This window comes from Ruegeria sp. SAZD011 (assembly GCF_059612545.1).
Map to the genome: position 1 here is coordinate 110,230 of NZ_JBXWQU010000038.1, position 52,287 is coordinate 162,516.

Genomic DNA, 52,287 nt, shown 5'->3' on the forward strand with positions numbered 1-52,287 from the left:
AGATGGACGGCACCGTTGCATTGACCGCTGCCGATCTCGGCCGCTTCTCGGAACTGGCGGGACGCGATCTGGGCGGCGAGGCCGAGGCGCGGCTGACCGGAAACGGCGCACCTCTGTCGGGTAGCTTCGACTTCGTGCTGGACGTCGAGGGGCGCGACCTGAAGACCGGCATGGCCGAGGCCGATCCCTTGCTGGTGGGCGCCAGTCGCCTGCATCTGGACGCGCTGCGCGACGACACCGGTATGACGGTGCGCGCGCTGACCCTCGATTCTGCAGCGGGACAAATCGAGGCCGAGGCAAAGGTGACCCAACCCGATGGCATTCTGGCGCTGGATGGCAACCTGCGGATCGACACGCCCGACCTTGCCCCCTTCTCGGGACTGGCCGGGCGCCCGCTGAGCGGCGCCGTGGTGGCCGAGATCACCGGCAGCGCCACCCGGCTGGGCGAGGAGTTCGACCTGACCGTTGATCTGAGTGGCCGGGGCCTCTCCAGTGGCATGGCTGATATCGACCCACTGCTGACTGGCGCGATCCGGATGAACCTCGACGCGCGCCGCGCCGGCGACGACCTGAGCCTGCGCCGCTTCACGCTTGACGCGCCGGTGCTCAGCACCGAGGTGCAGGGCGAGGTGACCGGGTTGACCGGCGCCCTGGCCTTTGACGGCACCGCACGCATCACGGCCCCCGATCTCGCGCCCTTCTCGGGGCTTGCCGGTCTGGAGCTTGGCGGGCAGATCCGCGCCGGGCTGGAGGGGCGCACCGCACTGAACGGCGAGAACTTTGATCTGAGCCTCGCGCTCGATGGTGTCGACCTGCGCACCGGCATTGCCCAGGTCGACGCGCTGATCGCCGGACAGACCCGGCTGGAATTCGACGGCAGCCGCGATGCGGGCGGGATGGATATCCGCCATTTCGACCTGGACGGCAGCGCGCTCAGCGCCGAGGCCTCGGGCGCTTTTCGCGGCACCGGCAGCAACCTGCGCTTCGCTGCCCGTCTGGATGATCTCTCGCGCGTGACCCCTTCTGTCACGGGGCCGCTGAAGCTCAGCGGCACCCTTTCACCCACCGAAACCGGCCTGCGCAGCGATATCGAGTTGCTGGGCCCCGACAGTTCCTTTGCCCGGCTGAACGGTACGGTCGATACGAATGGCGCCGCCGATCTGGAATTTGACGCCGAACTGGCGCGGCTGGAGCGCTTTGTCCCAGATCTGGCCGGGGCGTTGAAAGCGGCCGGAACCGCCACCCGCACGGGCGGCATCTGGACGGTCAGCGGCAACGCGCGTGGCCCCGCCGGGATCACGGCGGATGTGGCCGGCACATTCGACGAGGGGCAAGGTACGGCAGACATGACCGCGCAAGGCCAGCTCAGCCTGGGCGCCGCCAACAGGGCGCTGGCCCCCAACAAGATCGACGGCACCGCGCGGTTCGATCTGGCGCTGCGCGGTAAGCCGGGACTGGGGGCGCTGAGCGGCACCATAACCACTGCCGACTCGGCGCTTGCAATCCCCGGCCTGGGCCAGACCATCACCGGCATCGGCGGGACTGTCACCCTTGCCAACAGTGCCGCCCGGATCGACATCCGTGGCGGCGTCCGCGCCGGGGGCGGTTTTACCGTCACCGGTCCTGTCTCGCTGCTGCCGCCCTTTGACGGGCAGATCGCGGTACGGCTGAACGATCTGGTGATGACCGACAACCTCTCCTTTGAGAGCGTGTTGGGCGGGCAGATCACCCTGTCCGGGCCGCTCACCGGCAACAGCCGGCTGGCCGGGCAGATCGAGGTGGGCGAAACCAATATCAATCTCAACACCGCCTCGGGCGCAGTCGGTGCCGCTCCTATCCCGGAAGGCATGGCACATCTCGGCGAACCGGCCGCGGTATACGCCACGCGCCAGCGGGCAAAGCTGGTCGATACCGGCAATGGCGGCGGCGGCAGTTCGACCATGGCGCTGGACATCGCTATCAACGCGCCCGGCAAGGTCTATGCCCGTGGCCGGGGTCTGAATGCCGAGATGGGCGGGCGCATCCATATTGGCGGCACCAGCGCGGCGGTGGTTCCCTCGGGCCAGATCGCGCTGATCCGGGGTGATTTCAACATTCTTGGTCGTCGTCTGAAACTGACCAAGGGCGTTGTCACCCTGCAAGGCGATCTGACACCGTTTGTCGAGTTCGCCTCGACCGCCACCACCTCCGAAGGTCAGGCCACGCTCAGGATCATCGGGCCGCTGGACCAACCCGAAGTCCGGGTGACAGCCGATCCCGACCGCCCCTCGGAAGAGGCGCTGGCGATGCTGCTCTTTGGCAACCAGTTCTCGCAGCTCTCACCCTTTGTCATCGCGCAGATGGCCGCCTCGCTGGCGACATTGTCCGGCCATGGAGGCGACGTCGCCAAAGGCGCAAGGGAAAAGACAGGTACAGACACGATCGAAATCGGCACGGACGCGGGCGGGGTTGGACGTCTGGGCGCCGGGGCCTATCTGAGTGACAACCTCTACACCGATTTCACCGTCAATATCGAAGGCGACACCGAGGTGAACCTGAACCTGGACGTGACCGACAACCTGACGCTCAAGGGCATGGTCGACAATTCCGGCGACACCTCGCTGGGCATCTTCTTCGAACGCGATTACTGAGCGATGCGGTTTACCACCCGGCCCGAGATCGCGGGCACCTTTGCGGTTGCCACCTCGACCCACTGGATCGCCTCGGCGGTCGGTATGGGGGTGCTGGAGCGTGGCGGCAATGCCTTTGATGCGGCGGCGGCGATGGGATTTGTGCTGCATGTGGTCGAACCGCATCTGAACGGCCCGCTGGGTGACATGCCGATGCTGATCAAGCCGGCAGGCGATGTGGTGCCCACCATGGTCTGCGGCCAGGGCACCGCACCTGCCGGGGCCACCATCGCGCATTACCGGTCCGAAGGGCTGACGCGCATTCCGGGATCAGGCCTGCTCGCCACCGTCATCCCCGGTGCCTTCGACGCCTGGATGCTGATGCTGCGCGACTATGGGACGCTGCCGCTGCGCGACATTCTGGAACCGGCCATCCACTATGCCCGGGCCGGGCATCCCGCCCTGCCCCGGGTCGCGGCCACTATCGCCGGTCTGGCGGAGTTCTTTCGCGAAGAATGGCCCAGCTCTTACGAGACCTGGTTGCCGGGCGGCAATGCCCCGCGCGCCGGGGCGCTGATGAAGAACCCGGCCCTGGCCGACACCTGGACCCGCCTTTTGACCGAGGCCGAAACGGCGCGCGGTCGCGAAGCGCAGATCGAGGCGGCGCGGGCGGCCTTCTATCGCGGTTTCGTGGCCGAGAGCATCGACCGCTATCTGCGCCATGCCTGCGTGATGGATGCCGCAGGCGGGCGCCGCAAGGGGGTGCTGACCGGCGAGGACATGGCCAACTGGCAGGCCAGCTACGAGGCGCCGATCTCGACCCGCTACAAGGACTGGACCGTGTGGAAGGGTGGCCCCTGGACGCAAGGCCCGGCGCTGCTGCAATCGCTGCATCTGCTCGACGGGTTCGACCTGGGCTCGCTCGACCTCAATGGCGCCGAGTTCGTGCATCTGGTCACCGAAGCGATGAAGCTCTCATTCGCCGATCGCGAGGCCTATTACGGCGACCCCGAACACAGTGACATTCCCATGTGCACCCTGCTGTCCGCCCGCTATGCCGACGCGCGGCGCGCCTTGATCGGCACGCAGGCCTCGACGGAACAGCGCCCGGGGCTGGTGGAGGGATATGAGGGCTGGGTGGCGGCCGCGCTGCGCCATGCGCAGGAAATCTATACCTCGGCCGGGGGAACCGGCGCAGGAGAACCCACCATGGCGCATCTGAGCCAGCGTAAGGGCGATACCGTGCATCTTGACGTGATCGACCGCTGGGGCAACATGGTCTCGGCCACGCCCTCGGGCGGCTGGTTGCAAAGCGCGCCGGTGGTTCCGGGGCTCGGGATGCCGCTGAACAGCCGGGCACAGATGTTCTGGCTGGACGAGGGCTTGCCGACCTCGCTGGCGCCGGGACGCCGCCCGCGCACAACGCTGTCGCCTTCGATGGCACGCGGGCCGGACGGGACCGAGTTGGCCTTTGGCACGCCGGGCGGCGACCAGCAGGACCAGTGGCAACTGATCTATTTCCTGCGGTTGGTGTATGGCGGGCTGAACCTGCAAGAGGCAATTGACGCACCCTTGTTCCATACCAACCATTTCCAAAGCTCGTTCTACCCGCGCGAGGTTCAACCCGGGCATCTGATGGTGGAACCGGCCCTTGGCGAGGCGGCAATTGCCGACCTGCGCGCACGCGGCCACCGGGTCGAAGTGGCCGAACCCTGGAGCGTCGGCCGCCTCACCGCCGCCAGCCGCCTGTCAGACGGCACACTGCGCGCGGCGGCAACGCCCCGCTTGATGCAGGCCTATGCGATCGGACGCTGAGCGCCGGAATTCTGCAAGAATTCCGGGCCGTTTTCCGGGCCGGAAAACGGTGCCGCGCTAGGCGCGGCGGGGCGTGCCCGCAGCATAGATCGCGTCGATCACCTCCTGCACCCTGCGCGACATCTCCAGCGGAAAGACCTCTCCCGCGCCCCGAGTGGCATGCACGAAAGCATCCACCTGCGCCTCGTACTGGTTGATACCCGGAAAGCGAAACACCTGCCGCGACCCTGCTTTCTGATCGTGCAGCACCACCTCGTCAAACCCGTAGAGACCAGCGTTGAACGGGGTCGGCACGTCGATCCAGCCGATCTCGCCAAAGAAGCGCATCGACTGATAGGCGGCCATCTGGGTCGCCACATGGAAATCCAGATCGAACCCGTCAAAGCCAACCGTGGCGCGGGCAAGGATATCGGTGCCGAACTCGGGCGAATACGCGACCCGCGCCGCGGCCCGGCGCATCTCTGCCCCGGTTGCCAGAAGCGTCGTCACCACCGGATAGACGCCGATGTCGGGAAGCGCACCACCTCCCAATTCGGGCCGGTTGCGCATGTTGTCCGGGTCCGTGTTGTGATAAGAAAAGCCGCCGGTGACCTGCCGCAGCGGGCCAATGGCGCCGCTGGTGATCAGGTCGCGCACCTTGTGCCATTGCGGGTGATACCAGACCATGAAGGCCTCGGACACGACCCGGCCCGTGGCATCGCGCGCCGCGATGACGCGGTCGATCTCGTCAGCCTTCAGCGCAATGGGCTTCTCGCACAACACGTGTTTGCCCGCCTCGGCCGCGCGGATGGCCCATTCGGCATGCTGGGCCGTGGGCAGCGGGATATAGACTCCGTCCACATCCGGATCGGACAGCAGCGCGTCGTAGCCGTCATACCAGCGCGCGGCCGAGAACCGCGCCGCCTGTGCCTGTGCCCGGCCCGCGTCGCGGCTGGCGATGGCGTGGATCACGCCGGTTTCTGATCGGGCTATGGCGGGCATCACCTGTTCGCGCGCGATCTTGGCCGTCGACAGGATGCCCCAGCGGAACAAGGGGGCGGTCATGCGCTTTCCTCCATCAGCCGGGCCGCGCCGCTAAGCGCCGCGGCGTCGTCAGCGATCAGACGCACCGGCACCCGGTCAAGGTGGTCGGCAAAACGCCCATCCGCCTCGAAGGCCGACAGGAATTCCGTCCGGGCCGCCGAGCCCAGGATACCGCGCGCAGCACCACCTGCGAAGTGGATGCCCCGGAACGGCAGATACTGGAACACCAGCTCTCGTGCGAAAAGTCCCAGCAACCGCGCGGTCAGCGTCACCGTGGCCGCCGCCTGCGGGTCGCCGCCGGTGGCATAGTCCGCCAGGATGTCCTGTCCGCGCCGCTCCTGTCCTGACAGGATCTGGTGCAACCGCGACAGGCCCCGACCCGAGAACAGGCATTCGTTGGTGCGAAACCCGCCCGCCGCATCGCCGATCTGCGCGCGCAGTTCCTCGGCGATGGCCAGCGGCAGGCTGGCATGGCCCAGTTCGGCCTCGACCACCGCGCCGCCCTTGAGCAGGCAGGTGTTGAAACCGGTGCCAAGCCCCGCCACCAGCGCCTGATCGTTCGAGGGCTGCGCCGCACCGGCGCGGATCACGTCAAGCTGCGCCGCCGTCAACCCCGGCAGCGCATGGCCCAGCGCGACCAGATCGTTGATCAGCCGCGCCGGAATACCCCCCTGCCCCGGCAATGGCGCGGCCAGCTCTGCCGCGTCGAAATGCCAGTTCCGGTTGGTCAGCTCGGCCCGTCCACCCGCCACGGGTCCGGCCACCGCAACACAGACACCGCGCAGGCCCGGCAAGGTGCGGCCCCGCGCATAGGCGTCCAGAACCTCGGCGAAAGAGCCATAGGCATCATTGGCGAACCGGGTCAGATGCACCAACTGCCCGGCGCTGGCCAGCGCGACGCGGGTATTGGTGCCCCCCACATCTGCCACCAGAACCGTCATGGTCACGCCTCGGCCTGCTCGCCCGGGTGCTTGCCCAGGATGATCATGCCCAGCAGGTCGTCATCGGTGACCTTGTCCACGTCCACCGTGCCCACCAGTTGGCCGTTCTTCATGACGCTGGCCCGGTCACAGAGTTTCATGACGTCGTGGATGTCGTGACTGATCAGGAAGATGCCGATGCCCTGCGCCTTGAGCTGCTCGATCAGCTCGGCAACCATTTGCGTTTCATGCGGGCCAAGCGCTGCGGTCGGCTCGTCCATGATCAGGATGCGGGCATCGAAATAGACCGCGCGGGCGATGGCGACCGACTGGCGCTGACCGCCAGACAGGGCCGAGACCGGCTCGTTGAACTTCTTGAAGTTGGGGTTGAGCCGCGCCATGATCTTGCGCGTCTCGGCCTCCATCGCGTCGTCATCGACCAGCCCGAAGGGCGTCACCAACTCGCGCCCCAGAAACAGGTTCGAGGCCGCATCGAGGTTATCCGCCAGCGCCAGTGTCTGATATATCGTCTCGATATTGTAACGCCTTGCGTCGCGGGGATTGTGGATCTCGGCGCGCTCTCCGTTGATGCGGATCTCGCCCGAGTCCATGCGATAGGCGCCCGAGAGGATCTTGATCAGCGTCGATTTGCCGGCGCCGTTATGACCCAAGAGGCCCACGACCTCGCCCGGATAGAGATTGACGCTGACATGGTCGACCGCGTGTACGCCGCCGAACGAGATGCAGATGTCGCGCATCTCGACCAAGGGTGTTCCCGTTCTGTCAATCATCACCGTGCCCCCGTCTTTCTGCGATAGAGAATGTCGATCAGAACCGCCAGTACCAGAACCGCGCCCACGACGATGTTCTGCAAGGGCGCGTCGACCCCGACCATGGCCATGCCCGATTGCAGCGACTGCATGATCAGCGCGCCCAGGATGGCCCCGTGGATGGTGCCGAACCCGCCCGCCAGCGCGGTGCCGCCAATCACGGCCGCCGCGATCACACGCAGTTCGTCCAGCGTACCGATGTCGTTGGAATGGTTGGTCAGGCGGGCCGAGGCCACCACCGCCGAGATGGCACAGAGCGCACCCATCAGGGCGAAAATCTTGACCGTCAGCAACCGGGTGTTGATGCCGCTCAATTCCGCCGCATCCGGGTTGCCGCCCGTGGCAAAGATATAGCGGCCAAGCCGGGTGCGCCGCGCAAGCATGGTCATGCCGACCGCGATAAAGATCAGCAGCAGCACCGAGATCGGGATGCCATAGGCCTCGGTATAGCCTTCGGGCAGGGTCAGGCCCTGTGCCTCGAAATCGCGCTTGAGCCGGGCCAGCGGCACCTCATAGGCGTTCAGGATGGCGACAAAGCCAAGGATCGCGCCCGAGATCAGTGCCGCCAGAACCCCCTCGGCCCAGAGCGGCTTGACCGGGAAGCCATGACGGAGCTTGTTCTTGCGGCTGGCCCACAGCCCGTAGAGCGCGGCGGCCAGCGCCAGCAGACCGGCAACCCAGGACCAGGTGGCACCCAGCGTGCCATTGATGCCGCCGAACTTCATGAAGGTCGGGTCCAGCGGGCCGATGGTCTTGCCGCTGGTCATGTACCAGCCGACATTGCGCCAGATCAGCAGGCCGCCCAGCGTCACGATAAAGGCGGGGATGGTCAGATAACCCACCAGCCAGCCGTGAAAGGCGCCGATCAGCGTACCGACGAGGATGCCAAAGACAATCGTCACCCAGGGGATCAGCGGATGGCCCAGCCCCAGGCCCAGCATGTTGGGCAGGATCTCGGTCTGGGTCATCGCCATGACCGCCGAGCAGGTCGCCAGCAGGGCGCCGACGCTCAGGTCGATATGACGGGTGACGATGACGAACACCATGCCGGTGGCCATGATCGCGACCGAAACGGTCTGGATGGTCAAGTTGAAGATGTTGCGCGGTGTCAGGAAACGGCCGCCGGTCACAAGGTCGAAGCCGATGCACAGGATCGCGAAGGCACCGATCATGCCGAGAAGGCGCAGATCAAGTTCCAGCGTCTGAACAAAGGATTTCTTGGGATGTGCCGGGGACAGCTCCGCCTCGGAATGAGTCATGGGATGTCCTGCGATTTTGGGGGTCTCACCCCAAAGCAGGGTGAGACCGGTCGTGTTGGGAAAGGATCAGTTGCAGGGTGCGGGACCGTTGGTCACGCCCTGGCACAGGGTTTCCTGGGTGATCCAGCCAGCGTCGACAACAACCGACAGGTTGTCCTTGGTGATCGGCAGCGGTTCGAGGAACATGGCGTTCATCTTGGTGCCACCCGGCGAGGTCCAGTCGTCGGCGCCACCGATGGCGTTCATCTTGGTGCCTTCGGCCAGCGACACGGCGATGCGCGCAGCGGCGCGGCCCAGATCGCGGGCATCCTTCCAGACCGAAACGGTCTGGGTGCCCTTGGCCACCCGGTTCAGTGCGGCATGATCGCCGTCCTGACCCGAGACCGGCAGCCCTTCCATGCCTTGCGCGGTCAGCGCGGCCACAACGCCGCCGGCGGTGCCGTCGTTCGAGGCGACAACCGCGTCGACACCGTTGTCGGTGGCGGTCAGGATCTGTTCCATGTTGCGCTGTGCGTTGGCGGGAAGCCAGCCGTCGGTATAGGCCTCGCCCACGATGGTGATGTCACCCTTGTCGATGGCGGCTTGCAGCACTTCCTGCTGGCCACCACGCAGGAAATCCGCGTTCGGGTCGGTGGGTGAGCCCTTGATCATGACATAGCGTCCGGTGGGGGCGGCTTCGAGAACGGCGCGGGCCTGCATCCGGCCCACCTCGACGTTGTCGAAGGTCAGGTAGAAGGCGCGGCTGTCCTCGATCAGGCGGTCATAGCCCACGACCGGGATGCCCTCGTCTGCCGCCGCCTGCACCGCAGGGCCGATGGCCTGCGCGTCCTGCGCCAGGATGATCAGCGCGGTGGCGCCCTGCGCGATCAGGCTTTCCACGTCCGACAACTGCTTGGCCGACGAGCTTTGCGCGTCCGCAGAGATGTATTTCGCGCCCTTGGATTCCAGCTCGGCCTTGATCGCGGCCTCGTCGGTTTTCCAGCGCTCCTCCTGGAAGTTCGACCAACTGACGCCCACGACGACATCGGCCGCCATGGCCACGGTTCCCAGCATGGCGCTGACGATCACCGCGGATGCGGTTGCATAGAGTTTCATTCTGTCCTCCCAAATCGGTTGCAGCCGCACGCCATTCCTTGCCTCGGGCGGGGCCGGTGCAAGGATCGTGTGTCATTTTAATTTGAATGTCAAATTAAATAAGTTAGGCTTGAGGCTCAGGACTTGTCGCAAAGGGCTTGGCCCGGCATCGTCCGCTGGCTAGGATCCCGAAACCGGTGACGGGAAAAGGCAGGAAGGACACGTATAAATGGCTGTGATGCAAAGGGAATATGGTCGCCGCACCCTGCTGCGCCAGATCCGGCACGCGGGTCGTATCCCCCGGATCGAACTGTCCGACCTGACCGGCATCAGCCGCGCGACGGTCACCACCATCACCGCCGAATTGCTGTCGCATGGCCTGATCGAAGAGGTTCAGCGCGACGAGGCCGGACCGGATTCCCGCCGGGGTCGCCCGCGCGTCGATCTCAAGATTCGCGGCGCCGCGCATCTGGTGGCGGGGGTCAAGGTCTCGCATCATAAACTGTCGCTGGTGCTTCTGGATTTCGAAGGCGAACAGCTTGCTGCCGAAGAATGTGACCTGCCCGCCCCCGTCAACGCCCCCGAGGTGTTGGCCGAGGCAATCCGGGATGCGGTCAGCCATCTGGCAACCGTCGCCGGACGCCGCGCGGACGAGGTTTCAGGCGTCGGCATCGGCATCGCCGGCATCGTCGAGGCGACCGACGGGTTTGTGCACTGGTCACCGTCTCTCTCGACCCGCAATGTCGATTTCGGCGCGCTGCTGACACGGACACTCGGCACCCCATGTTTCATCGACAACGACGCCAATCTGGTGGCGGTGGCCGAACAGACCTTTGGCCTGGGGCGCGAGCACAAGGATTTTCTGGTCGTCACCATCGAAAGCGGCGTCGGCCTGGGCATGGTGATCGGCGGCGCGCTCTATCGCGGCACGCGCGGCTGTGGCGCCGAATTCGGTCATACCAAGGTGCAATTGAACGGCGCGCTCTGCCGTTGTGGCCAGCGCGGCTGTCTCGAGGCCTATGTCGCCGATTACGCGCTGTTGCGCGAGGCGACGCTGGTCAGCGGTCTCTCGGCTGAGGGTGACGCCGGAACACGGGTCGAAACCCTGTTGAATGCCGCCCGAACGGGTGACGCCACCGCGCGCAGCATTCTGGACCGGGCGGGCCAGATCTTTGCCATGGGGCTGGCCAATCTGGTCAACATCTTCGACCCCGAACTGATCATCCTTGCCGGTGAACAGATGCAGCTCGACCATCTCTATGCCGATGCGGTGATCGATGCCATGCGCAAATCCATCGTGCAGGTGGACAAGGCCCCGCCCGAGGTGGTGGTGCATAAATGGGGCGATCTGATGTGGGCGCGCGGGGCGGCGGCCTATGCGCTGGATCAGGTGTCGGAACTGGCCTTGGATAGGCTGGACAAAGATGCGGCCTGAACTCCTCGCGCTGTTTCTCGCTGCCGCCCCCGCGCTGGCCGACCCGGTGTTCCGCCCTGTGCCAGTACCCGAGCATATCTATGCGGGCGGATGGGAGCATTTCGTCGGCGGTGGGCTGGCGGTGTTCGACTGCGACGGCGATGGACTGCCCGAACTGCTGGCCGCGGGCGGCGAGAATCCTGCCACCTTGTTGCGCAACCGCTCGGACGCCCGGACCTTGCGGTTCGAGGCGGACACGCCCGAAACCCTCACCCAACCGGGCATGACCGGCGCCTACCCGCTGGATATCGACGGCGACGGGACCATGGATCTGGCGGTGCTGCGGGTCGGGCCGAACCGGCTGTTGCGAGGGGGCGCAGATTGCAGCTTTGCCCCATTCGAGGGGCTCGATTTCACCAGCGGTGACCGCTGGAGCACTGCCTTTTCCGCCACATGGGAGGCGGGGCAGAGCCTGCCGACGCTGGCCTTTGGCAATTATGTCGACCGCAGCAACCCAAACGGACCGTTCGGCACCTGCGACGTAAACCTCCTCTACCGGCCCGAGGGCGACCGGTACGGCCCGCCCATCGAACTCACGCCAGGGTACTGCCCGCTCTCGATGCTGTTCAGCGACTGGGCGCGGCAGGGCCGCGCCGACCTGCGGATCAGCAACGACCGGCATTATTATGTCTCGGAGGGCGAGGAACAGATGTGGGCGATGGGGTCCACGCCCCGCCTTCTCGGCCCCGCCGACGGCTGGATCAGCCACAAGCTCTGGGGCATGGGCATCGCCCAGCGCGATCTGGACCGCGATGGGAACCAAGAGGTGTTCCTGTCCTCGATGGGCGATCAGCGGTTGCAGCGGATGACCGGGAACGGCGCGGAGTTCACGGATGTGCCCTATGCCACGGGCACCACCGCCCACCGCCCCTATACCGGCGGCGACGGGCGGCCCTCGACCGGCTGGCATATCGGTTTCGGCGATGTGCAGAATGACGGGCTGGACGATGTCTTCATCATCAAGGGCAATGTCGAACAGATGCCCGATGCGGCGATGGAGGATCCCAACAACCTGCTGATCCAGCAACCCGACGGCACCTTTGCCGAAGCCGGAGAGCGCGCCGGTATCGCCAGCCTGCATCGCGGGCGCGGCGGCGCACTGGTCGATCTGAACGGCGACGGGCGGCTCGACATCGCGGTGGTCAACCGCCGCGCACCGCTGGAGGTCTGGCAGAATGTCACCGCTGACACCGGCCACTGGCTGGCGCTGGCGCTGGAACAACCCGGCCCCAACCGCGACGCCATCGGCGCCTGGATCGAGGTCACGGCCGGTTCGGCCCCGCCACAGCTGCGCGAGATCACAGTGGGCGGCGGTCATGCAGGTGGTGCGGCGGGGTTCCAACATTTCGGGTTGGGCGATGCGCAAGACATCTCAATTCGGGTTATCTGGCCCGATGGCACCCAATCCGCCCCGCTTGAACTCACGCCTGACCAGTCCCTGACCCTGGTCCGCGACGGCACATCCCTGCAAGCAAGGCGCTAGCCCCTTCATTTCGCCAAAAATACTCCCGCCGGAGGCATAGATTTTTCGTCGAAAAATCTATTGCGGCACCTTGAGACCGCTGGGGACAGTGTCCGGTATGCCAAGACGTCCGGTCAACGCCACCGGATCTGTCAGCGCATCGAGAAAGGCCAGCAGCGCATCGACCTCCGCTTCGGTCAGCCGGATCGGCTCCAACCGGTTCGCGTCGGCAATCGCCGCCATCTCGACCGGATCGTCCAGAACCGCCCGGTCGCTGGCAAAACCACCCCCCGGCAAGAGCGCCGATGCAAATTCATAGACCTCGAGACTGGCCACCGGATCCAGATGGTGTTCGACCACCGCACGCAGGTCGGCATAGGCGCCGCTATGCCCATAAGGCGCGGTTGCGGTCACGTTGCGCAGCGAGGGCGTGCGGAAGGCATAAGCGTCGGCCGGATCGCCCGTTACCCGCATCCGCCCGATATCGCGATTGTGGCGCTCGAACCGGGCCGCCTTGCCCGGCCCGATCTGCGGCATGGCGATGGCGTGAAACCCGTGATCGGTCTGGAACTGGCCCGCGTGGCAGGTCGCGCACCGCGCCTTGCCATAGAAGAGGTCCATGCCCATCCTCTCCGCCTCGGGCAGGTCGCCCTGCCCGCGCAGATAGCGGTCGAACGGGCTGTCATCGGCGCGCCATTCGAACACCATGAAATCAGCGATCACATTGGCGATATCGGCAAATGTCACCGGTCGCGGCCCGATCACCATGTCAAAGGCACTCCGATACTCCGGGATCGCCTCGATGCGCGCCGCCAGGATCGCCCAAGCCCCGCCGGGACCGGTCAGCATCCCTCGCCGTACCGCCTGGGCCACGTCGTTTTCCGAGTAATGCCCAGCCATCTCGTCCCCCGAGAGCACCGGGAACATCGCCTGCGCGGCCAGCGCCGAGACAAAGCCCTGTTCCATATCCGCGCCCAGCGGCGTGCGGATACCCGAGGGACGGGTGGGGTCGCTTTCCAGGCGTCCGTCGTGAAAGAAATGCGTGAACTCTTCGGCGCCAAGGTTGAAGAGCGCCGGCGCGTTGCGCGGGATGCGCTGTTCCGGCGGGTTTTCCGGGTCGAGGCGCATCTCCGGCCCGATCCCCAGCGCGCCGTCGCCGAGGCCCAGCGACACCCCGTCAGAAGTGCCGAAGTGCGGATGGTGGCAACTGGCGCAGGCGACAGACCGGTTGCCGCTGAGGATAGGGTCATAGAACAGAAGCTGGCCCAGCCGTACCGCCTCCATATCGGGTTCGGCAAAGACCGCATCTGCGCGCGGCAGCGGCTCGGCCAGCAGCGGGCTGGCCGTGATGGTCAGCAGCGCGATCAGCCGTCTCATGCCGCGTCCTCTTCGTAAATGCGTACTGTCGTGCGCTGGCAATAGGGTTGCTCGGGCGTCACCAGAGGACAGGGAAAGCCCGGCATGTTCACCGCGTTGGGATAGCCCTGCGGCTCCAGGCAGAGGCCCGCAAAGGGCGCATGGCTCTGGCCAGGCAGGGGGCTGTGTTCAGCGCTCAGGTACTGGCCGGTATAGAGTTGCAGGCAAGGCTGGTCGGTCTCGATCTCCAGCACCAGCCCGTTGCCGGTTACCCGTACCTGCCCCCGGTCGAGCAAGAAATTCATGTCCAGCCCCTGCCCTGCGGGATCGGCCTCAGCGATGCTGCGCCCGGCGCGGAAGTCGAAGGGGCGCCCAGTGACCGGGGCGATCTCTCCGGTCGGGATCTTGGCCGCATCGTTGACGGTATGGCGGCTGGCAGGCAGGGTCACGCGGAAATCGCGGCAGGTCTTGGCCCCCAGCGAATAATAGGAATGCTGCGCAAGGTTCAGCAGGGTCGGCCGGTCGCTGGTCGCCGCCACGTCATAGGTGAGCGCGTCACCCTCCAGCCGGATCGTCACCGTCAGGTCGAGCCGCCCGGGGTATCCGCCCTCGCCATGTGGGGATAACAGCGTCAGCCGTACCGCGCGGGGACCGTCCGCCTCCATGTCCCACAGGCGCGCATGCAGCCCCTGAAGCCCGCCGTGGAGATGGTTCGGCGCCTCGTTGGCGGGCAGGTCGTACCGCACCCCGTCCAGCATGAACCCCGCGCCCGAGATGCGGTTGGCCACCCGGCCCGCAATCACCCCGAGATAGGCAGGGTTATGGGCGTAATCGGCGGGGTCGGCATAGCCCAGCACCACCGGCACCCGGGCGCCACGCAGCGGCACCTGCCAGTCCTGGGTGATACAGCCCCGGTTCAGGATCGCGACCGAAACATCGCCCTCCTCCAGCACGTGCCGACGGATGCCGCCCCTGTCAGACAAAGCGGTTCACGTGGTTTTCCAGCATCTCCTGCCGGCCCGAACGCGGTTGCGGGGCGATCTCGCCCGCCAGCACGCGGGCAAAGAGGCTGTCCAGATCGCTCTCCAAAATGCCCTGCCCATGGTCGCTGTCCCACCTGGCATAGCGGTCGCGCAGCGCGGCCTCCAGCCCCCCGTCCTCGATCATCGCGGCGGCAGCTTTCAGCCCGCGGGCGCAGATATCCATGCCGCCCACATGGGCGGCGATCAGGTCGGTTGCATCGAGCGACTGGCGCCGCAGCTTGGCGTCGAAATTGGTGCCGCCGGTGGTGAACCCGCCCGCCCGCAGGATGTGGTAATAGCACAGCGCCACCTCGGGCACGTTGTTGGGGAACTGATCGGTGTCCCAGCCCGACTGGTAATCGTTGCGGTTCATGTCGATGGAGCCCAGCATGCCCTCGGCCGCAGCCACCGCAATCTCGTGTTCGAACGAATGCCCGGCCAGGATCGCATGACCCTGCTCCAGGTTCAGCTTCACCTCGCCCTCCAGCCCGTATTTGCGCAGGAAGCCGATGCAGGTGGCAGCGTCGAAATCATATTGATGTTTCGAGGGTTCCTGCGGTTTCGGCTCGACCAGGATCGCGCCGTTGAAGCCGATCTTGTGCTTGTAATCCACGACCATGTTCAGGAACCGGCCCATATGGTCCAGCTCGCGCCCCATATCGGTGTTGAGCAGCGTCTCATACCCCTCGCGCCCGCCCCAGAGCACATAGTTCTGTCCGCCCATCCGGTGGGTGGCGTCCATGCAGGTTTTGACGGTCGCCGCGGCATAGGCGAACACGTCCGGGTCGGGGTTGGTCGAAGCACCCGCCATCCAGCGGCGGTGGCTGAACATGTTTGCGGTACCCCATAGCAGCCGGGTCTTGCGGCTTTCCATTTTCGCAAGGAAATAGTCGATGATTTCCTCGAAATTCCTCAAGCTTTCGGCAAATGTCGCTGCTTCGGGACGGATATCGGCATCGTGCCAGCAGAAATAGGGCACACCCAGGATATCGAACATCTCGAACGCCGCATCGGCCTTGACCTTGGCGCGCGCCATGTCGTCTTGCGGCTGCCAGGGGCGGATCAGGGTCTGACCCCCGAACGGGTCGTTCCCCTCCCACGCGAAGGAATGCCAATAGGCCACGGCAAAGCGCAGGTGATCCTCCATCCGCTTGCCCATGACGATTTCGTCGGGGTCATAGTGGCGAAAGGCCAGCGGGTTGGCGCTGTCCGGTCCTTCGAAACGGACGGGGGCGATATCGGCGAAGAACTCGGTCATGGCATGGCTTTCAACTTGGGGTAGGTGGCGGCGAAATCGGCATGGGCCTGAGCATAGGCCTCCAGCAGGTCGGCGCGCGGGTCGATGGTTTCGGCAATAGGTGGGCGGGTCATCACCTGATCTGGCGTGGCCCCGGTGACGCCGCAAATGGCGAGGCGCGCGGCGCCAAGGGCGGCGCCGTTCTCGCCCGCCTGCGGCAAGTCGATCGGAAGGCCCAGCACGGTGGCGAGCAGTTCCACCCAGAAGCGGGAGCGGGTGCCACCGCCGATGGCCAGAAGGCGCGGCAAGTCTGCCCCTGTGGCGCGCAGCGCGTCGAGACTGTCGCGCAGGGCAAAACTCACGCCTTCGACAACCGCGCGGGTCAGGTCGGTGCGGGTTTGGGCGATGTCGAGGCCCAGGAAGGCGCCGCGTATGGCAGCGTCGTTGTGCGGCGTCCGCTCGCCGGAGAGATAGGGCAGGAACCGCACAGGACCGGGCGCGCCCAGCGCGCCCAGCTCGCCCGTCAGGGTTGCGGCCTCGGCGCCGGTGATCCGCGCCAGCCAGTTCAGGCTGTCGGTCGCGGCCAGGATCACGCCCATCTGGTACCAACGCCCCGGCACCGCGTGGCAAAACGTGTGCACCGCGCTGGCCGGGTCCGGGTAAAACCCGTTTCGTGCCGCCAGGAGCACGCCCGAAGTGCCCAGCGAGACAAAGCCGTCACCTTCGGCCAATGCGCCCACGCCGCAGGCGGCGGCGGCATTGTCGGCGCCCCCTGCCACCACCTGTACCCCATCGGGCAGACCCAGATTTGCGGCGAGGTCGCGGCGCACAGGTCCGACAATCCCAGTCCCCTCGCGCAGGTCCGGCATCTGGTCGCGACGCATGCCGCCCGCCTCGAGCAACCGGTCGGACCAGGCGCGCGCACCCACATCCAACCAGGCGGTTCCGGCGGCATCGGACATCTCGGTGCCGATCTTGCCTGTCAGCCACCAGGCCAGGTAATCCTTGGGCAGCAGCACCTTGGCCACGCGGGCAAAGATCTGCGGCTCGTGCCGGGCGAGCCAGACCAGTTTCGGCGCGGTGAAACCCGGGAACACGATATTGCCGGACAGGTCGCGGACCGCCTCGGTCCCGTCCAGCGCGGCCGCCTCGACAAAGCTGCGGCTGTCATTCCACAGGATCGCGGGCCGGATCACCGCGCCCGTCTCATCCAGCAGCACCGCGCCATGCATCTGCCCCGACAGGCCCACCCCTTCGACCCGCTCCATCGCAAGCGGATGGCGCTGCGCCAGCGAGACCAGCGCCGAGCGCGCCGCCGCGACCCAGTCGGCGGGCGCCTGCTCGCTATAACCCGGATACGGGTGACTGGCCTGCAATCCGGCCTCGGCACTCTCCAGCACGCTGCCATCCGGTCGCACCAGTACCGCGCGCACCCCCGATGTGCCCAGATCGAGCCCTATGAACATGTTGCCTCCCCAGCTGTTGCCAGAGCTTTGCGCGAATTAATTTTGGTGTCAAATTAAAAAGAATGCCGCCTTGCCCCGGATTGGTCACAGTCGCGTCGCAAAACCGTACCCCGGCAACGATATCGAAGCGCAAAGAGAGATTTTGCCATACCCGTGCCCGCACCCATGCTAGGACAGGGCAATCCGCGCGGATCAGACCAAGGAGAGCAGACCCGGTGCGCATCACGTTTCTCAGCCCACGCTCGAATCTTTCGGGCGGCCTGCGCGTGATCGCGATCTATGCCCGCATGCTGCAAGCGCGCGGACATGAGGTGACCATCGTCACTCCGGCCCGGGCACAGCCCAGCCGCCGCCAGAAACTGCGCGCGCTGTTGCGCGGACAGACCCCCAACCCGCCAGAGCCACCCGGCCATCTCGACACGCTGGACCTGCCGGTGATCGAAACCGCGCGGGCCGATTTCCAAATCGACCCGGATGAGATCCCCGATGCGGACGCGATCGTGGCGACCTGGTGGGAGACCGCCTTTGCCGCCGCCGCGATGCCGCCCGAAAAGGGGCGCAAGTTCTATCTGATCCAGCATCACGAGGTGCATGATTTCCTGCCCTGGCAGATCTCGCGCGCCACCTATTACCTGCCGCTGACCCCCATCGTGATCTCGAACTGGCTGGACGGGATTCTGCGCCAAACTTATGGCCGCAGCGACGCGCGGCTGGTGCCCAATGGCATCGACCTGACCCAGTTCCACGCACCTGAACGGGGCAAGGCGACCCGTCCCACGGTCGGGTTTCTCTACAGCCCACATCCGATAAAGGGGTCGGAAACCGCGCTGGCCGCGATTGCCCTGCTGCGGCAACGCTTCCCCGACCTGCATGTGGTGGCCTTTGGCGCCGAACCGGTGGCGCCGGATATGCCGCTCCCCCCTGGTGCTGACTGTCACTTGCGCCCCGCGCAGGACCGGATCCGCGACATCTATGCCGCCTGCGACGTGTTTCTCTGTGCCAGCACCGCCGAAGGGTTCTTTCTGCCGCTGCTCGAGGCGATGGCCTGCCGCACGCCGCTGGTTTCAACCCGCGTGGGCGCCGCCGAGGACCTGATCGAGCCGGGGGTGACCGGCTATCTGGCCGATGTTGGGGATGCCGCTGCCCTGGCCGAGGGGGCCGCACGTATCCTGTCGCTGTCCGATGTCGAATGGCGCGCAATGTCCGCGCGCAATCACCAGATTGCCCAGGGGCAAAGCTGGGACCATGCCTGCGACCTGCTGGAAGCGGTGCTGAGCGACGAGGGCCTCTCATGAGTGTCGATCTGGTTCTCATCGGCCGCAACGAGGGCGACCGGCTGCTCCGTGCCCTGCGCGCTGCACGCGGTCAGGCACGCCGCCTGATCTATGTGGACTCGGGCTCGACCGATGGCAGCGTCGCCGCCGCCCGCGCCGCGGGCGCGTTGGTGGTGGAACTGGACATGTCCATCCCCTTCAGCGCCGCCCGCGCCCGCAATGCGGGGTTCGAGGCCGCACAGGCAACGGACCCGGCCCCCTTTGTACAGTTCATCGACGGCGATTGCGCGCTGGTTCCGGGCTGGCTGGCCGCCGCCGAAGCACGGCTGAGCCAGGACGACACGCTGGGCCTTGTCACCGGCTGGCGCTCGGAAATCGCGCCCGAGGCGAGCCTTTACAACCGCATCTGCGACCATGAATGGCGCCGTCCAGCCGGGCCGATCGTGGCCTGCGGCGGCGACATGATGGTCCGGGCCGAGGCCTTTGCACAGGCGGGTGGCTTCGACCCCACGGTGATCGCCGCCGAGGATGACGATTTCTGCCTCAGGTTGGCGCGCGCCGGCTGGCAGCTGGAACGCCTGCCGCTGGAGATGACGCGGCATGACGCCGCCATGACCCGCTTTGCACAATGGTGGCGACGTGCCGTTCGTGCAGGCCATGGCTTTGCACAAGTTGGCCTACGTCACCCCGGACATTTTCGTACCGAACAACGTCGGGTGCTGGCCTGGGGCCTTGTCCTGCCGGTGATTGCGCTGGTTGGCGCCGCCAAGGGCCCGGCGGTGCCGGTGCTGGTGGCGCTGCTCTATGCGCTGTCGTGGCTGCGCAGCACCAAGGGCTTGCGCGCCGAGGGGATGCCCGCCGCCGAGGCCCGCAAACAGGCGCTGCTGCTGACCCTGTCGAAATTCCCCAACCTGATCGGCATGGGCAAATACTGGCTGACGCACCTTGCGCGCCGCCGCCCCCGGATCATCGAGTATCAGTGAGAGTGTCATGACCACGTCCCCCCTCCGCATCGGACTGATCGGCGCCGGTTATATCGCCGCCTGGCACGCGGATGCCTTGCGCGCGGTGCCGGGTGTCGAACTGACTGCCGTCTGCGACCCCAATCTGGACCTGGCCGAGGGGTTGGCCGCCGCCCATGGCGCGCGTGCCTTTGGCGATCTGGAGGACCTGATCGGCGCTGGTCTGTGCGACGGGGTGCATATCCTGACGCCGCCCGACCTGCATCATCCGCTGGCGCTGCAATGCCTGCGCGCGGGCCTGCATGTTCTGGTCGAGAAACCGGTGGCGCTGAACGCCGCTCAGACGCAAGAGATCGAGGATGCCGCGCGCGCCGCGAACCGCCGCTTTCACGCGGGCCACAACTTCCTTGGCCTGCCGTCGTACACACGGCTGAAACGCGAGATTCGGCGCGGCGCGCTGGGCCGCGTCTCGGGCGCCGAGATCCGCTGGTGCTATCCGTTGGGACCGCTCAGGGCGGGGCCGTTCGGCATCTGGCCGCTGCGCGACACTCGCAACCTGATGCTGGAATTCGGACCGCATCTGATGAGCCTGGTAATCGACCTGTTCGGCCTGCCCGAGATCGAACATGTGGCGCTGTCCAAACCGGTGGCGCTGCCCGGCGCGGGCACCCGGCCGCAGGGCTGGCGTATCCTGGCACGGGCGGGCGAGGTCGAGCTGGTGCTGATCCTGTCACTGGTCGAGACCGCCGATGACCGCTCGGTGACGATCCGCGGGTCCTCGGCGCGGGCGCGGCTGGACCTGGCCGCCGACACGCTGATCATCGACGCCGAGAACACCGCCGATCTGGTGGCGAACCCGCTGCTGCGCCAGCTGTCGCTGGCCGGTCAGCACCTGACCCAGGGCAGCACAAACGCGGCCCGACAACTGACCTCGTTCAATCGCAAATCGCCTTACGCGCTCAGCTTTCGCGGCCTCGCCCAGGGCATCTGGGAGCCGGTAGCGCGAAATGCCCCCGCCGATCCGCGCTGGTCGGGCAGTTCCGCCGTGGCGGTGATGACAGCACTTGATGCGGTGCTGGCAAAGGTGGACTGGCCCACGCCGGTGCCCGCCAAACCCAGCCGCAAACCGGCGCCCAGCGCGATGGTGATCGGTGGCACCGGCTTCATCGGCCGGGCGCTGACCCGCGAACTGGTGGCGCGCGGCAACGATGTGCGGGTGATCTCGCGCGGGCGGCAGGGACCGTTTGCCGATCTGCCCGATCAGATCGAGACGGTCTCGCTATCGCTCCGCGACACAGACGGGCTGGCCCAAGCGATGGCGGGGATCGACACGGTCTACAACCTTGCCCGATCCACCGACAGCAATTGGGAGGATTGCCTGCAAAACGACGTCGCCGTGGCCGAGGGTATCGGCAAGGCGGCGCTGTCGGCAGGGGTGCGGCGGCTGGTCTATACCGGCACCATCGCCAGTTTCGACATGTCCGATCCGGCGCTGACGATCACCGATGCCACGCCGCTGCCGGGCGAGATGGAAGACCGCAACCTCTACGCCCGTTCCAAGGCCGAATGCGAAAGCCGCCTGATGGCACTGCACCGCAAGAGCGGCCTGCCGCTGGTGATCGCGCGGCCCGGCATCGTGCTGGGTGCGGGCGGGCCGCTGCAACATTGGGGTATCGGGCGCTGGCACGGCGCCGGGGCGGTGCGGCTGTGGGGCAACGGGCGCAACCCGCTACCCTTTGTGCTGATCGGCGATTGCGTCGATGGGCTGATCCGCTGCGCCGAGGCAGAGGGGATCGAAGGCCGCGCCTTCAACCTGGTCGGCCCGCCGATCCTGAGCGCGCGCGACTATTTCGACGCCATCCATGACCGGCTGGGCGCCCGTATCCGGGTGAGCGGCGGCAACCTGTCGCTGATGTATGCCGCCGACTGGGTCAAGTTCCAGCTCAAGACCCGGGTTCTGGGGCGCGGCGGGCTGACCCGCCCCTCGCGCGCCGACTGGCTGTCGCGCGCGCATCAAAGCCGGTTCGACATCTCGGGCGCACAAGCCGCGCTGGGCTGGCAACCGGTCAGCGACGCCGACACATTCCTGACAGGTGCTGTGGACCAGGCCGGGCTGCTGGGGTTCTGAGCCTAGCGCCCGCGCAGCCGCAGCGCCCGCACCATATGGCCGGGCAGGATCGCCGCGCAACGCGCGTAGCGCGGCGCAAGGCGCAGCGGATCGGTCAGCATCCGCCACAGCCATTCCAGCGCCAGCTTCCGCATCCACAGCGGCGCGCGGCGCTGGTGACCGCCCAGGAAATCAAGCCCCGCCCCCACCGAGGCAAAGCCAACGCCCGGCGCCAGGGCCCGCCCGCGCAGCGCCAGCCGTTCCTGTCGGGGGGCGCCCAGTGCCAGGAAACATAGGCCGATACGTCGCGTGGCCAGTTCCTTCAGGATCGCCTCTGCCGCCGCGCCCTCGGGGTCGAACCCGTATTCGGGGGCATGGGTCCAGGTGATTTCCAGCCCCGGCGTCTCGGCCTCGAGCACGCGCTTGGCATCCCCCAGTGCCACCTCAGAACTGCCCACAAGCGCCACCGGCACCCGCTCGGCCGCGGCCAGCGCGCAAAGCGGGCGCACCAGGTCCGAGCCCGGCATCAGCTCGACCGGGCGCTGCGCCAACCGCGCCAGCGCCACGATGGGCCGGCCATCGGCCACCACCAGATCCTGCCCGGCATAGGCGCGGGCAAAGACAGGGTCGCTGCCAAGCTTGACCAGATGATCGAGGTTGATCGTCGCCAGCGCAAACCCCTCGCCCGCGCGAAACCGGCGCCCCACCTCGCCCATCAGGGCGTCGCGGGTCGGCATGTTGACCGTCACCTTGTCCTCGCCAAAACTGAATTCCATCGACCCGCCTCCGACTGCCCCCGCCTTGATTAGCCGCCGACGCGTCCTCAGGCCAGCCCCTGCTGCGAAAGCGAACCGATCCTGCCACCGGATCGCCGCATTCGCGCGCTACCCCCGGGACAAGCGGGCCGAGCCCTGATAGGCTTGCCCATCCACATGCGACCCACAAGGCAGGAGCAGATGCCCAATCCCGTCGCCTATCTGATGCTGATGCTGTGGCCGATTGCCTGCGCGTTCCTGTTCACGCGCCTGCCGCTGCAACGCGCCATCATATGGGGTATTCTGGGTGCCTACCTGATCCTGCCGCCGGTGGCAGAGTTCGACCTGCCGCTGGTGCCGTCGATGAACAAGGATTCCATCGCCGCTGTCGGTACCTTTCTCGCCTGCCTCTTTGTGGCGCGCAAACGGGTGCCGCTGATCCCCGACAGCTGGCCGGTGCGGGTGCTGTTGTTCAGCTTTGTCCTGTGCGCGGTGCCCACCGTGCTGACCAACCGCGAGCCGCTGATCTTCGAAATGGCGATGCAGGCCGAACCGATCCGCTTCTTTACCAATTACGTGCCCGGAATGGGCCTGCGCGATCTGTTGTCGATCATCCTGAGCCAGCTGATCATCCTGCTGCCCTTCTTTCTGGGGCGGGCGCATCTGGCGGACGAGGCGGGGCTGCGCAATCTGGTACTGGCCATGGCGGTGGCGGGCCTGGCCTATTCACTGCCCTCGATCTTTGAAATCCTGTTCGCCCCGGTGCTGAACATCTACATCTACGGCTTCTTCCAGCATGATTTCAACCAGATGATCCGCGAGGGCGGCTTTCGCCCGATCGTGTTCATGCCGCACGGGTTGTGGCTGGCCTTCTTCATGACCACAGCGGTGCTGTCGGTGGCCGCCCTGACCCGGCACAGCCGCACCAAGATGCGCGAGCGCTGGGCCGGGGCGCTGGTCTATATGCTGCTCGTGCTCAACGCCTGCAAGAGCCTGGCCGCGCTTGGCTATGGCATCGCGCTGACGCCGGTGGTGCTGTTTCTGCGGCGCAAGGCCGTGCTGCGCATCGCGCTGGGTATCGCGGCGCTGGCCATCGCCTATCCGGCATTGCGCAATATCGGGGTCATCCCGCTGGATGCCATCCTGGAACGCGCCGCCGCGATCAGCTCTGATCGCGCGCAATCGCTGGAATTCCGCTTCACCAACGAGGAGCAATTGCTGGACCGGGCCCATCTGAAACCCTGGTTCGGCTGGGGGGGCTGGAACCGCAACCTGGTTCTGGATGACGAGACCGGGCTGATCATCACCATCCCGGACGGCGCGTGGATCATCGCCTTCGGTACCTTTGGCTGGCTTGGCTACATTGCAAAAATGGGCCTTCTGGCAGCACCAATTGCCATGATGACATGGCAATCTCGCAAAATGAAATCGGCCGAGATCTCGGATTTCGCCGCCCCGCTGGCCCTGATCCTGGCCGCCACGATGACCGACATGCTGCTGAACGACACGCTGACGCCCTTTACCTGGCTTTGCGCCGGGGCGGTCCTAGGCTATGTTGAACGTCTGCGGCGCCCGGTGACCGAACCCAAACGAGACAAGCAGGCCCGCGCGCCCGTCCTTGGCCGACATGTTCCAAGCGACGAAACCCGTCCCGTTCTGTGAGACCCGCCCCAGAGCCGCCTGAAATAACCACCAATTGTCCCCATTCAGGCCACAAAATTCAGAAAGAACTGGGTTTGTTCCAAAACTTGGAGCGAACATATTCCAAACCCGTTAAACTTTGTGTCACGAATACAGGTGGTTATGCGCGGTACGGATAAGATTGATAAAATTCGAGACTTTCCGCCCCCTGCGGCGCTCTCTAGATTGGGCGTGGGTAGGCGGGCTGATGTGAACGAACGGGATCGTTTGGTCTGGCCATGGCAACGAGTGAAACACAGTTCGAACAGGAAGACATCGCCATCGTCGGCATGTCCGTCCATGTTCCCGGCGCCCAATCGGCGGCGGAATTCTGGCAGAATCTGAAAGCCGGGATCGAATCGATCCGCGTCCTTGATGACGCGGCGCTGCTGGAGGCGGGCGAGCGCCCCGACCGGCTTGCTGATCCGAATTATGTGCGCGCGGCGGCGCCGCTGGACGGGTTCGACCGGTTCGACGCCGATTTCTTTGGCTTCTCTCCAAAAGAGGCGGCCATCCTCGACCCCCAGCACCGGCAATTCCTTGAAACCGCCTGGGAGGCGATGGAGGATGCCGGCCACCCGCCCGAGACCATCGCCGGGCCCATCGGCGTCTATGCCGGCTGCGGCATGGGCAGCTATTTCTATTTCAACATCTGCTCGAACCCCGGTCTGGTCGACGATGTGGGCATGTTCCTGTTGCGTCATACCGGCAACGACAAGGATTTCCTGTCGACCCGGGTCAGCCATGTGTTCGACCTGCACGGGCCGAGCGTGAACATCCAGACCGCCTGTTCCACCTCGCTGGTGGCGATCCACTATGCTTGCAAGGCGCTGCGCGAGGGCGAGTGCGACATGGCGCTGGCGGGCGGGTCCACCATCGAATTGCCGCAGGGGCGCGGGTACCTTTACAAGGAAAACGAGATCCTCAGCCCCGATGGCCATTGCCATGCGTTCGACCACAGGGCGCAGGGCACCGTGTTCGGCTCGGGCGCAGGCGTCGTGGCGCTGCGACGGCTCAAGGACGCGCTGGCCGATGGCGACCATATCTGGGCAGTGATCAAGGGCAGCGCCATCAACAATGATGGCGCCGACAAGGCCGGATATCTGGCGCCCTCGGTCGGCGGTCAGGCGCAGGCGATCAGTGCCGCGCTGAAGGCGGCGGATGTGCCAGCCGAGACCATTGACTATATCGAATGCCACGGCACCGGCACCTATCTGGGCGACCCGATCGAGGTGTCGGCCCTGACCCAGGCGTACCGGGAACAGACCGCCGAGAGCGGATTTTGCAGGATCGGCTCGGTCAAGACCAATATCGGCCATCTCGACACCGCAGCCGGGGTTGCGGGCTTTGCCAAGACCGCGCTGGCGCTGCATCATAAACAGATCCCGCCGTCGCTGGGATATGAGGCGCCCAATCCGGCGATTGATTTCGAGACCAGCCCGTTCCGGGTGAATGACCGGCTGAGCGACTGGACCCCGCACAAGGGGCCACGCCGGGGCGCGGTGAACAGCCTTGGCGTGGGCGGCACCAACGCGCATGTCATCCTGGAGGAGGCGCCCGAGCGCGCCGCCTCGGACGAAAGCGAGTTTCCCTTCCAGATCCTGTGCCTGTCGGCCCGGTCACGCGCCGCGCTCGATGGCAATGCCAAGGCGCTGGCCGGCTGGCTGCGCGCCAATCCGGACGTCAATCTGGCCGATGTGGCCTATACGCTGAAAGAGGGCCGTCGCGGGTTCGAGAAACGCCGCGTGCTGGTGGCCGAAACCGCGCTTGAAGCCGCCGACCTGCTGGAGCAGGGCGATCCGCGCCGGGTGTTCACCCATGACGCGCTGGGGGCCGGGGCCGATGTGGTGTTCATGTTCCCCGGCGGCGGGGCGCAATATGCGGGCATGGCGCGCGACCTTTACGAGGTCGAGCCGGTCTTTGCCGAATGGATGGATCGGGGGCTGGAGCATCTGCAAAAGAGCCTCGACTACGATATCCGCGCCATCTGGCTGCCCGATGGCGATACCGCCGAGGCCGACTCCCGGCTGCAACAACCCTCAGTGCAATTGCCGCTGATCATGATCGTGGAATACGCGCTGGCGCAGCTCTGGCTCAGCTGGGGCGTACGGCCCGCAGCACTGGTCGGCCATTCCATGGGCGAGAACACCGCCGCCTGTCTGGCCGGTGTGATCGGGTTCGAGGATTGCATCGACCTGGTGCTGCTGCGCGGACGGCTGTTTGACACCGTGGCGCCGGGCGGCATGCTGTCGATCTCGCTGCCCTTGGACGAGGCGCAGGCGCTGATCGGCGAGGATCTGGACATCGCCAGTGTCAACGCGCCGCGCCTGACCGCCGTCAGCGGCCCGCAGGCGGCGCTGGACCGGCTGGCCGAAGTGCTGAAGGCCCGTGAGGTCGAGTATCAGCGCATCCAGATCGACATTGCCGCGCATTCGCGGATGTTGGAGCCTATCCTGAAGGAATACGGCGATTTCCTGCGCGGCCTGGAACTGAGCGCGCCGCAAATCCCGATCCAGTCCAACCGCAGCGGCCAGGTGCTGACCGAGGCAGAGGCTACCAGCCCCGACTACTGGGTCGGACAGCTGCGCAACACGGTGCATTTCGCCGATTGCATCGACGCGCTGTCCGAGGGTCGCGACCGGGTGTTCCTGGAGGTGGGTCCGGGCAAGGCGCTGAGTTCGCTGGCACAGATGTCGCCTGGCGTGTCGCCCGGCCAGGTGCTGAGCAGCCTGCGCCACCCCGATCAGGAGATTGCCGATGATGCCTATTTCCTGGGCGTGATCGGGCGGCTCTGGGCCTGCGGGGTCGAGGCCGACTGGCCCCAGATCTGGGGCGAGGCGCATCGCCGCCGCCTGCCCTTGCCGACCTATGCCTTTCAGCGCAGCCGCTATTTCATCGAGCCCGGCACCCGGCAGGCCGAGGCGCCGCGCGCCCTGCCTGTGCGCAGCGACGACCTGAGCCAATGGGGCTGGCGCCCGGTCTGGCGTCCGCGTCTGGCCGATTGCGATATCGACACCGCCACCGAGCTCGCCGAGGCCGCCCCGCGCAACTGGCTGTTCTTCATGGACGAGACCGGGCTGGCCGAGGAAGCCGCGCAAAGGCTGGAGGGTGTCGGGCATCATGTCACCCGGGTCCGCTCGGGCGACAGTTATGCGCGCCTTGATGATGGAAGCTATACGCTCGCGCCCGAACAGGGGCGGATGGGCTATGACCTGCTGTTGCGCGATCTGGCCGAGCAGCAGCGGCTGCCCGACCGGATCGGCCATTTCTGGCTGGTGACCGAGGATGAGCGGTTCCGCCCCGGCTCCAGCTTTCATGACCGAAACATGGAACACGGTTTCTTTGCCCTGACCTGGCTGGCGCAGGCGCTGGGGCAGGTGGACCTGCCCGGACCGCTGCACATCACCACCTTTACCTCGGGCGCAGCGCGGCTGCGCGACGAGGGGCTGGCCTATCCCGAAAAGGCCACGATCGCCGGACCAATGGGGGTGCTGCCGCATGAAATGCCGGGACTGACCTGCGCGACCATCGATATCGAACTGCCCGCCCGTCTGCGCCCACCGCTTTGGGCGCGACTGCGCGGTGCGGCACCCGAACAGGACGAGGACCTGACCCCGGCGGTGCTCGAAGAGTTGCTGGCTGAACCCGGCAACTCGATTGCCGCCCGGCGCGATGGCAAGCGGTTTGGCCGCAGTTACCGCCCGGCGCCGCTGACTGACGCAGGGCCTGCCTTCCGCGACGGTGGCACCTATCTGATCACCGGCGGTTTCGGCGGTATCGGCCTGACGCTGGCCCGTCACCTGATGGACCAGCACGGCGCCAACGTGATCCTGCTGGGGCGTGATCCGCTGCCCGCCGACCGCGCCACCTGGCTGTCCGGGCACAGCCCCGCCGACCGTACCAGCCGTCGCATCCGTGCCCTGGCCGAGTTGGAGGCGCTGGAACGTGGCGAGGTGATGGCGATTGCCGCCGATGTGGCCAATATCGACCAGATGCGCCGTGCATTGGGCGAGGCCGAGGACCGGTTCGGCGCGCTTACCGGCGTGATCCATGCCGCGGGCCATATCGCGGACGGCCCCGCATTGGCCAAGACCGAGACCGATCTGCACCGTGTCCTGTCGCCCAAGATGACCGGGCTGAGGGTGCTGGACCAGCTCTTCCCCGACGGGGTGCTGGAACTGATGGTCCTCTGCGCCTCGTCCTCGACCGCCAGCCGCCCGGCGGGGCAGGTCGATTACGTGGCCGCCAACGAATATCTCAACGCCTTTGCCGACAGCCGGCAGGGCGGCGCAACCCGCGTGGTCGCGGTCAACTGGGGCGTCTGGGCCGATGTCGGCATGGCCGCCGATGCCCGCGCCGCGCGGCTGGGCACCGGTCACGACACCGAACGCAGCCCGACCGGACTGCCGCTGCTGCACGAGGCCGGGTTCGACGAAGCGGGCAACCGCCTGTTCGTCTCGCGACTGAGCGCCGAGGATTGGGTGTTCGACGAACACCGCACCGCCGATGGCACCGCGCTGCTACCCGGCACCGGCTATCTGGAACTGGCCGCGCAGGCGCTGCACGCGCAGGGCATCACCCACCCCTATGACATCCGCGATCTCTATTTCTTCCGCCCGCTCAGGGTGAACGGCACCCCGCGCGAGGTGGTGGTCCGGCTGGAGGACGCGCCGGACGACGTCGCCTTTTCCGTCTGGAGCGCGCTGCCCGGCGGCGGCTACGCCCAGAACGCGCAGGCCCGACTGGTGCCCGCGCCCGAGGGACAGGCCGAACCGCTCGACCTGGCCGCCATCGCCAGCCGCTGCCCCGAGACAGAGGGTGCCGCGCCCGACACGGTGCTCCACAGTCCGCAGGAACGGCATCTGCAATTCGGCCCGCGCTGGCAGGTGCTCCGCGCCACCGCGCGCGGTACGGGTGAAGGGTTGGCCCGGCTTGCCCTGCCCGATGCCTATCGCGGCGATCTCGACAAAGGCTACCGGATGCATCCCGGCCTGCTCGACCTGGCCACTGGCTGGGCCATCGAACTGGCCGCCGGCTATGATGGCGAAACGCTCTGGGTGCCGGTGTCCTACCGCGCGATCCGGGTCCATGCGCCGCTGACGGCCGAAATCCGCAGCTGGATGCGCCTGACGCCCGATCAGGCCGCGGTGGCGGGGCATGCCTCCTTTGACATCACGCTGACCGATCCCTCGGGCGCCGTTCTGGTCGAGATCGAAGGGTTCCAGATGCAACGCACCTCGGGCACCATCGACCTCAGCGATCCCGAACGCGCCGATGCGGATGCCGCCACACTGGGGCTGGAGCCCGCACGGAAATCGACGCCGCTCTCGCCCGAGGAACAGCGCCTGCACCACAACATCGCCCAGGGCATCCGCGCCGAAGAAGGCGCCGAGGCGCTGGTGCGCGCATTGGGCACCGGGCTGCCGCAACTGGTGGTCAGTTCGCTCGACCTGCCCCGGCTGATCGCCGAGGCCGATCAGGTCGCCGCCCCGGCGGAAACCGGGCAGAGCTTTGACCGGCCCGAACTGGACACCGATTATGTGGCGCCCGCGACCGAGACGGAAAAGACCTTGGCTGGGTTCTTCGAAACCCTTCTGGGGGTCAGCAAGGTCGGCACCCAGGACAGTTTCTTTGACCTTGGCGGCCATTCCCTGATCGCGGTCCGCCTCTTTGCGCAGATCAACCGCGCCTTTGCAGTGGAGTTCCCGATCTCGCTCCTGTTCGAAGCACCCAGCGTCGCCGCCATCGCCGAGCGGATCGACGCGCGGCTGGGCCACAGCGGCGCGGGCGATACCCCGGAAACAGCCGAGGCCGCCGCCCCCGAGCTGACCCATGTGGTGCCCTTGCATCAGGCGGCGGCTGGCCATGCCAGCCCGTTCTTCGTGGTGGCCGGCATGTTCGGCAATGTGCTCAACCTGCGCCATCTGGCGCTGATGCTGGGCCGCGACCGGACGGTCTATGGCCTTCAGGCGCGCGGGCTGGTGGGCGAGGATGCCCCGCATGAAACCATCCCCGAGGCGGCGCGCGACTATATCGCCGAGATGCGGCAGGTACAGCCGCATGGCCCCTATCTGCTGGGCGGTTTCTCGGGCGGCGGCATCATCGCCTATGAGATTGCGCAACAACTGCGCGACGCGGGCGAAGAGGTGGCGTTGCTCGTACTGCTCGATACCCCGCTGCCGCAGCGCCCACCCCTTGGCCGCCGCGACAAGGCGTTGATCAAGCTGCAACAGTTCCGCCAGCGCGGACCACGCTACCTGGTCGATTGGGTCAAGGCGCGTTTTGCCTGGGAAGTGCAGCGCAGGCGCGGCCCGGTTCAGGACGGCGGCGCCGGTGCCTTCAACAACACGCGGATCGAGGCCGCCTTCCTGCGCTCGGCAGCGGGTTACGCGCCGCGGCCATGGGAGGGTGCGACGGTACTGTTCCGGCCGCCGCTGGAACGGCTCTGGCAGGTGTCGGGCGGCAACTGGGTCAATCATGAGCGCCACTATGTCTATCCCGACAACGACTGGGGCCGCTGGATCGCGGAACTCGAGGTGATCGAGGTGCCCGGTGACCATGACAGCATGGTGCTGGTGCCCAATGTCTCGGTCCTGGCCGAACATCTGCGCGGCCAGCTCAACGCCATCGACAGCCCCGGCGCCCTGCCGCATGCGGCGGAGTGAAACCATGAGCAGCGCAACCGTCTTGACCGTCATCCTGAACTACCGCACGCCCGACCTGACGATCAGCGCCTGCGAAGCCGCCATGCGCGAGATGCAGGATCTGCCCGGCGAGATCGTGGTGGTCGACAATGCCTCGGGCGATGGCTCGTTCGACAAGCTTTCCAAGGCCGCCACCGACTATGGTTGGCTGGCCAGCGGCAAGCTGCGGCTGGTGCAAAGCGGGCGCAATGGCGGCTTTGGCGCCGGGATGAACGTGGGCATGAACGCGGGTCTGTCGAACGGGGCCGCACCCGATTTCTATTACCTCTTGAATTCGGACGCATGGCCCGATCCGGGTTGCATCCGGGGCCTGCGCGATTTCCTGCTGGAAACCCCCGATGCCGGTCTGGCCGCCAGCGCCGTGCGCGGCATCGACGACGATCCGCACCGCACTGCCTTTCGCTTTCCCACCGCCGCGGGCGAGTTCGAGGCGGCCGCCCGCACCGGCCCGCTGAGCCGCCTGCTGCGCGACCATATCATCGCGCCCCCCCTGCCCGCGCGGCGCACAAGGGTCGACTGGGCCTCGGGCGCCAGCCTGATGATCCGGCGCGAGGTGATCGCGGCGACCGGCGGGTTCGACGAGCGATTCTTTCTTTATTTCGAGGAAACCGATCTTTGCCATCGCGCCCAGGCCGAAGGCTGGAGCACGCATTACCTGCCTGACGTGGGTGTGGTGCATATCGGCTCGGCCAGCACCGGCATGAAAAGCTGGAACCGGACCCCGCAATACTGGTTCGATTCCCGGCTTCACTATTACCTCAAGACCCATGGGCGGGCCTATGCGGCGGGTGCCACGCTGGCGCTGGTGACCGGGGCCGCGATCTGGCGCCTGCGCCGTCTGGTGCAGGCCAAGCCGCAGGCCGATCCCGACCGTTTCCTGACCGATCTGGTCAGCCATGCCTTGCGCGCCGCTTTGGGCCGGTCACGTACCGCCCCCGCCCCAGTTACCGCCATCCCGGAGGACAGCAGATGAGCCTGACCCATGTCGTGATCGGAAACGAATCCCTGTTGATCGGTTGCAGCGAGATGCTGCTCGACCGCGGGCACCAGATCGCCGCCGTCGTTTCCACCGATGCCGAAATCGCCACCTGGGCGCGGGGCAAGGGCCTCGCCCATATGCGCGAGATCTCGGAGCTGGAGCCGCATCTGGCGGGCGCCGGGTTCGACTGGCTGCTGTCGATCGCCAATCTCCGGGTGATCCCGCAGGCGGTGCTGGCCCTGCCGCGCCGGGGGGCCGTGAACTTTCACGACGGACCGCTGCCGCGCTATGCCGGGCTGAACACGCCGGCCTGGGCGCTGATGGCGGGCGAAACCCGCTATGGCGTGACCTGGCATCTGATCGAGGGCGGCATCGACGAGGGCGACATCCTGGCGCAACAGATGTTCGACATCGCCGAGGATGACACCGCGTTCTCGCTGAACTCCAAGTGCTATGGCGCGGCGCTGGACAGTTTCGCGCGCGTGGCCGACCAGCTGGAACAGGGGCTCGAACGGCAAGCGCAGGATCTGAGCCAGCGCAGCTATTTCGGACGCGACGCCCGGCCCGCCGCCGCCGGGCGGCTGGACTTCACCAAACCCGCCGCGACGTTGGCCGCGCTGGTGCGCGCGCTTGATTTCGGCGACTATGCCAACCCGCTGACCTGCGCCAAGATCGTGGCTGGCGGGCGGGTGCTGGCTGTTGGACAGGCCCGGGCCGAGGGACGTTCGGGCGCCCTGCCCGGAACCGTTCTTTCCACAACTGCCGACAGCCTCCACCTGGCCTGTGGCGAAGGCGATCTGATGCTGGGTGCGCTGCGCGCTCTGGACGGCTTGCCGGTCGATCTGGCCGAACTTGCCCCCAAGGGGCAGCGCCTGCCCGCACTCTCTGCCACCGAGGGCGAGGCTCTGGGCCGCGCGCTGGCTGCCGCCCTGCCCGCCGAACGGCACTGGCGTGTCGCCCTCACTGCGATGCGGCCGCTGCCGGTGCCGCTGGCCATCGGTGACACGGCCGGCACGCCCGCGCCGCACCGTCTTTCGGTTCCACACGGTCTGGGCGAAGCCGCTCTGATGGCCTCGGTCGTCGTCTGGGCCTTGCGGAGCAGCGGCGAGGACTACGGCGATCTGGCCTTGACCACCGGCGCCATGCAGCAGGCCGCCGCAAACGGCTATGTCAGCGGTTGGGTGCCTTTGCAGGCGGCGCTGACCTCGACCCGCGCCGACCTGATCGGCTGGGTCGAACAGACGGCCCAAGCCGCCCGCGCCACGGGCGCGCCCCCCGCCGACCTGATGCTGCGCGACCCGCGCATTTCCCACCGGACCATACCACAAGTGGCGCTGGCGCTGGATGGCGCCGGGCCGGTTCCGGGGGCGGTACTGACCGTGGCGCTGGACCGGGGGCAGGCCACGCTTTTTGCCGATGCCGCGCGGCTCGACCCGCGCCAGACCGAGATCCTGGCCCGGCGGCTGGAAACCGCGATGCATGCGATGGGCCGCGCGCGCGACACCGATACCGTCTCCGCGTTGCCGGTTCTGCCGGCGTCGGAACGCTCGACCATGATCAGCGACTGGAACCGTAGCGCCCGCGATTACGACCGGGCGTTGACCATACACCATGCTTTCGAGGATCAGGCCGCCCGCACACCCGAGGCCCCGGCGCTGGTCTTTGAGCGGCAAACGCTCAGCTACGCCGCCCTCAATGCCCGCGCCAATGCGGTGGCCGCCCGCCTGTGTGAAATGGGCGCAGGACCCGGCAGCCATATCGGCATCTATCTCGACCGCGGCCCCGAATTGCTGATTGCGGCGCTGGCCGCGCTCAAGGCGGGCGGCGCCTATGTGCCGCTCGACCCCGCCTATCCGGCCGACCGCATCGCCCATTATGTCAGCGACAGCCGCGCCGCGATCATCGTGACCAATGGCGCCCGCGCACAAAGCCTGCCCGACACGCAGGCGCAGATCCTCGACCTTGGCCCGCTGACAAATGCCAGACAGCCCGAGAATGTCGATGGCGGTGCCAGCGCCGACGATCTGGCCTATGTGATCTATACTTCGGGCTCGACCGGCACGCCCAAGGGGGTGATGGTCGAGCATCGCAATGTGGTCAATTTCTTTGCCGGGATGGACGACCGTATCGATCATGTCAATGGTGGCGTCTGGCTGGCGGTCACCTCGCTGAGCTTTGACATCTCGGTGCTGGAACTGTTCTGGACGCTGGCGCGCGGCTTCAAGGTGGTGCTGAGTTCCGACGAGAACCGCGCCGAAGTCTCGAAAGGCCCAATCGCGGTCAGTGACCGGCCGATCGACTTCAACCTGATGTATTGGGGCAATGACGACGGGCCGGGGCCGAAGAAATACGAACTGCTGCTCGAAGGCGCGAAATTCGCCGACGCGCACGGGTTCAACGCGGTCTGGACGCCGGAACGGCATTTCCACGCCTTTGGCGGCCCCTATCCGAACCCCTCGGTGACCGGCGCGGCGGTCGCTGCGGTGACAAAAAATCTCAGCGTGCGCGCGGGCTCCTGCGTGGCGCCGCTGCACCATCCCGCCCGCATCGCCGAGGAATGGGCGGTGATCGACAACCTGACCGGCGGGCGCGCGGCGCTTGGCATCGCCTCGGGCTGGCAGCCTGACGATTTCATCCTGCGCCCGGAAAACACCCCGCCGCGCAACAAGCCCGCCATGTTCGAAACCATCGAAACCCTGCGCAAGCTCTGGCGCGGCGAGGCGGTCGAGTTCGCCAAGGCCGATGGCAGCATGCATTCGGTCGTCACCCAGCCGCGCCCGGTGTCGAAGGAACTGCCGCTCTGGGTCACCACGGCGGGCAACCCGGAGACCTGGCGCGAGGCGGGATCCATCGGCGCCAACGTGCTGACCCACCTTCTGGGCCAGAGCATCGACGAGGTGGCCGACAAGATCCGCATCTATCACGCCGCCCTGCGCGAGGCGGGCCATGACCCGGCCGATTTCAAGGTGACGCTGATGCTGCACACCTATCTGGCCGATACCCGCGAAGAGGCCGCGCGCATCGCGCGCGAGCCGATGAAGGATTACCTGCGCTCGGCCGCCGGGCTGATCAAGCAATATGCCTGGGCCTTCCCCGCCTTCAAGAAACCCAAAGGGGTGACCAACGCCTTTGAAATGGATCTGGGCGTGCTGAGCGGCGACGAGCTGGAGGCGATCCTCGATTTCGCTTTCGAGCGGTATTTCGAAGACTCGGGGCTGTTCGGCACCATCAACGATGCCGTGGCCCGCGTCGAACAGCTCAAACGCATCGGCGTGGATGAGGTGGCTTGCCTCATCGACTATGGCATCGACCCTGCGGTCGTGCTCGAAGGGCTGAAACCCTTGGCCGAGGTCCTGAAACGGGTGCGCGCGCCCAGCGCGCTGGCCGAGGACGATTTCTCGCTGGCCGCGCAGATCGTGCGCCATGGGGTGACGCATATGCAATGCACCCCCTCGATGGCGCGGATGATCGCCATGAACGACGAGGCGCGCATGGCGCTTGGCCGGGTGAAACACTTGCTGCTGGGCGGCGAGGCCCTGCCCGGCGATCTGGTCGAGGATCTGCGCGAGGCGACCGGCGCCCGCATTCTCAACATGTACGGGCCGACCGAGACGACGATCTGGTCCACCTGTGCGCTGGTGCCGCCCCGGACCGAGGGCACGGTCGATATCGGCCAGCCCATCGCCAATACCACCGTTTATGTGCTGGACGGCAGCGGACAACCCTGCCCCATCGGCGTGCCCGGAGAGCTGCATATCGGCGGCGAGGGGGTGACACGCGGCTATTGGCAGCGCCCCGAACTGACCGCCGAGCGGTTCCCGCGCGATCCGTTTGCCGCCGAGGCCGGGCTCACGGTGACCGCCGCGCCGCAGATGTACCGCACCGGCGATCTGGTCCGCTGGCGGGCGGACGGGCAGCTCGATTTCCTGGGGCGCAGCGACCATCAGGTCAAGATCCGCGGCCAGCGGATCGAGCTGGGCGAGATCGAGGCGGCGATGGCCTCTTATCCCGGTGTCACCGGCGCGGTGGTGATTGCGCGCGAGATTGGCGGCGACACAAGGCTGGTGGGCTATGTCACCACCGGCGGGCCGGTCTCGGATGTCGCCCTGCGCGCGCATCTGGCCGCGCGCCTGACCGAGGTTATGGTGCCCGCACATATCGTGACGCTCGACGCGTTTCCGCTGACGCCCAACAAGAAGATCGACCGCAAGGCCCTGCCCGAGCCGGTGCAGCAGCGCGCCGCACCCAGCGCCCCCTCGGAACCCGTCAGCGGCGCCGCGGCGCAGATCGCGGCGATCTGGTCGCGCATCCTGGGCGTCGGTGACATCCGGGCCGATGACAACTTCTTTACCCTTGGCGGGCATTCCCTGCTGGCGGTGCAGGCCCATCGCGAGATCCGCGCGGCGCTGAACGTGCCGGCCCTGCCGATCACCGACATCTTCCGCTTTCCCACCCTGGGCGGGCTGGCCGCGCATTTGTCAAAAGGCGATGCTCCCGATGAACCGACGCCACCTGCCGTCGACAGCGAGGAACGCGCCAGCACGATGTCGCGCCGGCGGGCGATGCGGGCCAACCGGCAGGAACGTGTGCGGTGACAGGGGCGGCGGCCACCGGGGCGCTGATGCTGGCGGCGCCGCTGCTGGATACGCGCGTGGCGCTGGCCGCGACCGACCCCGCCGGGCCGCATCAAGCCTATCCCGAAGAACTGGCCGCCCTGTCCCGCGCCACCGCCAAACGGCAGCGTGAATTTGCCGCCGGGCGCGCCGCCGCCCGCCTCTCGCTGCGCGAACTGGGCGCCCCGGCTTTGGCGATCCCGATGGGAACCGACCGGGCGCCGGTCTGGCCGCCGGGGCTGCTGGGCAGCATCACCCATACCGACACCGCCTGTCTGGCCGCCACCGCATGGGAGGGCGAGATTCGCCTCCTCGGCCTGGACATGGAACCCGACACGCCACTGGATCCCGACCTGTTGGAAACCGTGTGCACCCCCGCCGAACGCGACTGGCTGGCCAGGCAGGACATGGCCGGACACTGGGCCAAGCTGATCTTTTCGGCCAAGGAATGCGCCTACAAGGCGCAATACCGGCTGAGCCGCGCCCTGATCGGGTTCGACGCCATCGCGGTCAGGCCCGATCCCGTCAGCCAGAGCTTTGCCGCCACCTTTCAGACCGATGTACCGCCCTTTTCCAGGGGGGAAACACTGCACGGGCGTTTTGCGCGCGGGGGCGGGCTGATTGTCACTGTTCTGGCCGTTGCCGCGTGAAATCCGAATGAGGTTACGCTAGAAAGCCCCCATGTTGCGCGCTGTTCTGCCCACCCTCCTGATCCTAGCGATTCTGATGGCCGGTCTCTGGTGGGGATGGCTGCGCCCGCGCCTGCCCGACAGCGCCGTGGTGGATGCTGCCTATGCCCGACCGCTGCCACCGCCCGCGGGTGCGATGACAGTGTTTCACCTCGGCCACAGCCTGGTGGGACAGGACATGCCGGCGATGCTGCAACAGCTGGCCCCAATCGGGCATGACTATGCCAGCCAGCTGGGATGGGGCACCACGCTCAAGGCGCATTGGGAGCCGGATGAGGGGATCAACGGCTTTGAGCAGATGAACGATCATCCCCGCTATCGCCCCGCCGATACCGCGCTGCGCTCGGGCGCCTATGACGCGGTGATCCTGACCGAGATGGTCGAGTTGACCGATGCGATCAGATATTTCGACAGCGACCGCTATTTCAGCAAATGGGCCGGACTGGCGCGCGAAGGCCGGCCGGACGCACGGGTTTTTCTCTATGAAACCTGGCACTGGCTGGACGATCCCGATGGCTGGCTCAGCCGCCTGGACCGCGACCTGGTTGAACTCTGGGAAAACGAGATCCTGCTGCGCGACCTGGCCCGCAACCCCGACAACCCCGCCCATGTGATCCCGGTGGGCCAGGTCCTGTCCCGCTTCGTGCGCGCGCTTGAGGCGCGCGGCGGCGTGCCGGGTATCGACGGGCCCGAGGCGCTGTTCGGCACAGATGAGCAGGGTCGGCTCGACACCATCCACATGGGCGATCTGGGTAACTATCTGATCGCGCTCACCCATTACGCGGTGCTCTATCAGAGCTCTCCCGTCGGCCTTCCCCACCAGTTGAACCGGGCCGATGGCAGCCCCGCCCTTGCCCCCTCGCCAGAGGCCGCGCGCCTGATGCAAGAGATCGTCTGGCAGACCGTCACCAGCTATCCAAAGACCGGAGTCCCGCAATGAGCTGGATCACCAGCCTGATCGGCATCCTCTTTATCGGCCATTCGCTGTTCGGCCCGACCAATCCGCAAATGCTGTCACAGGTGCTGGAGGGGCGCGATGTGCGGGTTGCGGCGCAGATCATCAATGGCGCGCCGCTGTCATATCAATGGGACAATGGCGCCAAGGCCGAGGGTGTGAACGCGCGCGACGTGCTGCCAGGCGGTGGTTTCAACGTGCTAATCCTGACCGAGGGGATCCCGCTGGCCAACCAGATGCAGTATAATGACAGCATCGGCTCGGCCCAGCGCTATTACGATCTGGCCCTGTCCGCCAATCCCGACACCCGGGTGTTCCTGCAAGAGACGTGGCACGACCTGCGCTCGGGCAGTGGCGCCGATATCCCCTATGACGAGGGCGACGACCTCCCCTGGCGCGAGCGGATCGAGGCGGACCTGCCCCGGTGGCAATCCATCGTCGATGGCGTCAATACCACCCGCCCCGAGGGCGCGCCACCGATGCAGCTGTTGCCCGCCGGACAGGCGATGCTGGCGCTGACCGATGCCATTGCGGCCGGGACAGTGCCGGGGGTCGACCGCATCGCGCAGCTCTTTTCCGACGATATCCATCCCAACGATCTGGGCTTCTATTTCCTGACCATGGTGCAATATGCCGTCGTGACCGGGGAAAGCCCGGTGGGTCTGCCCCGGCGGCTTGAGGATCGGTGGGGCAAGGCCTATGCCACCCCCGATCCGGCGCTGGCACAGCGGTTGCAAGAGGTCGCCTGGACCGTGGTGCAAGGGTTCGAGGCGCCCGCGCCGCCCGCGCCACAACCGGTGGCAATCCCGGACGAACCCACAAGCGAACCCGCCGCCGCCGAACAGGCGGGGGAGCCGGCCGAGCCACGACAGGGCTTTGTCCCGCCGCCCGCGCCCGAGGGGCCGGTGCCGGTGGCGATCGGACTGGCCGGGGTCAACGACTGGTCGGTGCAGCAACCCTTTCTCGACGTGTTCAAGACCGCCCGCCCCTGGATCGGCCATCTGCCCCGGCAATGGGGCGGTGTGGATCATGCCCAGTTGCAAGAGGCTGGTTATCTCGACCCGAATGGCTGGGTGATGGCGATCCCGCCCGAGCTGGGCTCGGTCGGGACGCTGATCCTGACCGACCTGCCCGAAGAGGCGGTCTCGACCGCGGGGCGTTATGTGCTGCGCTTTGCCGGACAGGGCGTGGTCGAGGTGTCGGGCCGCGCCGAAAATGTGCGCTATGGCAAGAACAGCGTCAGTTTCGATTTCACCCCCGGCCCCGGATCGGTGGATATCCGCATCCAGCGCACCCATCGCGGCGGCGATTATGTGCGCGACATCTCGGTGGTGAAAGAGGAGCATCTGGACGCCCACCAGGCGGGCGGCCTGTTCAACCCGCTGTGGCTGGACCGGCTGATGGGCTTTCGCGCGCTGCGCTTCATGGACTGGATGCAAACCAACGACTCGCAACAATCGGCCTGGGCGGATCGTCCCCGGTCCGAAGAGTTCACCTGGGCGATGAAAGGCGTACCGCTCGAGGTGATGATCGAGCTTTTGAACCGCACCGGCGCAGATGGCTGGTTCAACATGCCCCATCTGGCCGATGACGACTATATCCGCCGCTTTGCCGAGAGGGTGCGCGACGATCTGTGGATCGAACAGCGCGCCTATGTCGAATTGTCGAACGAGGTCTGGAACTGGCAATTCACCCAGGCGCAATGGGCCGAGGATCAGGCCCGCGCCCGCTGGAACAAGAAGGACCACTGGGTCAGCTATTACGCCGCCCGCGCGGTCGAGATGGCCGATATCTGGTCAGATGTGTTCGCGGATCAGGCCGAGGCGCGGCTGATCCGGGTGATCTCGACCCAGACCGGCTGGCTCGGGCTTGAGGAGATGATCCTGGACGCGCCCATCTGGACCGCCGAGGAGCCGGGCCGCGCCACCCCCGCCAGCCATTTCGACGCCTATGCGGTGACCGGCTATTTCGGCGGCACGCTGGGATGGGAGGACCGGCTGCCGCTGGTCCGGCAATGGCTGGCCGACAGCCGCGCCGCGGCCGAGGCTCAGGCCGACGCGCAGGGGCTGAGCGGTGCTGCGCGTGACGACTATGTCGCAAAGCACCGCTATGACCTGGCCAGTGCGCTGGCCTGGGCCGAGCTGCGCGACGGTGCCGCCAGCGGCAAGGTCGAGGACACGCTGCTGGGGAACCTGAGCGAACGCCTGCCCTATCAGGCCGCTGTCGCGCGCCGCTATGGGCTGGAGCTGATCATGTATGAGGGCGGCAGCCATGTGGTGGGCAGCGGACCGCTGGTGGACGATGCGGAACTGGCGGCCTTCCTCACACATTTCAACTACACACCCGAGATGGGCGAGCTTTACACCGACCTGATCCGGGGCTGGCACGCGCTGGGTGGCGGGTTGTTCACCGCCTATGCCGATGTCTACCGGCCCAACAAATGGGGCAGCTGGGGTCACCTGCGCCATCTCGACGACGACAACCCGCGCTGGGACGCGCTGGTGGAGTTTCTGAAGTGAGCCGCTGGCTGAGCGTCATCCTCCCCGCCCATGACGAGGCAGCGTGGATCGGCGATTGCGCCCGCGCGCTCCTGGCCTCGGACCCGCTGCCCGCAGGCTGGCGGTGCGAAGTGCTGGTGGTGGCCAATGGCTGCACCGATGACACCGCCGCACGCGCGCGCGGCTTTGCGGACCAGGCGGCGGCGCGCGGCTGGCACTGGCAGGTACTGGAACTGGCCGAGGGTGGCAAACTGGGCGCGCTCACGGCCGGGGATGCGGCAGCGCGGGGAGAGCTGAGGGCCTATCTGGATGCGGATTTGCGTCTGGACCCGGCATTGCTGACGCAACTGGTCACCGCGCTCGATACCGAGGCGCCGCGCTATGCAAGTGGCACCCCCCGCGTCGCCCCGGCAAAGAGCCTGATCACCCGTCTTTATGCGCGGTTCTGGCAACGCCTGCCCTTTGTCGCAACCGGCGTTCCCGGCTTCGGCCTGTTTGCTGTCAATGCCGCCGGGCGCGCGCGCTGGGGGAATTGGCCCGATATCATCTCTGACGATACCTTTGTACGGCTGAGTTTCACACCGCAAGAACGCCTGCGTGTGAATGCTGGCTATGACTGGCCCATGGTCGAGGGTTTTGCCAATCTCGTGCGAGTACGGCGGCGGCAGGATGCAGGCGTGGCCGAGGTTGCGCGGCTCTATCCTCATCTGCCGCAGAACGATGGTACACCCGGTCTGGGCATGGGCGGCCTGATCCGGCACCTGCTGCGCGACCCGCTGGGTTTCGCCGTCTATGCAACCGTGGCGCTCACGGTGCGGACGCCGCTTTACCGGCCCCGGTCCCGCTGGGACCGGGGCCGGTAAAGCGGCGAGGCGCCAGAAAATTCGACGAATTTTCTGGCGCTACCCCTCGGAACCCGCGACCAGATCAGCCAGTTTGCGAGCCTGGTCGTCGATTGCGTGCCGCTTCAATACACGCATGCGCCCTGCCTCGCCCATCCCTCGCAACCGCGCCACCGGTGTTTCGGCCAGCACGGCCAACGCCTCGGCCAGCGCGGCATCGTCACCGGCGGGCACCAGCCAGCCGGTCTCGCCCGCCAGCACCAATTCCGGCGTGCCCGCCACATAGGTTGCCACCACCGGCCGTGCCGCCGCCATCGCCTCCATCACCACCATGGGCAGTCCCTCGGCAAAACTGGGCATCACCAGCGCATGTGCCCGCTCAAGCGCGGCGCGCACGCCGTCCTGATCCAGCCAGCCGGTCAGCGTGATATTGCGCTCAAGCCCGGCCCCGGCGATCGCCTCTTCCAGCGCCGGGCGCATCTCGCCATCGCCAACCAGGTCCAGATGTACCTGCGGATGGCGTCGCACCAGACGCGCCATGGCCCGTACCAACACCATCTGCCCCTTTTGCTCGACAAACCGACCTATCGAGACCAGGCGCAGTGGCCCCTCGGGCACCGGCTGCGGATCGGCAAAGGCCTCGGGCTCGATACCGCAATGGACCACATGCAACCGGTCCCAGGTGTCGAACCCCGCCCAACGGCAGAGCTGACTGCGTCCGAACTGGCTGACCCCTACGGCAAACCGCGCAGCGTCAAGCTTTGCCCCCAGGCTGAGCGCGACCGGCGCATCAAATTCCTCGGGCCCATGCACGGTAAAGGAATATCCCGGCCCGCCTAGCGCATGCGCCAGCATCGCGACAGTGGCGGAATTGGTGCCGAAATGGGCATGGATATGGCCCGCGCCCGCTGCCTGACAGCAGGCCACTACTTCGGCCGCCTCGGCCAGATAAATCAGGTGACGCGCCATCCCGCTGGATGAGGCGCGCCCGCAGCGCAGTGCCAGCCGCAAGGCCGCAAGGCTTCGCCCCGGTGCGTTCAGAAACCGGCGCAACAAGACACCGCCCAGCCCCAACGCCCCCCTGTCGAGCACATAGGTCGTCTTCGCCGCCTCTGCCCGGTCTCTCGCATCAACCAGCGGTGTGTCAGCCCGGCGCATCGCCAGCCGCACCACCTGATGCCCCTGTCGCTCCAGAGCCTGAATCTCGCGCCGGATGAAACTGTGAGAAGGCTGAGGATAGGTGTTCAGAACATAGGCGATGATCACGAGAGCGGTTATCCGGTTGAGAAACGTTCCCTCACTCCTAACCCGCGGAACCCATCGCTGCCTAGCGGTGGGCCACCGCCCGGCACCCGTCAAGCCAGCGCCTGTGGATCCCGGGCCACAAGCGCGGCGCGGCAAGGCGCGCTCTGATTGACCCGCTCGCCCCCCGTCCCTAGCGTGGGAGAAAACCGGCCCAAACAGGCCACCAGCAGAGATCCCGCATGTCCCGCCTTCTTTCCGCCTTCCACGGTTCCGGCCTGATGGCCCGCGTCCTGCGCAGCGCCTCGTGGCTGATGGTTGGCTATGGCGGCAGCCAGGCCCTCAGGTTGGCTGCGAACCTGTTGATGACCCGGCTTCTATACCCCGAGGCCTTTGGCCTGATGACGCTGGTCACGGTGGTGGTGGTCGGGCTCAACCTGTTTTCCGATGTGGGCATTGGCCCGGCCATCGCACAGAACCCGCGCGGCGACGACCCCGATTTCCTGAATACCGCCTGGACCATCCAAGTGGCGCGCGGCATCGGGCTGTTCGCGGTGGCCTGCCTGCTGGCGCTGCCGGTGTCGCGGATATATGACGAGCCCGATCTGACCACCTATCTACCGGTGGCGGCGGTGGCGCTGCTGATCTCGGGCTTTTTCCCGACCCGGATCGAAACCGCGCACCGGCACCTGATCGTCGGCCGGTTGACGGTGCTGGACCTGACCAGCCAGCTGATCGGCATCGGCGCAATGGCGGCGCTGGCGATCGCCACGCGCTCGGTCATGGCGCTGGCACTGGGGGGTGTGATCACGGCACTGGCCAAGCTGGTCCTGACCCACTTCCTGTTGCCGGGCGCCGCCAACCGCTTCCGCTGGGAACCGGCGGCCCGGTCCGAGCTGATGCGGTTCGGCAAATGGATCTTCCTGTCCACCGCCCTGACCTTTGTGATCAGCCAGGGCGACCGGGCGATCCTGGGCAGCTACCTGCCGATGGAGATGCTGGGCATCTACAATATCGGCTATTTTCTGGGCAGTTTCCCGATCATGCTGGGGATGGCCGTAGTCGGTCGCATCATGCTGCCGGTCTATCGCGATCATCCCCCCGATGCCGATCCGGCCAACTGGCGCCGGCTGGCACGGTTGCGGGCAGGTGTGACGCTGGGGGTCGGGGTGCCGCTGGTGGCGGTGGCGCTGGCCGGGCCGCAACTGGTCGACCTTCTTTATGACCCGCGCTACCAGCTGGCGGGGCCGATGGTGACGCTGATTTCGCTTGCCTTCATACCGCAACTGATCGTCGTGACTTATGACATCGTCGCGTTGGCGCGGGGCGACAGCCTGTCCTATTTCACGCTGATGCTGGTGCGGGCGCTGATGCAGGTGGGCGCAATCCTGCTGGGGATCTGGGCCTTTGGTCTATTGGGGGCGATCCTGTCTCTGGCGGCGGCCACGCTGGCCACCTATCCCGCCGTGTTGTGGCTGACCGGTAAATACGGCGCGCGCGACCTGCGCCACGACATCATCGCGATCGTGCTGGGCGGGGTCGCAGCGGCCACCGTGATCCGGTTTCACTGGACCGAGATTGCGCCGCTGGCGGCGCTCTGAGGCGATGCCTATTCTGCCGGGGTCTGACGGCGACGGAACAGGGACGTTACCCGAGACCAGAGCGAGGGTGCCCGCCTTTCGGTATCGAGATATGGCACCGTCACCACCGGACGAAAGCCCAGTTCACGCTCCAGCTGTGCAGCGCTGCGCAGGACCGGGTGGCGCATCTCCATCAGCACTGCCAGCGCAAAGGCGACGACGAAACTGGCGGCCGCGCCAAGAATGGCTTTTTTCTTGCGGCTTTCGGTGACGGGATAATCGGGGATCGCGGCCTCTTCGATAACGGTCAGGCGTTCAGCCTGACGTTCGGCCTCGATGAGAAAGCCCATCTCGGCCTCACTGCGGCGGGTCGAGACCTGATTCAATTGGTCCTGCAACTGCTCCAGCCGGCGATCATAGGTGCCCAGCATGCGCTCGACCTCGGGGCTGGTCTCGATCTGGGATTCCAGGTCGCGCTTGCGGCTGTCCAGCAACGCCCGCTGCGCGTCCAGCGTGGCCAGCTGCTCGCGATAGTCCTTCTTCAGCCGCTCTGCGGTGGCGGGACGTTCGCTCTGATCGGCCAGTTGCATCGCGCGCTCGATCTCGATCCGCTCGCGCGCGATGTCGAGCAAGCCACCGTTGATGGTGGCGATTTCATCGCGCCGGGCATCCAGAACGCCGGGCAGCGCCAACTGGTTGTGGCTGCGGAAATCCTCGACCTCGCCTTCAAGCGCCTCGATGTCGGCCTCCAATGCCGCCGCCTGTGCATCGAAAAAGGCCAGCGTGGCACGGGCATTCTCGATCCGCGTGCGCTTGCTGAGTTCGACGGTGCGTTGGCCGAATTCAGACGCCACCTGTTGCGCGAGTAAGGCCGTTGGCATCCGGGCGGTGATGGTCAGAACCGAGATGGTGCCGTCGTCGGAAAACCCCTCGCGTGCGGCGGCGACGCCCTCGATCCGGACGGCGGTGCGCAGCATATCCACCTTGGCCTGCGGCTTGAGCGCGGGAATATCGGCGTAGATGCCGTATTTGTCGATGATTTCCAGCATGGTGCCACGGGTCGTCAGGACCTGCTGGATCAGTTGCAGACGCCGCGCCGAGGACCCCTCGACCGTGCTGCGCGCCAGTTCGTCGGAGACCACCGGGCGCGCGATCTGGATGACTTCATAAGCCTCGTATTCGTGCTTTTGCATCATGGCGAGAACCAATGACAGCCCTGACCCGATCACGATGACAGCCAGCATGAGCCGCGCGCGCCTGCGGATCATGTCGAGGATGTCTTCCAAAGAATAGATCGGCCCCATGACTGTCACTCAACTCGCTGCTACGAAACCATGCCTGTATGCCGGGGCAACAGACCATGGCATACCGACGAAAATAAGGCAGTTCCGGGCAAAAACGAAGGTCAGACCGCGTAGTTTTCCGCGCCCGAGCCGCGCGCTCGGTTCAGGAGGACACCCAAAAGCGGTGTTGTCTCGCCGATCACCTGCTGGCAGCGGCGGATCTGGTCGGCGGTGGTCTGGGTACCGTCGGCAACCAGCAACACCCCGTCGAGCCGGGGCAGGAAAGCCGCCAGATCATCATGGGCCAGGATCGCGGGCAGATCGCAGATCACCACATCCGGGTTCAGATCGGTCTGGATCAGATCCAGCACTTCGCCACAGGCCGGCGCTTGCAGCAACTCCGAGGCATCGCCCGAAATGCCGGCGCCCAGCCCCACGGCCAGCGTGCCGCTGCACCGGGTCAGGTGGTCGAGATAAGAGACATCGCCGCGCAGCAGGGCGCGCATGTCCCCCCTCGCAGTCAAACCCAGCGCCCCCGCCAACCCCGGCTCGCGCATGTTCATGTCCAGCAGCACGGTCCGGCTTTCCGGTACCCGCGCGATACTGAGCGCGAGATTCACGGCCGTAAAGCTGGCACCGCAGCCACGCGTGGGGGCCACCACACCGATCCGGTGCCAACCGCGCGCCTTGAGCGTCTGCAACAGGCGGGTGCGCAAGACGTCGAACGCCTTGGCCGCGGGATCCGAGCGATGAAGATTGACCAGCGGCATCTGCCCGGCCTGTCGACGCCCCAATCCCAGAGGCGTCGCGTGCAGACGATCCCACAGTTCGGGCAAAGTGGCGGGCAGCATCCCGGTCGGCGCAGGTTCGGCGATGGGCAGCGCCTTTGGGGGCAGCACCTTTTCGACCCGTGGCGCTGCCGCGTCGGCCCGCAAGGCGGCCTTGCGGCGGAACGGACGTTCTGCCGCGCTACGCTTGCCGATGCCGGTGGTCTGGTCGTTCATCAATGCAACCGTTTCAGTTTCCGGAGCCAAGTCCCTGTCATGATACGCCATAAATAGGCTCCCAAACTATGAATTTACACCTAAACTCAGTACCCGGTACGGCGCACCACAACCGACGTGGTCCGCAGCAGCAGGGAAAGATCGCCCGTCAAGGACAGGCTCGCCGCATATTCGGCATCGGACTTGGCCCGGTAGTCGAAGCGGGAATTATTGCGCTCAGACACCTGCCACAGGCCGGTGATTCCGGGCCGCAGCGCGAAATAGCTGTCAGCTGCGCCATAAAGCGGCAGTTGATCGGGCATCATCGGGCGCGGTCCGACCAGGCTCATGTCACCCTTGAACACGTTCCAGAGCTGCGGCAACTCGTCGAGAGAGGTGCACCGAAGGAAGTTTCCGACCCGAGTAATCCTCGGGTCATTCTTCAGCTTTTGCGTGGCGTCCCATTCGGCGCGCATCGCCGGGTTTTCTGCCAGCATCCGTTCCAGCCGGGCATCGGCATCCATCACCATGGTGCGCAGCTTGAGAATCTGGAATCGTTTGCCGCCGCGGCCCAGCCGGGGTTGCCGGTAGAAAGCGCTGCCCCCTTCCAGCCGTAGCGCCAGCGCACACAGGCCGATGATGACAAGCGCAACCGGAAGCGAAAGGAGAATGAAGGCTACATCCAGGCACCGCTTGCCCACCGTCGCATAGACGCCCTTGACCGGAGAAAAGGCTCCCCCCCGCTTCTCCAGAGGTGCGTTCGTGTTAGCGGGCAGCAGCACCGCTTCAAGCGCGCTCCTGGTCCGAATGGCCTGGCCAGATACCACCGGCACCGGAACCGCCAGCGAGGCTGTGTGGATATAGTCCTTCATGTTCCCCCCCTACGTGGGATACCTGGAGCGAAGTCCGGCGCTGAACCCCTGCGCCGCGACCTCGCAGACAACTCTTCACTTACAGGCGGGACCAGGCAGCTGGCCCCGGTTCTTTCGGCGGCGTCCCTACCCCGGATTCCCGTGCCCTACGCACGGCCAAACGGGATATAACCTTGGCAAAGTTCCGCCATACTTCTGCCATGTTCGAACCTAGCATCTGTCTGGATAATTTTAAGAAATTCTGCGTCAACAGATTGTTTCCGCCAGCAACCGCCTAGAATTTCGACTATTTCCAGTTTTGGCGCGAACCAATGGATCGCACGGATACGGATTGTCTCTAGTTTGGCAACCATCCACATCGGGAATCGGGACCAGCCCTTACAGAAACCGATCTTAGCAAATCCGTTCGGGAATGTGTCGAAAACATGGCGGCACTTTCATGCACCATCTTTGTTTCCAGGTATTTGCCGGTACGTCACGACCACGCCCGAGAAACTGACCCCCACGCTTCAGGGCAGATCAGCAAGGGCCGACCGCAGGTCGGTGCCAGCCCGTTCCAGCTGCAACAACTGTTTGCATCCGGCGGCGGCACTGTCGACCTCGCCCGCGCCCACAAAAGAGAGAAGCCGCGCCAGCGCCTGTGGCCGGCAAATCGGGTCAAGCACCCCCACCGGCCCTGGCAAGCTGCGGGGCACGATCGAGAAAGACGAGACCGTCTCGGGCTGCGCGCCAAAGCTGAACTTGTAGGCCTCGTTACCATGGCCGAAATCATAGACCTCATAGCCCCGGTCGATGGCCCAGCCGATTGCCTGCGAATGCAGCAACGGACCGATGAAATTGCCGGTTACCGTCTCGTCCCTGCCGGCAAGGATGAAATGCACCCGTTTCATACGAGGGTCGAGGATGTGACCCAGCGCGCCGATCACCCGCCCCTCGCATCGCAGGACCGGCAGGTAAAGCAGGCCCAGCTGGCTGGCCGTCGTAAGGATGCGAAGATAGTTCACCGCCAACAGCCGCGCTGTCCGGGCGCCCTTGACCGGTGCCCATTTGCGCATCCACAGCCGCAGCATCGCGCCGATATCCGATTTCAGTGCCGAACCCGGATCGTGGCTCAAGGTGCAGTCGCCGCTGACCAGATAGCGCCGAGAATAGCGGCGGATTTTCTGGCGGGTGTTCTTGCCGGGCCCCTTGGTCAACCAGGTCTCGTAATCAGCAGGAAGCGTCACGCGGGGACAGATTAGGGTGTCGGTCTGCCCGTTGTTGATAAGATGCTGCCTTGCGCTCACCGAATAGGCCGTGCCTGCAAAAGCGGACATGAACTTGGCCGAACGCGACCGCGAACCATCATATCGCAAGGACATCCGCGCCCAGGGTTGCCGCCGCAAGGCCTTGGCCAGCGCGTCGATCGCGATATCCTCGTATCCCGGTTCGCAGAGAAAACCGGTATACGCGCTCCGAACCAGTCGGCCACCCGCCTCGATCTCGGTCTGGAACTCCTGCCGACTGCGGCTCCAGTGCAGGCGGTAACTCAGCGGCAGTACACAGACCAGGCGCGGGCCATGCCAGACGGCCAGAACGCGCCAGCGTTCCGGGTTGTCGGCAAAGACCTGCGCCAGCCAGTCCCAGGACAAAAAGACGGTGCCTTCGGGGTCACGTGCCTCCAGCGCCCGCCACCGGTCGCGCAGGGCGAGGAATGCCTCGTCCCGTTCGACCGGCTCGACCCGGAGCCTGCCGCTGGCCGAAACACTGGCCGCGAAATCCGGTGCACCATCCATCGTCATGCGCTTTTGAGCGAGCGTCCTTCCCTGAGGATCGCCCGGAAACTGTCGACGGCTGCGTCGAAATTACGTGCAAGCGGCGCGGTCACCGGCGATTGCGCGGCGAAATAGGCGCCGACCCTGCATATCTGCATGGCGAACTCGGGATGCACCCCGGCATCGTCATATCTGCGGACTCGCTCCTTGGACAACCAGCCGCGTTTCCTCGCCTCTTTCACGATCAGCTTGAACCGCTGCGCGCAATGAAAGGTCAGGTAGACCGAGAGATAGTCCAGATAGGCGTCGATCCGGTGACCGCAGCCAGGATCGAAGGCATCGATCATCACATCGACCATCTGATCGGGCGCGATGGGCCAGGCCTCGTCACCAAGGAGCCAGGCGAAATCCTCGGCACCGTGGCGCAGGCCGCAATACTCGAAATCGAACCACCTCAGCTGCCCGGCCCCGTTCAGCGCCGCATTGCCCGCGCGGCAATCCCATTTCACGAATTGCCGACCCGGACAGGCCAGGCGCCCGGCGGCGGCGGCCCGGTCGAACCGCGCATCGATCCCCATCGAATAGGGCTGCAATGCATCCACCGCAGTGACAAGGCTGGTGGCCCATCCGTCATGCGCGCCCAGATGCGGCAACGTCTCGTGCAAGTCGGTGCTCCGCGCCGCGCACTGGATGCGAAAGATCGCCGCGACCGCCTCTGCGGCAAGGTCCAGCCGGTCCTTGCCCTCGTGACGCACGATTTCCTGGTTCAGGCGACGACGCCCCACATCCGACTGGAACATGACCTCGCCCACCACGCCAAGGCATTCGGGCAGGTCATCGCACTGCCCGTGCAGCCGCTCCAGAACGAAGGCCTCCAGATGGGTACGGCGGGCATCCGGGCGCAACGTCGCGATGACAGTCATGTCGTCGAAATGCAGCCGAAAGCTGGAGCGCCCCTCGCCGCCGGGCGCGGTCACCTTGTTGACCGGGCGACCGAACCGCGCCTGGGCCGTTTCGACGATCCGGTTCAGCCGGTCGAAAGTGCCAGTGTCTGCCATGCCCTCGTTCCCTTTTACCCGTTCCCTCGATACATCCACACGCCTTTCAGCCGGGCCAATGCCCCCTTTCGATAACATGATGCCCGATTCGCCCGCAGCATTCGCGGCGATCGGCCCGCCATTGCCGTCTCCTCGCGCTCCAATCCCGCGACCGTGCAAGGATTGTTCCCGGACCGGTTTCAGGCCCGACAAACCTGCCTTGAATTTGCCACGAATTTGCCTGTGCCTGTCACGTGTCAGCGGCCCGCCCCGAATGCGATGCATTCGACAGAGACTTGCGGCATAAGCCGGCCAAGGCCTGCGGTCAGCGCCGCAGACCCAACGCCGCCCCCACCGCCGGATGCAAGGGAAGCGCCCGATGATCCGCCTGCATCCGCGCCAGCCTCGCGCGCGCCCAATCGGGAAACGTCGCACCGCGCCCTGTCTCCTGGCTGACATTCATGATCAACGCCTCTTGCGTGGCGCATAGCACACCGTCCCGGTCCGCATACATCTCGCCGAAATAGATCAGCCGTTTGGCATCATGGTCGAGCAGGCGGAACCGCAGGTGAAACGCTTCGCCCTCAAGCAATTCGCGTCGGAACTGGACATGCGATTGCAGGATATAGGGGCCGGCCCCGGCGGTTTCGACATAGGTCTTGCCAAGCCCCAGTTGTTCTTCGAGCATCACGTCCAGCGCCTGATCGAAGGCGACGCCGTAATAGCCCACATTCATGTGCCCGTTATAGTCGATCCATTCAGGACGCACCGTGAAACCACGCATTTCGACCGGGGCGGGATAGGGGCCGTCATGGCCGCTCTGCGGGGTCTTTTCCACCATCGCGCTCAATCCTCGAATATCGCCACCGCGCGGGTGAACCCCGCGCTTGCGCCTTTGATCTTGAACGGAAAACAGGAAATGGTGAAGCCCGTGGGCGGCAACTGGTCCAGGTTCGCCAGCTTTTCCATGTGGCAATAGCCGATCTCCATCGAGGCGCGGTGCCCCTCCCAGATGATCGCCGCATCGCCACTTTCGGCATAGACGCGCGCGGTCAGCGGAAAGGGCGCATCCCAGGACCAGGCATCTGTGCCGGTCACCCGCACGCCGCGTTCGGTCAGATAGAGCGTTGCCGCGCGCCCCATGCCGCAACCCTTGATCAGATAATCCGGCTGACCATAGCGCGCCCCGGCCGAGGTATTGACCACCACGATATCGAGCGGTTGAAGCACATGCCCGATGCGTTCCAGCTCGGCCTCGACATCTTCGGCGCTGACAACGTAACCATCCGGGAAATGGCGAAAATCCAGTTTCACGCCCGGATTGAAGCACCACTCCAGCGGCACCTCGTCGATGGTGATCGCCCGCTCGCCGTTGTTCATCGTCGAATGGTGGTGATAAGGCGCGTCCAGATGGGTGCCGTTATGGGTCGCAACGCTGAGCCGCTCCACCGCCCAGCCCTCGCCACCCGGCAGATCCTCGCGCTTGAGTCCGGGGAAAAAGGACATCACCTGTTCGGCGGTCTGCTCATGCGTCAGATACTCGATCTCGGGCAGCATGATCGGCGGGTCGGAGACGATCCCGGTTTCGAGCGGGACGGAAAGATCAACAAAACGGCGGGCCATGGGCATTCCTTTGCGCAACTTGCGCAGAGGTTAAAAGCGCCCGCCCAGCCCGGCAAGACGCAAAGGGGGCGCTGCCCCCTCGGCCCTGCGGGCCTCACCCCCGGAGGTATTTTTGACCAGAAAGAAGCATATGCGCGGTGCTGCTTCGTTCTGGTTCAAAATACTCCGGAGCGCGAGGCGGAGCCTCGCAAAGGCTTTATTCCGCCGCCAGCGCTTCGGCTTTCTCGACCCTTACGGCTGCGTATTTGAACTCTGGGATTTTTCCGTAGGGGTCGAGGGCAGCGTTTGTGAGGATGTTTGCGGCGGCT

Annotated in this window: 34 protein-coding genes (1 of these 34 only partly in view); 16 read left to right on the plus strand and 18 right to left on the minus strand. The window is 66.1% G+C overall.

The genetic code is table 11. The features are described 5' to 3' along the window. Both AC2FLM_RS19185 and AC2FLM_RS19190 read left to right on the plus strand, forming a co-directional pair. On the plus strand, window positions 1-2,630 hold the 3' portion of the coding sequence (locus AC2FLM_RS19185) for a translocation/assembly module TamB domain-containing protein (RefSeq protein WP_496859522.1). 1,453 nt of this gene lie to the left of the window's left edge; 2,630 of the gene's 4,083 nt are visible here — the last part of the coding sequence; the start codon falls outside the window, past its left edge; it ends in the stop codon at window positions 2,628-2,630. A gap of 3 nt (window positions 2,631-2,633) precedes the next feature. Beyond that, the gene (locus AC2FLM_RS19190) at window positions 2,634-4,424 is read left to right on the plus strand and encodes a gamma-glutamyltransferase family protein (protein WP_496859523.1); all 1,791 of its coding nucleotides are present in this window, start codon (window positions 2,634-2,636) and stop codon (window positions 4,422-4,424) included. Window positions 4,425-4,481: 57 nt separating this feature from the next. On the opposite strand, the gene AC2FLM_RS19195 is transcribed toward AC2FLM_RS19190, so the two are convergent. The 5 genes from AC2FLM_RS19195 to xylF form a co-directional block, all read right to left on the minus strand. After that, entirely contained in the window at window positions 4,482-5,468 is a 987-nt protein-coding gene (locus AC2FLM_RS19195) for a Gfo/Idh/MocA family protein (protein WP_496859524.1), read from the minus strand. Further along, entirely contained in the window at window positions 5,465-6,388 is a 924-nt protein-coding gene (locus AC2FLM_RS19200; protein ID WP_234167203.1) for an ROK family protein, read from the minus strand. The genes AC2FLM_RS19195 and AC2FLM_RS19200 overlap by 4 nt, the downstream gene beginning before the upstream one ends. A gap of 2 nt (window positions 6,389-6,390) precedes the next feature. Continuing rightward, complete coding sequence (locus tag AC2FLM_RS19205) at window positions 6,391-7,158, minus strand: ATP-binding cassette domain-containing protein (protein WP_234139296.1); 768 nt, start codon at window positions 7,156-7,158, stop codon at window positions 6,391-6,393. Continuing rightward, window positions 7,158-8,456 (minus strand): sugar ABC transporter permease, encoded by a 1,299-nt coding sequence (locus AC2FLM_RS19210; RefSeq protein WP_234143136.1) that lies wholly within the window; start codon window positions 8,454-8,456, stop codon window positions 7,158-7,160. Before AC2FLM_RS19210 ends, AC2FLM_RS19205 begins: the two co-directional genes overlap by 1 nt. Window positions 8,457-8,522: 66 nt before the next feature. Further along, window positions 8,523-9,551, minus strand: a complete 1,029-nt coding sequence (gene xylF / locus AC2FLM_RS19215) for a D-xylose ABC transporter substrate-binding protein (RefSeq protein WP_234139294.1) — start codon at window positions 9,549-9,551, stop codon at window positions 8,523-8,525. A gap of 208 nt (window positions 9,552-9,759) precedes the next feature. Between xylF and AC2FLM_RS19220 the strand changes: the two genes are divergently transcribed. Then, window positions 9,760-10,965 (plus strand): ROK family transcriptional regulator, encoded by a 1,206-nt coding sequence (locus AC2FLM_RS19220; RefSeq protein ID WP_234143135.1) that lies wholly within the window; start codon window positions 9,760-9,762, stop codon window positions 10,963-10,965. Further along, a complete protein-coding gene (locus tag AC2FLM_RS19225; protein WP_496859525.1) occupies window positions 10,955-12,487 on the plus strand; it encodes a CRTAC1 family protein in 1,533 nt (510 codons plus the stop codon). The genes AC2FLM_RS19220 and AC2FLM_RS19225 overlap by 11 nt, the downstream gene beginning before the upstream one ends. Window positions 12,488-12,544: 57 nt before the next feature. Here AC2FLM_RS19225 and AC2FLM_RS19230 read toward each other — a convergent pair whose 3' ends face one another. The 4 genes from AC2FLM_RS19230 to xylB are packed head-to-tail and all read right to left on the minus strand — an operon-like array spanning window position 12,545 to window position 17,547. Beyond that, a complete protein-coding gene (locus tag AC2FLM_RS19230; RefSeq protein ID WP_496859526.1) occupies window positions 12,545-13,843 on the minus strand; it encodes a cytochrome c peroxidase in 1,299 nt (432 codons plus the stop codon). After that, window positions 13,840-14,805 (minus strand): aldose epimerase family protein, encoded by a 966-nt coding sequence (locus AC2FLM_RS19235; RefSeq protein WP_496859527.1) that lies wholly within the window; start codon window positions 14,803-14,805, stop codon window positions 13,840-13,842. The genes AC2FLM_RS19230 and AC2FLM_RS19235 overlap by 4 nt, the downstream gene beginning before the upstream one ends. After that, on the minus strand, window positions 14,798-16,102 hold the full coding sequence (xylA, locus tag AC2FLM_RS19240) for a xylose isomerase (RefSeq protein ID WP_496859528.1): 1,305 nt from the start codon (window positions 16,100-16,102) through the stop codon (window positions 14,798-14,800). Before xylA ends, AC2FLM_RS19235 begins: the two co-directional genes overlap by 8 nt. Then, window positions 16,099-17,547 (minus strand): xylulokinase, encoded by a 1,449-nt coding sequence (gene xylB / locus AC2FLM_RS19245; RefSeq protein ID WP_496859529.1) that lies wholly within the window; start codon window positions 17,545-17,547, stop codon window positions 16,099-16,101. The genes xylA and xylB overlap by 4 nt, the downstream gene beginning before the upstream one ends. Before the next feature lie 215 nt (window positions 17,548-17,762). Here xylB and AC2FLM_RS19250 point away from each other — a divergent pair, with 215 nt between their 5' ends. The 3 genes from AC2FLM_RS19250 to AC2FLM_RS19260 are packed head-to-tail and all read left to right on the plus strand — an operon-like array spanning window position 17,763 to window position 21,911. Beyond that, window positions 17,763-18,842 (plus strand): glycosyltransferase family 4 protein, encoded by a 1,080-nt coding sequence (locus AC2FLM_RS19250; protein WP_496859530.1) that lies wholly within the window; start codon window positions 17,763-17,765, stop codon window positions 18,840-18,842. Then, window positions 18,839-19,804, plus strand: coding sequence for a glycosyltransferase (locus tag AC2FLM_RS19255; protein ID WP_234182919.1), 966 nt, complete (start codon window positions 18,839-18,841; stop codon window positions 19,802-19,804). The genes AC2FLM_RS19250 and AC2FLM_RS19255 overlap by 4 nt, the downstream gene beginning before the upstream one ends. 7 nt (window positions 19,805-19,811) lie before the next feature. Next, on the plus strand, window positions 19,812-21,911 hold the full coding sequence (locus AC2FLM_RS19260) for an NAD-dependent epimerase/dehydratase family protein (RefSeq protein ID WP_496859531.1): 2,100 nt from the start codon (window positions 19,812-19,814) through the stop codon (window positions 21,909-21,911). Window positions 21,912-21,913: 2 nt separating this feature from the next. Here AC2FLM_RS19260 and AC2FLM_RS19265 read toward each other — a convergent pair whose 3' ends face one another. Further along, window positions 21,914-22,666: a WecB/TagA/CpsF family glycosyltransferase gene (locus AC2FLM_RS19265; RefSeq protein WP_238904937.1), complete on the minus strand. Its 753-nt coding sequence runs from the start codon at window positions 22,664-22,666 to the stop codon at window positions 21,914-21,916. A gap of 180 nt (window positions 22,667-22,846) precedes the next feature. Here AC2FLM_RS19265 and AC2FLM_RS19270 point away from each other — a divergent pair, with 180 nt between their 5' ends. The 8 genes from AC2FLM_RS19270 to AC2FLM_RS19305 all read left to right on the plus strand — a co-directional run bounded on the left by AC2FLM_RS19270 (window position 22,847) and on the right by AC2FLM_RS19305 (window position 41,626). Beyond that, the gene (locus AC2FLM_RS19270) at window positions 22,847-24,307 is read left to right on the plus strand and encodes a hypothetical protein (protein WP_496859532.1); all 1,461 of its coding nucleotides are present in this window, start codon (window positions 22,847-22,849) and stop codon (window positions 24,305-24,307) included. A gap of 257 nt (window positions 24,308-24,564) precedes the next feature. Further along, window positions 24,565-30,990, plus strand: coding sequence for a type I polyketide synthase (locus AC2FLM_RS19275; RefSeq protein WP_496859533.1), 6,426 nt, complete (start codon window positions 24,565-24,567; stop codon window positions 30,988-30,990). A 4-nt stretch (window positions 30,991-30,994) separates the two neighbouring features. Continuing rightward, window positions 30,995-32,002, plus strand: a complete 1,008-nt coding sequence (locus tag AC2FLM_RS19280; protein WP_496859534.1) for a glycosyltransferase family 2 protein — start codon at window positions 30,995-30,997, stop codon at window positions 32,000-32,002. Then, on the plus strand, window positions 31,999-36,603 hold the full coding sequence (locus AC2FLM_RS19285; protein WP_496859535.1) for a MupA/Atu3671 family FMN-dependent luciferase-like monooxygenase: 4,605 nt from the start codon (window positions 31,999-32,001) through the stop codon (window positions 36,601-36,603). The genes AC2FLM_RS19280 and AC2FLM_RS19285 overlap by 4 nt, the downstream gene beginning before the upstream one ends. Then, window positions 36,600-37,271: a 4'-phosphopantetheinyl transferase family protein gene (locus AC2FLM_RS19290; protein ID WP_496859536.1), complete on the plus strand. Its 672-nt coding sequence runs from the start codon at window positions 36,600-36,602 to the stop codon at window positions 37,269-37,271. Before AC2FLM_RS19285 ends, AC2FLM_RS19290 begins: the two co-directional genes overlap by 4 nt. A gap of 31 nt (window positions 37,272-37,302) precedes the next feature. Continuing rightward, a complete protein-coding gene (locus tag AC2FLM_RS19295; RefSeq protein WP_496859537.1) occupies window positions 37,303-38,250 on the plus strand; it encodes a hypothetical protein in 948 nt (315 codons plus the stop codon). Then, window positions 38,247-40,784, plus strand: a complete 2,538-nt coding sequence (locus AC2FLM_RS19300; RefSeq protein WP_496859538.1) for a hypothetical protein — start codon at window positions 38,247-38,249, stop codon at window positions 40,782-40,784. The genes AC2FLM_RS19295 and AC2FLM_RS19300 overlap by 4 nt, the downstream gene beginning before the upstream one ends. Next, window positions 40,781-41,626, plus strand: a complete 846-nt coding sequence (locus AC2FLM_RS19305; RefSeq protein ID WP_496859539.1) for a glycosyltransferase — start codon at window positions 40,781-40,783, stop codon at window positions 41,624-41,626. The genes AC2FLM_RS19300 and AC2FLM_RS19305 overlap by 4 nt, the downstream gene beginning before the upstream one ends. A gap of 39 nt (window positions 41,627-41,665) precedes the next feature. Here the strand turns inward: AC2FLM_RS19305 and AC2FLM_RS19310 are convergent, their stop codons facing one another. Further along, window positions 41,666-42,871, minus strand: a complete 1,206-nt coding sequence (locus tag AC2FLM_RS19310; protein WP_496859540.1) for a glycosyltransferase family 4 protein — start codon at window positions 42,869-42,871, stop codon at window positions 41,666-41,668. A gap of 218 nt (window positions 42,872-43,089) precedes the next feature. Here AC2FLM_RS19310 and AC2FLM_RS19315 point away from each other — a divergent pair, with 218 nt between their 5' ends. Further along, complete coding sequence (locus AC2FLM_RS19315; protein WP_496859541.1) at window positions 43,090-44,448, plus strand: oligosaccharide flippase family protein; 1,359 nt, start codon at window positions 43,090-43,092, stop codon at window positions 44,446-44,448. 8 nt (window positions 44,449-44,456) lie between these two features. Here the strand turns inward: AC2FLM_RS19315 and AC2FLM_RS19320 are convergent, their stop codons facing one another. The 7 genes from AC2FLM_RS19320 to AC2FLM_RS19350 all read right to left on the minus strand — a co-directional run bounded on the left by AC2FLM_RS19320 (window position 44,457) and on the right by AC2FLM_RS19350 (window position 51,979). Further along, the gene (locus AC2FLM_RS19320; protein ID WP_496859542.1) at window positions 44,457-45,695 is read right to left on the minus strand and encodes a GumC domain-containing protein; all 1,239 of its coding nucleotides are present in this window, start codon (window positions 45,693-45,695) and stop codon (window positions 44,457-44,459) included. 137 nt (window positions 45,696-45,832) lie between these two features. Further along, complete coding sequence (locus tag AC2FLM_RS19325) at window positions 45,833-46,714, minus strand: CpsD/CapB family tyrosine-protein kinase (RefSeq protein ID WP_496859543.1); 882 nt, start codon at window positions 46,712-46,714, stop codon at window positions 45,833-45,835. Window positions 46,715-46,800: 86 nt separating this feature from the next. Further along, a complete protein-coding gene (locus tag AC2FLM_RS19330; RefSeq protein ID WP_234218505.1) occupies window positions 46,801-47,565 on the minus strand; it encodes a sugar transferase in 765 nt (254 codons plus the stop codon). Between the two features lie 509 nt (window positions 47,566-48,074). After that, window positions 48,075-49,340, minus strand: a complete 1,266-nt coding sequence (locus AC2FLM_RS19335; protein ID WP_496859544.1) for a GNAT family N-acetyltransferase — start codon at window positions 49,338-49,340, stop codon at window positions 48,075-48,077. Between the two features lie 2 nt (window positions 49,341-49,342). Next, on the minus strand, window positions 49,343-50,377 hold the full coding sequence (locus AC2FLM_RS19340; protein WP_496859545.1) for a hypothetical protein: 1,035 nt from the start codon (window positions 50,375-50,377) through the stop codon (window positions 49,343-49,345). Window positions 50,378-50,681: 304 nt separating this feature from the next. Further along, a complete protein-coding gene (locus AC2FLM_RS19345) occupies window positions 50,682-51,197 on the minus strand; it encodes a thioesterase family protein (RefSeq protein ID WP_496859546.1) in 516 nt (171 codons plus the stop codon). Between the two features lie 5 nt (window positions 51,198-51,202). Continuing rightward, a complete protein-coding gene (locus AC2FLM_RS19350) occupies window positions 51,203-51,979 on the minus strand; it encodes a cyclase family protein (RefSeq protein WP_234218501.1) in 777 nt (258 codons plus the stop codon). Window positions 51,980-52,287 lie beyond the last annotated feature (308 nt).

Bases quoted from the DNA above. Each gene is read 5' to 3' on its own strand.
- AC2FLM_RS19340 (WP_496859545.1), bottom strand. From the start codon at position 50,377: ATGGCAGACACTGGCACTTTCGACCGGCTGAACCGGATCGTCGAAACG.
- AC2FLM_RS19275 (WP_496859533.1), top strand. From the start codon at position 24,565: ATGGCAACGAGTGAAACACAGTTCGAACAGGAAGACATCGCCATCGTC.
- AC2FLM_RS19270 (WP_496859532.1), top strand. From the start codon at position 22,847: ATGCCCAATCCCGTCGCCTATCTGATGCTGATGCTGTGGCCGATTGCC.
- AC2FLM_RS19200 (WP_234167203.1), bottom strand. From the start codon at position 6,388: ATGACGGTTCTGGTGGCAGATGTGGGGGGCACCAATACCCGCGTCGCG.
- AC2FLM_RS19300 (WP_496859538.1), top strand. From the start codon at position 38,247: ATGAGCTGGATCACCAGCCTGATCGGCATCCTCTTTATCGGCCATTCG.
- AC2FLM_RS19320 (WP_496859542.1), bottom strand. From the start codon at position 45,695: ATGATCCGCAGGCGCGCGCGGCTCATGCTGGCTGTCATCGTGATCGGG.
- AC2FLM_RS19295 (WP_496859537.1), top strand. From the start codon at position 37,303: ATGTTGCGCGCTGTTCTGCCCACCCTCCTGATCCTAGCGATTCTGATG.
- AC2FLM_RS19285 (WP_496859535.1), top strand. From the start codon at position 31,999: ATGAGCCTGACCCATGTCGTGATCGGAAACGAATCCCTGTTGATCGGT.
- AC2FLM_RS19265 (WP_238904937.1), bottom strand. From the start codon at position 22,666: ATGGAATTCAGTTTTGGCGAGGACAAGGTGACGGTCAACATGCCGACC.
- AC2FLM_RS19225 (WP_496859525.1), top strand. From the start codon at position 10,955: ATGCGGCCTGAACTCCTCGCGCTGTTTCTCGCTGCCGCCCCCGCGCTG.
- AC2FLM_RS19280 (WP_496859534.1), top strand. From the start codon at position 30,995: ATGAGCAGCGCAACCGTCTTGACCGTCATCCTGAACTACCGCACGCCC.
- AC2FLM_RS19345 (WP_496859546.1), bottom strand. From the start codon at position 51,197: ATGGTGGAAAAGACCCCGCAGAGCGGCCATGACGGCCCCTATCCCGCC.
- AC2FLM_RS19190 (WP_496859523.1), top strand. From the start codon at position 2,634: ATGCGGTTTACCACCCGGCCCGAGATCGCGGGCACCTTTGCGGTTGCC.
- AC2FLM_RS19350 (WP_234218501.1), bottom strand. From the start codon at position 51,979: ATGGCCCGCCGTTTTGTTGATCTTTCCGTCCCGCTCGAAACCGGGATC.
- AC2FLM_RS19220 (WP_234143135.1), top strand. From the start codon at position 9,760: ATGGCTGTGATGCAAAGGGAATATGGTCGCCGCACCCTGCTGCGCCAG.
- AC2FLM_RS19230 (WP_496859526.1), bottom strand. From the start codon at position 13,843: ATGAGACGGCTGATCGCGCTGCTGACCATCACGGCCAGCCCGCTGCTG.
- xylB (WP_496859529.1), bottom strand. From the start codon at position 17,547: ATGTTCATAGGGCTCGATCTGGGCACATCGGGGGTGCGCGCGGTACTG.
- AC2FLM_RS19260 (WP_496859531.1), top strand. From the start codon at position 19,812: ATGACCACGTCCCCCCTCCGCATCGGACTGATCGGCGCCGGTTATATC.
- AC2FLM_RS19315 (WP_496859541.1), top strand. From the start codon at position 43,090: ATGTCCCGCCTTCTTTCCGCCTTCCACGGTTCCGGCCTGATGGCCCGC.
- AC2FLM_RS19330 (WP_234218505.1), bottom strand. From the start codon at position 47,565: ATGAAGGACTATATCCACACAGCCTCGCTGGCGGTTCCGGTGCCGGTG.
- AC2FLM_RS19335 (WP_496859544.1), bottom strand. From the start codon at position 49,340: ATGGATGGTGCACCGGATTTCGCGGCCAGTGTTTCGGCCAGCGGCAGG.
- AC2FLM_RS19210 (WP_234143136.1), bottom strand. From the start codon at position 8,456: ATGACTCATTCCGAGGCGGAGCTGTCCCCGGCACATCCCAAGAAATCC.
- xylF (WP_234139294.1), bottom strand. From the start codon at position 9,551: ATGAAACTCTATGCAACCGCATCCGCGGTGATCGTCAGCGCCATGCTG.
- AC2FLM_RS19195 (WP_496859524.1), bottom strand. From the start codon at position 5,468: ATGACCGCCCCCTTGTTCCGCTGGGGCATCCTGTCGACGGCCAAGATC.
- AC2FLM_RS19325 (WP_496859543.1), bottom strand. From the start codon at position 46,714: ATGAACGACCAGACCACCGGCATCGGCAAGCGTAGCGCGGCAGAACGT.
- xylA (WP_496859528.1), bottom strand. From the start codon at position 16,102: ATGACCGAGTTCTTCGCCGATATCGCCCCCGTCCGTTTCGAAGGACCG.
- AC2FLM_RS19205 (WP_234139296.1), bottom strand. From the start codon at position 7,158: ATGATTGACAGAACGGGAACACCCTTGGTCGAGATGCGCGACATCTGC.
- AC2FLM_RS19255 (WP_234182919.1), top strand. From the start codon at position 18,839: ATGAGTGTCGATCTGGTTCTCATCGGCCGCAACGAGGGCGACCGGCTG.